The following is a 57671-nucleotide window of genomic DNA, read 5'->3' as shown; positions in this document are numbered from 1 at the left end:
GTCACGCGTGACCTCTCGCTGCGGGTCGAGCAGGGCGCCCGCCATGCCCTGATCGGGCCGAACGGCGCCGGCAAGACCACGGTCATCAACCTGCTCACCGGCGTGCTTGCCCCCAATGCCGGGCGCATCCTGCTCGAGGGCAACGACATCACCGATCTGCCTGTTCACAAGCGGGTGTTGCGCGGCCTGTCGCGCACCTTCCAGATCAACCAGCTCTATGCCGATCTGACGCCGCTGGAGACCATCGGGCTTGCGGTGTCCGAACGGCTCGGCCGCGGCGGCGACTGGTGGCGGCGGATGGGGACGCGCGACGACGTCAACCAGGAGGTCGCCGAGACGCTGTCGCGCTTTCACCTGCTCGACGTCATGAATGAACTCACCGCGACGCTGCCCTACGGCAAGCAGCGCCTGCTCGAGATCGCGGTCGCGATCGCGACCAAGCCGCGGGTGCTGCTGCTCGACGAGCCCGCCGCCGGCGTGCCCGAGAGCGAGCGCCACGATATTCTGGCGGCGGTCGCCGCCCTGCCGCGCGACGTTACGGTGCTTTTGATCGAGCACGACATGGATTTGGTGTTTTCGTTCGCCGACCGGATTTCGGTGCTGGTCAACGGCGCCATGCTGGTCGAAGGCCCGCCGGAGGAGGTGGCGCGCGATCCCCAGGTCAAGGCGGTCTATCTCGGCGAGGCGGCCGATGTCTGATCTTCTAGCCATCAACGGCCTGCGCGCCGGCTACGGCGAGGCGGTGGTGCTGCCCGGTATGTCGCTGACGCTGGGCGAAGGCCAGGTGCTGGCGCTGCTCGGCCGCAACGGCACCGGCAAGACCACGCTGATCAACTCGATCGTCGGGATCACGCGCCGTTTCGGCGGCACCGTCGCGCTTGGCGGGCTGGATATCACGCCGATGCGGCCGGACCAGCGGGCGCGCGCCGGGATCGGCTGGGTGCCGCAGGAGCGCAACATCTTCCGCTCGCTGACGGTGGAAGAGAACATGACGGCTGTCGCCCAGCCCGGGCCCTGGACCGTCGACAAGGTTTACGAAATGTTTCCGCGGCTGAAGGAACGCCGCAGTAATTTCGGCAACCAGCTTTCGGGCGGCGAGCAGCAGATGCTGGCAATCGGCCGGGCGCTGACGCTCAATCCGAAGGTGCTGCTGCTGGACGAGCCGACCGAGGGGCTGGCGCCCATCATCGTCGAGGAACTGCTGCGGGCGCTCGGCACCATTACCCGCGCCGGGGGCATCTGCTCGATTATTGTCGAGCAGAATGCCCAAAAGATTCTGGGGTTGGCCGACCGGGTTGTGATATTGGAACGCGGCGCGATCGTGCATGATGCGGCTTCCAGCGCGTTGAAGGCCGATCCCGCGGTGCTCGAACGCTATCTCGGCGTCGCCGGCGCCGCACATTAATTGAGTTTCCTCAGGAGCAAGACCATGCAGCGAACCAAAGCCCCGTTCCGTGCCGACGAGGTCGGCAGCCTGTTGCGGCCGCAGCGCATCAAGGAGGCGCGCGCCAAACTGGAGAAGGGCGAGATCACGGCCGAGGAGCTGCGCAAGGCCGAGGACATCGAAATCGAAAAGGTCGTGCACAAGCAGGCCTCGCTCGGCCTCAAGCTGGCGACCGACGGCGAGTTCCGCCGCTCCTGGTGGCATTTCGATTTCCTCAAGGACCTGACCGGCTGCGAATTGTATCATCCCGACCAGGGCATCCAGTTCGCCGGCGTCCAGACCCGGCATGACGCCATCCGCGTCATCGGCAAGCTCGACTTCCCCGACAACCATCCGATGCTCGATCACTTCAGGTTCCTGAAGAAGCATTGCGACACCGCGCATGTCACCGCGAAGATGACGATCCCGTCGCCCGCGGTGCTGCATTTCCGCGGCGGCCGCAAGGCGATCTCCAAGGACGTCTATCCCGACCTGGAAACCTTCTTCGAGGACCTCGGCAAGACCTACCGCAAGGCGGTGAAGGCGTTCTACGACGCCGGCTGCCGCTATCTGCAGTTCGACGACACCGTGTGGGCCTATCTCTGCTCCCAGGACGAGTTGCAGAAGGCGCGCGAGCGCGGCGACAATCCCGACGGCCTGCAGGAGATCTATGCCCGCGTCATCAACTACGCGCTGGCCGAGCGGCCGGCCGACATGATCGTCACCACCCATGTCTGCCGCGGCAATTTCCGCTCGACCTGGATTTCCTCCGGCGGCTACGAGCCGGTGGCGGAGACCATGCTGGCCGGCACCAATTACGACGGCTATTTCCTGGAATATGATTCCGACCGCGCCGGCGGCTTCGAACCGCTGCGTTATCTGCCGAAGGGCAACAAGGTGGTCGTGGTCGGCGTCATCACCTCGAAGTTCGGCGAGCTCGAGAACAAGGAAGACGTCAAGCGCCGGCTGTTGGAGGCCGCAAAATTCGCGCCGCTCGAACAGCTCGCGGTGTCGCCGCAATGCGGCTTCGCCTCGACCGAGGAAGGCAACATCCTGTCCGAGGAAGAGCAGTGGGCCAAGCTGAAGCTCGCGGTCGATGTCGCGAACGAAGTGTGGGGGAAGTAGCTCCATCTCACCGCGTCGTCCCGGACATCTCCACCTGTCGTCCCGGCCTTGAGCCGGGACCCATACGCCGCGGCCCATCGGTGAGAACCGTGGCGTCAGATACCTTCTTCAACAATAACTGCCGCGGCGTATGGGTCCCGGGTCAAGCCCGGGACGACGGCTGTGTTTGTCGCTGCACCATTATCCAAACGCACTTTTGCGATCTCGCGACCTGATCGGCCCGAGGTTTGCCAGAAATTCCTTACCCTCTTCGAAATCAAAGGGCGCAGGGAATGCCGGATGCACGCTGCACCCGCGGTCTCGCGTGCGGTTTGCACAAAACAAAATGCACACGAGCATACAGGGCAGCGGAGGCGATCCGACATTCCCTGCGCAGTGGCTTTACGGCTTATAACGCGATCTCCCCGGTGAACGGGCTTCCTTGCCACCGTCATCCCCCATCAGCTTTTGGCTTCTCGGGAACTTGACACCAGCAACGGGGTGTCAGGACCACGCGTCTTCGCCGTACGCCGCTGTCGCGTTACGTCTCCGCAACATCAGCGTCCACCGCAACCCGTCCAACGTCCGTGACGACGGCCGACGCCCTCTGAGTGGGACGGGATGGGCAAAGATATGCCCCTGATTTGGCCTTCTGGAAAAGCGAAATATTTTTTATTTCGGGGCTTGACATGATTTCTGTAAATCAGAACTGATTTGCCCGACGGGTTGTTTTGTCGCACCCGGCACATCCAGTTTGCTATTGCGCAAGCGGCGGCGCGAACCCCGGATGTTCGGATTCCGCACATCCTCATCTGTATCACTACTTGATACAATGTCATTGACATGTGTATCGCGTATTGATACATTTGGTCATGATCAGGGGATTCAAGAACTCCCTCACGGAAGACGTGTTTAATGGCGTAGTCCGCAAGGGATTTCCAGCCGACTTGATCAAGGTTGCCCGCCGCAAGCTCCGTTTTCTGCACGCCGCGCACATTCTTGCCGATTTGCGCGTCCCGCCCGGCAATCGGCTGGAGGCTCTCAGGGGTGATCGGGCAGGCCAACACTCGATCCGCGTCAATGACCAATTCCGGATTTGCTTTGTTTGGACTCCGGATGGACCACGAGACGTTGAATTGACGGACTATCACTAAGGAGAACCGCTAATGGCCAGGAAACTTGCTCCCATGCACCCCGGTGAAGTTCTTCGGGAAGAGTTCTTGCTGCCGCTCGGGCTATCGTCCGGAGCGTTGGCAAAGGCTTGCGGCGTTCCGCGGACGCGCATTGAACGGCTGTCGAACGAGGAAACTGGCATAACCGCCGACACCGCCTTGCGCCTGTCGAGGGCCTTCGGCACCTCGCCAGAGCTCTGGTTGAACCTTCAGACCGATTACGACATCCAGATTGCAAAGCGGCACATGGGCAAAGACCTCGCCAAGATCGAGCCGATCAAGACGAAAGCTGCCTAGAACGTAGGGCGGACTAGCGAAGCGCAATCCGCCGATCTTTTTGTCCCTTTCTGAAATGATCGGGAGCTGCGTCGATGCTCTTCTTGACCAAGGGGTGTGGCTTGGGCCGGAGGGAGCAACGGCGGTCACGCCTCGCTAGCCCCCTACGCGCGACGCACTTGCGTAATGGCGACGCCCGAAATGGCGAGTAGCGCCCCGATAGCCAGCGTCGGGGTCACGCGGTCGCCAAGGAACAACACGCTCGAAATCAAGGCGAAGACCGGAAGCAGCAGCGCGAATGGTGCCACGCGGGCCATGGTGCAACGGGCGATCAGCCAGAACCAAAGGCCAAACCCGACAATTCCTCCGATGAAAATAGTGTAGGCGAGCGCCATCCAGCCACGTTCGTCCGCCGTGACAAGGGTCGTCAGTTGTCCATGTTCAAGGAACAGCGACATCAACATGACCTGCGGTACCGTGAAAAGTGACGACCACCCCGTCAACATCAAGGGATCGAACGGGCCATGGCGCTTGGTCAGGACGTTGGCGACCGCGAACGCGAAGGCAGCCCCGACCACCAGCAGGATCGGTAAGGCATTTGCGGACAGGGCCGGCCCGGCGGCCAACACGACCACGCCGCCGAAGGCAACCAGCACACCGGCGGACGTCATCAGCGACGGCCGCTCCGCAAGCAGCGGCCAGGCCAACAGGACCGTAAAGGGCGTAGCGAGCTGATAGGCGACGGCAGACATGCTGCCTGAACCGAGCCCCAGGCCCACATAGAATAATCCGAAATTCAGTCCACCAAGGAAGACCGAGATGACAGCGACAGGGCCGAATTCTTGACGTGTCGGCCTTGCGACGAAGGGGATGAGCAGCAGCGCTATGGCGAGGAAGCGCAGTCCAAGGAAGAAGAGTGGCGGAAACTGCACCACGCCCACTTTGATGGCTACGAACTGATAGCCCCAGATTAGAGGCACCAGCACCGCGCAGGCGATCTGAATGGCAGACATGGCATCCTCATTTTAAGACCAATCGGTCCAGATATAGGCGCGATGATACGGCGTGCGTCCATGGATTGAGCTACTTGATGAAGCGGTCGAGAAGGGCGTCAGCAGTGGCTTGCGACGTGGTGCGCGTTGGTCCCGTTTTGCCGACCACCCGAAGTCCCTCGACGAAGCAGACCAGTATCCGCGCGGCACTTGCAGGCTCAACACCAGCGGCCAGATCGCCGGTTGCCTTTGCGCGCGAGAGTGCGCCGGCGACCCTGGCCTCCATGGCTTTGAAAAAACCGCCGATGCGACCTTCGACATCCGAATCGTGGCCAGCCATTTCCATCGCTGTGGCCACCAGCAGGCATCCGCGCCGACCGCTGGCGCCGCTTGTGCGGTCGACGTAACCAGCAAGGAAGGTCCGCAGGCCATCAACCGGCGCGTGGCGCGGACCGAGTTCGACGTCCATCCGCGCCAGAGCGTCGGCGATATAGCGATCGAGCGCACGCAGGAAGAGCGCGTGCTTATCCCCGAAGGCGGCATAAAGGCTGCCGCGCGAAAGCTTCGTCGCTCGAAGCAGGTCTGGAAGCGCCGTGCCGTGATAGCCGCGTGACCAGAACACACCCATGGCGCGCTCGACGGCGGCTTCCGTGTCGAAACCACGGGGCCGGCCACGCGGCAACTGCATTGGGGATTGGCGTGCCATAACCGTACATATAGACCGAACGGTCTTGAATTGCAAATGGCAGCTATGGGTCAATCGGCGTCGGCTTGCGCCCCTGCCGGCCAAGTCCGGTTTCCCTCCACAAGCGGGTAATTCTCCGACGCCCCTCCGGATCGGCGCAACGCGCAGCACGACGGCCTCACACCGCAATTTTTTGTCCTGGTGGGTACATAGCGCTGACATTCCGCTATCGCGGACGAACGTCGCTGCGCATTCCAACGGCAATCGGAAAATCACTTGCCGGCATCTTCGGTCGTGCCGTAGCTCCGGGCGATGATGCCGGCAGCAATCTGGCACGAAGAGCCTGTCATCCAATTGCCTCCGATCAACGCCAGCCATCCGTCAGACACGGTCTCATCGAGGATGATGATGCCGACAGACGCAAACGTCGCCATCGCGGCAAGAAATATTCCGACCGCACTCAGGAGCTCGATCGCAGTATCGGGGCTCCATCGTTGCCGCCGGATCGAGGCTGATCTTCGAGCAGAACGGCGAGGCAGGTCGATGCCGACATAGAAGCTGAAAGCCCCAAAGAGCATCATCAACAGGACGATCCCGACACTTAAGGGCAGTTCGTCTTGCCGGCGCAATAATGCTGCGGCGACGTACAAGCCGCATGAGCCGCCAATCGCGGCGAGTCCTACTCGTTCAATGAGATGCGCCGATTTGATGAGAGCAACAGGAGCGAACCCGGTCGTCTTCGTGCCGGATGACCTGTCGAGATTTGCGTTGGCCATTTTCATGTTGCTACCTTTCCAAAAGGTGCCTGCCGGGACGACGCGATAGTGGCTGCGCCTCCGACGCAGCAATCGTCCGGCGTGAGGTAATCTCGAACGGCCGCATCAACGCGTTTGACGACGTTATGCGCCCATCTTCCCGAAATCCGTATGACCTGCAGTTTCGTTAAGTGCGTTGGCCTGGGCTCGCGCAATCCAGGTTGTCGCCACATTGCCGGGCGCGAATCTGCGCCGCTTCCGCGTGGGCGCTATTGAGCGCCCTCGGGTCCCCGGAAAAATCTGATGTCGCTCGTGACAGCAGCCGTTGGGACCGATCGGACTTCTAGCACCTGCTAATGCACCACTGTGTGAGACACTTCACATCGTCGATATGCTCCCGCCCTGCAGGCTACGTCATCGTCGGGCGCTCAGGGTTCAATCAAAACTTTTTCCGGAGTAACGTGGTACCTGATCGTTCGTTAGCCGATGGTCGACACAACGCAGATCTCGGCGGGTCTTATGTCTGGGGTCACCGATCCGCTCAATCCGGCGCCACGTCCATATCAGTTTGAATTTTTGAACACTGCGAATGGGTTCCTCGCTATCCTGACGTGGGAATATTCGGCAATCCAGCCGATTGCATCCTGCCAATACTCTTTTGAGTAGCGGATTTTTGGACTGGGCACCTTCCAGAACGAGCGAAGGCCAGCCGCCGCCGAATTGCCGCAAACAAGACGTGCGATCCGGGAAAAATGTGCAATAATTTTTTCGTTACCGTGGTCCAATATTGGGCTGGCCGCCAACCAGACAGTGGGTGGTGCCAATGCAGACGATTGCGGACTGGCTCGAGAAGCTGGGGCTTGGGCAATACGCGCTGCGTTTTGCCGAGAACGGGATTGATCTTGGTGTCCTTCCCGAACTGACGGATCAGGACTACGACAGATTGGGAGTCCTGCTCGGTCATCGTCGTAAAATGCTGCGCGCGATTGCCGAACTCAATCAAGCCGAATTGGTCGCCGAGCCGGCGATCCGGCGCGATGCCGAGCGACGGCACCTCACCGTCATGTTCTGCGACCTGGTCGGTTCGACGGCGCTTTCGGCGCGACTCGATCCCGAGGACATGTGGGAGGTGATCCGCGCCTATCGGGCCGCCTGCGCGAGGGTCATTGCCACTTACGATGGCATTATCGCCAGGTTCGTGGGCGATGGAATACTTGCTTACTTCGGCTATCCCGTTGCACACGAGGATGACGCGGAGCGCGCCGTGCGGGCGGGGCTCGACATCACCGCCGCAATAGGGCCGCTCGAAACGCGCGCGATACAGCGGGTTGAGGTGCGGATCGCGATCGCGACCGGACTTGTCGTGGTAGGCGACCTCATCAGCGGAGGCGCGTCAGAGCAGCAGGCGATGGTCGGCGATACACCGAACGTCGCTGCGCGACTCCAGAGCCTGGCGGAGCCGGGGGCGGTTGTCGTTGCGGCTTCGACGCGCCAACTGCTTGGCGATCTGTTCACGTTTCGCAGCCTCGGCCGCCGCGAGGTCAAGGGCATCGACGAGCCGATCGCGGTCTGGGCGGTCGAAGGCGGAGCCGCATCGGAGAGCCGCTTCGAGGCGGTGCGAACCGTGCGCTCGGTTGGCTTTGTCGGCCGCAAGGCGGAGATCGAATTCGCGCTCTCGCGCCAGCAGCTGGCGTGGCAGGGCCAGGGCCAGGTGGTCCTGATTTCCGGCGAGGCCGGGATCGGCAAGTCGCGCATCGTCGCGATGCTCTCGGAGAACCCTGCGTTGGGGACCCACCGCCGGGTGCGCTATCAGTGCTCGCCCTACCATACCAACAGTGCGCTTCATCCCTTTATCGCTCAACTCGAGCGCGCTGCCGGCATCAGGTCGCAGGACACGCCAGACCAGAAGCTCGACAAGCTCGAGGCAATGCTGGCGCTCGGAACGCAGCAGGTGGCCAAGGCGACGCCGCTCATCGCCGCTCTGCTTTCGATCGCCACCGGCGAGCGCTATCCGCCGCTCGGCCTGAATCCAGTGCAGCAGCGGCGACAGACATTCGTCGCCCTGCTCGATCAGCTCGAGGGTTTGGCACGGCAGCAGCCTGTGCTGGTTGTCTGCGAGGACATGCATTGGGCCGACGCCACCACGCTTGAGCTGTTCGATCTCACGGTCGACCGGATCAGGGCACTGCCGATACTCGTGCTCATGAGCTTTCGGCCCGAGTTCGAGCCGCCCTGGGTGGGCCTTCCCAACGTCAGCCTGTTGCGGCTCGATCGGCTTGACCGGCGGGACACGCGCGCGCTGGTCGAGCAGGTGACCGTCGGTCGGCAGCTGCCAGGCGAAATGATGACGCAGATCATCGAGAGGACGGATGGTATCCCGCTGTTCGTCGAGGAATTGACCAAGATGGTGCTGGAGTCCGGGCTGCTGGTGGAAGATGCCGGGCGCTATCGGCTCGATAGTCCGCTCCCACCGCTCGCCATTCCCGCGACGCTGCAGGACTCGCTGATGGCCCGGCTCGACCGGCTGGCGCCGGTCAAGGAGGTGGCGCAGATCGGCGCTGCCATTGGCCGCGACTTCTCGTATACGCTGCTGCGATGTGTGGCGGGGCGCGATGATCTGACATTGAGCGCCGCGCTGGCGCAGCTCGAGCAGGCCGAACTGCTGATGCGGCGTGGCACGCCGCCGGAAGCTCGCTACAGCTTCAAGCATGCGCTGGTGCAGGAAGCGGCTTACGAGAGCCTGCTCAAGAGCCGGCGGCTGCAGCTCCACAAGCATATCGGCGATGTCTTGCGCGACAGCTTTCCGGTCGTCGCCGAAACCGAGCCGGAAGTGCTGGCCTACCACTTCACCGAGGCGGGGCTCGGCGAGGTGGCCCTCGGCTGGTGGCGCAAGGCCGGCCAGCAGGCGCTGAAACGCTCGGCCTATTCCGAGGCGGTCGCCCATCTCGGCAAGGCCGTCGCGATCGCCGATGGGGTGCCCGATGCGCCGGGCCGCATCATGAGCCGGCTCGATCTCCAGATTGCCTATAGCCGCGCGCTGCGCGGAAGCCTTGGGCACAGCGCGCCCGAAACGGTGGCCGCATGGACGCGCGCCCGGCAGTTCGCAGCTGACATCAATGATCCGGTCGAACTGGCGCCGATCCATTCGGGCCTGTTCAATGCCTGCCTCACTCACGGCGAGATCGCGCCGATGCGGGACTTGGTGGGTGCAATCGTGAGCGCCGCCGACCGGCGACCGGAATCGCCGGTGGCTGCAGTCCTCGCGCACTGGACGAGCGGGGTGACCTGCTGGTTCGGCGGCGATTACCTGAATGCGAAAGTGCATCTTGAGCGGGCGCTGGCGATCTACAGCGCCGAGCCGAATCCCGAGACCTTCAGGGCGTCGACGCTGGATCTGCCGTTCGTCATCATGAGGTTTCTTGCCCTAGTGCTCTGGCCGATCGGGAAGATCGATCGGGCGCGCCGGCTCGCCGCGGCAGCGGTGAGTGTCCCGGGAGAACAGCGAGCGCTGTCGCAAGCCAATGCGCTCGTTCATAAGGCCGTCTTCGACGGACTGTGCCGGGGCATGTTGCAGCAGACAGAGACCATCCTTGCCCTCGCTCTCGCCCGCGAACATACCATGCCGTTGTATGTGGCTGCCGGGACCTACCTGAACGGCCTTGCAAAGTGGCGCGCCGGCGAACGGGAGGAGGGACTGAGCGAAATGCGCCGCGGCTGGACCCTGCTGCATGAAAATGATTGCTACCTTTGTGAGCCGTTCTGGGGCATGCATGTTGCCCTGGCGAACGCAGAAGCGGGGCAACTCGAGACCGGGCTGGAAATTGTGCGCGAGTTGATTGGCTGGACCGAACAATCCGGCCAGCATTGGCTCGATGCCGAACTGCATCGTGTCCAGGGAGAGCTGCTGCTCCGTTGCGACCCGCCGAACGCTTCCATGGTCGAAGCTGCCTTCAACAGGGCCCTTGAAATCGCCCGGCGCCAGCAGACCAAGACTTTCGAATTGCGCAGCGCGCTTGGTCTGGCGCGCCTCTACATCAGGAATGGTCGAACGGCGCCCGTATCCGAACTGCTCGGGCCGCTCCTCGTCGATTTCGACACCGCGCGGGATCTCCCCGAAATCGAAGAGGCGGAGAAGCTGCTTCGGCGCAGCCGTTAACCGGTGCAAGTACATTCCTTCGAGGGCCGCGAGGGCGAACCGCGCCAAACGAAGCGTCTTCACTTCTCCGTCAGGCAGGCTTCGCGAGCGGCTCGCCACCAGCTACAATCCGCAACGCAACCTTGCCGCGTGGTGCAGCCTGATCCGGGATGTGCGCTAGCTGCTGTTCGAGCCGAGAAGCTGCATGTCCCACGCATCCGCCGAGGCGCCAACCGCGCCGGTTTCCTCGTTCGCCTCCGATCTCGATCGTCTTGCCGCCGAAGTGATGGCCGACTGGAAGGTGCCGGGTGTCGCCCTTGCCGTGGTGCAGGACGGCAACGTGGCGCTGACGCGGGCCTATGGTCAGCGCGATGTCGAGGCAAATCTGCCCGTAACGCCGGCGACGCAGTTCGTAATCTGCTCGATCACCAAATCATTCACCGCGACCGCGATGGCGCTGCTGCACCATGAGGGGCGGCTCGACTGGACCAAGCCGGTGCGCGACTACATGCCCGAGTTTCGCCTGAGCGATCCGGTCGCGACCGAGCGGGTCACGGTGCGCGACCTGCTGAGCCATCAGTCGGGGCTGCCGCGGCATGACTGGGTGCATATGGCAGGCGACCGGGCGCCCGCCGAAATGCTAGGCCTGATGCGGCATCTCGAACTGAGCCGCGATATCCGGACCTCCTGGCAATACAACAACCTCTGCTACAACGTCGCGGGTCTCTTGATCGAGCGCCTCAGCGGACAGAGTTTCGGGGCGTTCATCCGGACCCGGCTGACCGATCGGCTCGGCATGACCGTCAGCTTCAACCTCGACGACCTTGACGCCGCAGGTGAAGCGGCGCGGCCGTACATGATGCACGAGGATACACGGCTGCCGGCGATGCGCCTGCCGATCCGCACCATTGCGGCCGGTGCGATCAACACCTCGGTCACGGGCCTTGCGAACTGGATGCGGCTGCATCTGGACAAAGGTGAGTTCGACGGCGAGCGGCTGCTGCCGGCAGCGCTGATCGGTGAACTGCATGCGTCGCGTGCCTTCATCTCGGTGCCCAACCTCGCCGAGTTCGGTCAGGCGCTTTATGGCCTTGGCTTCCAGACCAACTACTATCGCGGCGACCGGATGGTGTTTCACGGCGGCGGCTGGGTCGGCTGGGGATCGCTGATGACGCTGATGCCGGACTTGGGCATCGGAATTGCGGTCCTGACCAACCGCAGCCCGAGCGAAGTGCCGTCAACGCTGACCTGGTACATCCTCGACCGGCTGCGTGGCCGCGAGCCGGTCGAATGGCGTGCGCGCTTCCTCAAGCAACGCGACGAATTCATCGCCCACATGCAGGTCGACAAGGACGCCCGGGAAAAGGCGCGTCACAAGGATACGCGCCCGGCGCACGAACTGGCGGCGTATGCCGGCGAGTACGCGCATCCGGCCTATGGCGTGATGTCGGTGAAGGTTGAGGACGGTGCGCTGCATTGGGCTTGGCGCGGGATGTTCGCGCCCCTGACGCACCGCCATTACGAGACGTTCGAATTGCCCGAGGTTCCCGACCGTCTGCAGCCGGACCGGCTTGCCGTCACCTTCCTGACTGACCGCGACGGCAACATTGTCAGCCTGTCGGCGCCGCTGGAGCCTGTCGTGAAGGATATCGTCTTTGCACGCCTTGCGGCCGGCGACTGCACCGATGCTGCGTTCCGCGCCCGATGCGTCGGCCACTTCAAGGGCGGCGCGATTACGCATCGCGTCACGCTGGATAGCGAAGGCCGGCTGGTGCTGAAGCCCGACTACCAGCCGGCCTATCGCCTCGCGCCCGAGCAGGGCAGAAGGTTTCGCATCGTCGAACTTGAAGGCTTCGTCGTCGAATTCCGCGGCGAGGCTGTTATCGACGAGGTGGTCTTTCACCAGCCGAACGGCGTCTTTGTGGCGCAGCGGGTGGAGGAATAGAGCGTCGCCTTCCCACATCGTCACCTGCGACAAACGCGAAGCGTTTGCGCAAGGGAGCGAAGCGACGAAGCAATCCATTCTTTCTTGACACAGAAAGATGGATTGCTTCGCTTCGCTCGCAATGACGGTAGCGAGAGCGGCGTCGTTATTTCTCCGTCAGGTAGACCTCGCCGAGCAGCGACGAGTTCGACCACGGCACCTGTTTGGCCTTGGTCGCGGCGACCACTTCGGCGCGGACTCGGGTCAGCATCTGCTGCACCTCGAGCCCGGGCGTGCCGATGTGGCGCGACAGGGCTGCCGAGAATGGGCTGTTGACGCCTTCGCCGTCGAGCGCGACCTGTCCGGGCGCGGTCGCGTAGGCAATCAGCGTTCCCGCGCCAAGCGTCGAGCCGGCGCCAAGGCTGGCGGGTGCGGCGAGGCCCGGTCCGGCCTGAATGCCGCGATTGGCGCCGGCGGAAGCCACTTGCGTCGTCGCCACGGGGGGAGTCATGGGATTGTTGCGGCAGGCGTCCATGATCAGGATGTTGGTGCGCACCTGATCGTCGAGGCCGGCCATGATCGTATCCATTTCCACCATCGTATCCGTCATGCGGCCGCCGGCCTGCAGCGCCACGTCGATCGGCACGAGATAATTGCGGCCCTCGACCTGCACGCCGTGACCGGCATAATAAACCACGGCCACCTGCGCCCGTGCCGCATCGCGCAGGAATTCGCGGATTGTCGCCTGCATCGCCACGCGATCGAGATCGATGCCTTCGTTCACCACGAAGCCGATGTCGCGCAGGCTCCTGGCGATCGAGCGGGCGTCGTTGACCGGGTTGGGCAGCGGCGTGACGTGCGTATAGGCGCCGTTGCCGATCACGAGCGCGACGCGCCGCGTGATGCCCTGGACCGGGGCGGGAAGCGGGGCAGGGGTGGCCGCGCCGGCCGGCGCCGGCGTCGGTGTCGTGTTGGTTGTCGTGTTTGATGTCGCATGTCTCGGCGCTGGCGCGTCCGACAACAGCGAGAGCCGAACCTTCGCGGTGGCCTGATTGGATTTGCTGCCGGCGTCCGACGCCTTGCCTTCGAGGGTTGCGGCGTAGTCCTGCCTCGCGCTGGTGAAATCGCCCTTCGCTTCATAGGCGAGGCCGCGCTGGCTGTAGGCCGAAATCAATACGCTGCCGGGCGGCGTCATGATGTTGACCGGCGCCTTCGCCTTGGCGAGGCGGATCGCCTCGGTGCCGTCGGCGATGGCGCGTTCGAAGTCGCCTTTGGTGCGCCAGATCACGGCGCGGTGGATCAGCGGCTGCGGCAGCGCCGCATCGAGCCGGATCGCTTCGTTGATGTCGGCCATCGCGCCGTCGAGATCGCCGAGCGCCTGTTTCGAGATGCCGCGGTTCTGGTAGGAGAACGGAGACTTCCGCCCGGCGTTGATCGATGCGTCATAGTCGGCGATCGCCTTGGCGTACTCGCCCTTGCCACGCCAGGCGTTGCCGCGGTTGTGAAACAGGATGCCGCTCGGCGGTCCCAGCCGCAGCGCGTCGTTGAAGTCTGATATCGCGATGTCGTATTCGCCCTTGTCGTAATAGGCCGAGCCGCGCAGATTGTAGATCGCGATATCAGGCTTGAGCCTGAGCGCCTCGCTGGCGTCGGCGATGACCTGGTTGTAGTCGCCCTTCTTGTTCCAGCCGACCGCGCGCCAGAAATAGATGGTCGAGAGTTTCTCGCCGGAAAACACCTTCAGCGCGATGATCTTGTTGCAGGCATCGATCATCTGATCGGTCGGCGTGGTGTCGGTGGTGCAGAGCGGCCCGAGTTGTTTGCGGGACTGGGCGAGGGAGGGCGCCGACCACAGGGCGGCGGCGAGCAAGGTCAGCGTCAGGATCGCGCGGCGCGTCAATTGGTCCTCACCATCAAGGGGGTGCGTCCTTGTCTTGGTGGCGAAATTCGGCATGGCGGTTCATGCCGGCCGGGCCGGGAAACGCACCTTTCCCCGTTGGGCAGATGGTGGTAGGACATCCCGGTCACCTACCGCTGCCCACCGCTGCGTCCCAAACCGCCACCCGATGAAAAACGACAAGATTCTCAGCCAGATATCGGAATTCTGCCGCCAGGCCGATATGGCGGAGACGACGTTTGGCCGCCGGGCCGTCAATGACGGCAAGCTGGTGCATCGCCTGCGCGAGGGCAAGCGCATCACCATCGACACGCTGGACCGGATCCAGGCCTATATCGCCGCTTCCACGCCGGGCGGGCTGCCGCCGCCGCGCGGGATCGAAGTGCCGCCCGAGAAGCGCGACCCCAGGGGCAATTTCCGCTTCTTCGAGAACCGGCAGAAATACCTGTTGTTCGTCCATACCTGCAGCGAAAAGCGGGTGATCGCCGACCGGGTGGCGCTCGAGCTGTCGAGCCTGCATCCGCGGCCGCCGGCGCTGCGGGTGTTCGATGCCGGCGTCGGCGACGGCACGGTGCTGGCGCGGGTGATGCGCTCGATGCACGGCCGCTTCCCCCATATGCCGTTCTATATCGCCGGCAAGGAGCTCAGCCTGGAGGACGTCCGCCTGACGCTCGACAAGGTCCCGGACCGGCTGTTCGAGCATCCCGCGACCGTTTTTGTGCTCACCAACATGTACTACGCCGAGGCGCCCTGGCTGACGCCGGCTTCGCCCGCGGCGGCCGCGGGCATGATCTGGCACGAGGTGGCCTTGCAGGGGGCCTCGTCGGGCGAGTTCGAAACCCAGATCGCCGCACTGGGCCCATTTCTTGAGCAGAACTGGCGGGCCAATGTCAGCCCCACATCGGGCATGCCGATCTATGAACGGCCGGTGGCGCTGGTGGTTTACCGGGAGGACCACCGGTTCCTGCTTGATTCGATCATCCCCCGGGCGGGCCGGACCGAGGCCAATTTCGACCTCGTCATTGCATCCCAGCCATACCGGGCCAAATCCTCTGTGAATTTCCGCGCCAAGCGGATTATCGCGCCGCTGGCGCGGGCGCTGCGGGCCGGCGGCCGGTTGATCGGAATTCACTCCCACGGGCAGGATCCGGGGCTGGAAATCATCCAGGCGGTGTGGCCCGGAGAAAATCCTTTCGCGGTGAGCCGTCATGAGCTACTGCGCACGGTGAAATACGAGCTGGGGTCGGCCGGGCGCGACCTCAATTTTAATGCCTACGCCGATAACCGTTCCATCTTCCGTTATGATATGGAAGCGCTGCCCAACGAGGTCACCGGCTCGATCGGAACCTCGACGGCCTTTGCAGCGTGGAACGCGGCGGTGTATGTGGCCCAGATCGAAGACGAACGGTTGACGGAAATGACCGAAAACGGCCGAACCCTCGATGCCACCAGAGAGGTCCTGCGCAAGCATAATGGGCTTTGGTTTTACGACGAATCCTACGTCATCTCGCGCCGTCGCGACTGACATTCCGGGATAAATGACAAAGAGAGCCCGCCGACATCAGGCGGAAACAAGGGGTTGTTGATGCGCGCGTCTTATCTTTTCACCAGCGAGTCGGTTTCCGAAGGCCATCCGGACAAAGTTTCGGATCAAATCTCCGACGCCATTCTCGATGCCTTCCTCGAGAAGGACGTCAAGCTCGGTATTGCCGACGATAGTGCGGTCAATACCCGTCTCGGCTGCGAGACGCTCTGCACGACCAACAAGATCGTGATTGCGGGCGAGGGCCGTGGCCAGTTGTTCCGCGACATTCACGGCGTCTCGGTGGTCGATCGCGAACTGATCTCGGAAATCGCCCGCGGCGTGGTCAAGGACATCGGCTACGACCAGAACGGCTTCTCCTATCACGGCGCCGATATCGAGGTGCTGCTGCATGGCCAGTCGCCCGACATTGCGATGGGCGTCGATGCCAAGAAAAAGAAGAGCGGCGAAGAAGAAGGCGCCGGCGACCAGGGCATGATGTTCGGCTATGCCTGCAACGAGAGCGAAATCTACGAAAAGGGCAGCTTCATGCCCGCGCCGATTTTCTTCGCGCACCGCATCCTGAAAGTGCTGTCCGACAAGCGCCGCAGCGGTCAGCTGTTCGACCTGCAGCCCGACGCCAAGAGCCAGGTCACGGTGAAATATGTCGAAGGCAAAGCGGTCGGCTGCACCAAGGTCGTGGTTTCGACCCAGCACAACGAGAAGAGCCGGAACGGCAAGAAGTATTCGCCCGGCCTGATCAAGGACATGATCGCGCATGAAGTCGAGTCGGCACTGCCGAAGGGCTGGATGCCGCAAAAGTCCTCCGACTTCCTGGTCAATCCGACCGGCAATTTCGTGGTCGGCGGTCCCGACGGCGATTGCGGCCTGACCGGCCGCAAGATCATTGTCGACACCTATGGCGGCTACGCGCCGCATGGCGGCGGCGCCTTCTCCGGCAAGGATCCGACCAAGGTCGATCGTTCCGCTGCCTATGCGGCGCGCTACCTCGCCAAGAACGTTGTCGCGGCCGGCTTCGCCGATCGCTGCACCATCCAGGTCGCCTATGCGATCGGCGTCGCCGATCCGATGTCGCTGCTGGTGGAAACCCACGGCACCGGCAAGGTCGATGAAAAGAAGCTCGAAAAGGTGCTGCCGCAACTGTTCCGGCTGACCCCGACCAACATCCGCCGCACGCTGAAACTGAACCGGCCGATCTATCGCCGCACCGCGTCCTATGGCCATTTCGGCCGCGCGCCGGAAAAGGATGGCGGCTTCTCCTGGGAAAAAACCGATCTGGTGTCCGCGCTAAAGGGTGCGTTCTGATTTTCTCCGTAATCGTCCTGCTTATTCCGGAAAGCCTTTCGCGCTTTTCGGAATAAGCTTTTTCAAGGGATCAACACATGACCGCCGCCGCCAAGAAGCCTGCCTTTACCGACTACATCGTCAAGGACATCTCGCTCGCCGAGTTCGGCCGCAAGGAACTCTCGCTGGCCGAGACCGAAATGCCCGGCCTGATGGCGACGCGCGAGGAATACGGCCCGAAGCAGCCGCTGAAGGGCGCGCGCATCGCGGGCTCCCTGCACATGACGATCCAGACCGGCGTGCTGATCGAGACGCTGGCCGCACTCGGCGCCGACATCCGCTGGGTCTCCTGCAACATCTATTCGACGCAAGACCACGCGGCGGCGGCGATCGCAGCCGCCGGCATTCCGGTGTTTGCCGTCAAGGGCGAGAGCCTCACCGAATACTGGGATTACACCGCCAAGCTGTTCGACTGGCACGGTGGCGGCGGTCACCCGAACATGATTCTTGACGACGGCGGCGACGCCACCATGTACGTCCATCTCGGTCTGCGCGCCGAGAACGGCGACACCAAGTTCCTGGACAAGCCGGGTTCGGAAGAAGAGGAAGTCTTCTTCGCGCTGCTGAAGAAGCAGCTCAAGGAAAAGCCGAAGGGCTATTTCGCCGAGATTGCTAAGAGCATCAAGGGCGTTTCCGAAGAGACCACCACGGGCGTGCATCGTCTCTATGACATGCAGAAGGCCGGTACGCTGTTGTGGCCGGCGATCAACGTCAACGACAGCGTGACCAAATCGAAGTTCGACAACCTCTATGGCTGCCGTGAATCGCTGGTCGACGGCATCCGCCGCGGCACCGACGTCATGATGTCGGGCAAGGTGGCGATGGTCGCCGGCTTCGGCGACGTCGGCAAGGGCTCGGCGGCCTCGCTGCGCCAGGCCGGCTGCCGCGTGATGGTTTCCGAAATCGATCCGATCTGCGCGCTGCAGGCGGCGATGGAAGGCTACGAGGTCGTGACCATGGAAAACGCGGCACCCCGCGCCGACATCTTCGTCACCGCCACCGGCAACAAGGACATCATCACCATCGAGCACATGCGCGCGATGAAGGATCGCGCCATCGTCTGCAACATCGGCCATTTTGACAACGAGATCCAGATCGCGGGTCTGAAGAACCTGAAGTGGGACAACATCAAGCCGCAGGTCGACGAGATCACCTTCCCCGACAACCACCGCATCATCCTGCTGTCGGAAGGCCGCCTGGTGAACCTCGGCAACGCCATGGGCCATCCGAGCTTCGTGATGTCGGCCTCCTTCACCAACCAGACGCTGGCGCAGATCGAACTGTTCGCCAACAACAAGGACGGCAAGTACAAGAAGGAAGTCTATGTGCTGCCGAAGTCGCTGGACGAGAAGGTGGCCCGGCTGCATCTCGCCAAGATCGGCGTCAAGCTGACCGAACTGCGCCCCGACCAGGCCGAGTACATCGGCGTCAAGCCGGAAGGCCCGTTCAAGGCGGATCACTACCGGTATTGATCCAACCGCATACGCGACAAAAAAGCCCCGGAGCGATCCGGGGCTTTTTTCATGGGACGACCCCTGCTACGATCTGAGGTAGAACCACAAAAAGCTCGCCACTGTGGAAGCGGGCGGCACACTTTCCGGACTTCATTTTCAGAACGCCAAGAAACATTGCGGAGGGAAAATCATGTCTAACGAAGCAGCCAACGTCGCGATTTTGAAGGACGCCTATCGCCAGTGGCACGAGAGCAAAGGCGGCAGTGTCGAGCAACTGTTGAGCATTTGCGATCCAAGCATCAATTGGGATTCGATTCCCCGCGGCGCGGCGCCGCTGGAGTTTGCAAAGCAATATAACGGCCGTGAGGTGTTGCAGGGTTATTTCAGCCAGCTCCTGGCCGATTGGGAGATGATCCGCTACACGATCGACGAATACGTTGCGCAGGGCGATGTCGTGTTCGCGCGCGGCTCGTGCGCCTGGACCAACAGGAAAACCGGGAAGGTTGCGGACACGCCCAAGGTCGATTTCTGGCGCTTCCGCGACGGCAAGGCGGTCGAATTCTACGAATATTTCGATACTGCCCATGTCGCCGCCGCGGCGACGTAGCGATCCCGGTTGCAATTTGGCTCCACCCTGCCCATTACATTGGGCAGGGAGAGCGCGATGACGGATACATCAGAGCATTTCGACGTCCTCATCGTCGGGGCGGGCCTCTCGGGCATCGGCGCGGGATATCATCTGCAGGAGAAGTGCCCCGGCAAGAGCTACGCGATCCTCGAGGGCCGCGACTGCATCGGCGGCACCTGGGATCTGTTTCGCTATCCCGGCGTCCGCTCCGACAGCGACATGTTCACGCTCGGCTATTCGTTCAAGCCCTGGACCGAGCCGAAGGCGATCGCCGACGGGCCGAACATTCTCAACTATGTGCGGCAGACTGCGCTCGAGAATGGCATCGACAAGAAGATCCGCTTCAACCACAGCGTCAAACGCGCGTCGTGGTCGTCGCAGGATGCGCGCTGGACCGTCGAGGCCGAGCGCAAGGCGGGCGAGGGCGGACCGGAGACCGTGCGCTTCACCTGCAATTTCCTGTTCATGTGCTCGGGCTATTACAAATACGAGGAAGGCTACACGCCGGAGTTTGCAGGATCAGCGGATTTCGCCGGCCGCATCGTGCACCCGCAGAAATGGCCCGAAGACATCGACTATGCCGGCAAGCGCGTCGTGGTGATCGGCTCCGGCGCGACAGCGGTAACGCTGGTGCCGGAGATGGCCAAGACTGCTGCTCATGTCACCATGCTGCAGCGCTCGCCGACCTATGTGGTGGCGCGGCCCGCGGAAGACGCGCTTGCCAACAAGCTGCGGCGCAATCTGTCCGCAAAACTCGCCTATCACATGATCCGCTGGCGCAACGTGCTGTTCGGCATGTATTTCTTCCAGCTCTGCCGGCGCAAACCCGACCGCGCCAAACAGCTGATCCTCGGCGGCGTCAAAATGGCGCTCGGCCCCGACTACGATATCGGTACGCATTTCACGCCGCGCTACAATCCCTGGGAGCAGCGGCTGTGCCTGGTGCCGGACGGCGACCTGTTCAGGGCGATCAGGGACAAGCGCGCTTCGGTTGTCACCAATCATATCGACACCTTCACCAAAAGCGGCATCAAGCTGAAGGACGGCAGCGAACTCGAAGCCGACATCATCGTCACCGCGACCGGGCTTAACCTGCAGGTGCTCGGCGGCCTCGACGTCAGCGTCGACGGCAGGAAAGTCGATTTCGCGCGCACGCTGAACTACAAGGGCATGATGTATTCGGACGTGCCGAACATGGCTTCCGCGTTCGGCTACACCAACGCCTCGTGGACGCTGAAATGCGATCTCACCTGCGAATATGTCTGCCGCCTGATCAACTACATGGACCGGCAGGGCTACAGGCAATGCGTGCCGCACAACCTCGATCCTTCGGTATCGGAACTGCCGTCGCTGGATTTCTCCTCCGGCTACGTGCAGCGCGCGATCGCGCAGATGCCCAAGCAGGGCTCGAAGCGGCCGTGGCGGCTCTACCAGAACTACGCCCTCGACATCGTCACGCTGCGCTACGGCAAGATCGACGACGGGGTGATGCAGTATTCGTGACGGCCTCGCCGCGGGCTGTCCGTGGCGCCAGCCGGAAAGCGCCCTGCGTAATTTCGCGTATACGCGGGCCCGTGCAAATCGTTCAGTCTGCTCCAACGGTTAACACCGGATTAACCGGTGCCGCCTACGCTGTCTGGCCTGAGGCTAACTGACAGCACGAGGAAGCCCATGGACGCCCAGCGAATTGCCGTCGATGCCGTGGTTGCATTGACCGATTGCGACCGCGACGCGGTCGTTGCCTTTATCCGCAGGCTCTATCTGGCCGGCGTCACGGACCCCAAGCGCCTGACCTTCAAGGGCCTGCAGGCGATGGGGCGGAGCTGATCGTCTATCCCTGCCGGACGAAGCCGCGCTACCGCCCTCGGAAATGGAACCTTGGCGTCACGACAAGTTGTCCGCAAGAATACGGGGTACCTCTTCAGATACCGGATGTCGCACGTTCCCGCTAGGGAACTCACCCTCTGTTAAGTAATATCGCTGCCCTCCAACAATTTTTCGCCGAAGGTTAAGGCAAGCGTATCGACTTGCGGTTTAGGAATCGAAGCAGTCCCGAATCAGGTTTTGCGAAAGTGCCTGGAGAGCTGCGTTGGCCACTGCGACATATACCTCCCAAACGAACAATGCCGAGATCGATGGTCTGCTCAGCGGCACCAGATGGACCGGCACGATCAGCTACAGCTTTCCGGATTCGCCCAGCGACTACCCGGCCAACTATTACGGCTACGGTGAGCCGACGGCGTCGGGGTTCGGCATCGCTCCCTCGGCGATGCAGCAAGCCATTGTCTACGCGTTTGGACTGATCTCGAGCTATACCAACATCACGGTCCAGTATGCCGGAAACGGCAGCGCCGACATCATGGTGGCGCAATCCCCGGAAGCCAATCCGACCTCCTACGCCTATTATCCGGCCAACGTGCCGGCCGGCGGCGACATCTGGTTCGGCACCGCTTACCCCTATGCGCAGGCCAGGCTGGGCAACTATTACTTCGCGACGGCACTGCACGAGCTGGGGCACGCGCTCGGCCTCAAGCACAGCCAGGAGACCGGCGGCGTCGCCAATGTCGCGGTGCCGGCCGCGCACGACTCTTCCGAGTTCACGGTCATGAGCTACCGCAGCTACGTCGGCGCGCCGCTGACGGGCTACACCGCCGAATCCTACGGCTACGCGCAAACCTACATGGCGAACGATATTCTCGCCCTGCAGACGATGTATGGCGCCAACTATTCGACCAATAGCGGAAACACCGTCTACTCCTGGAACGCGACGACCGGACAGCAGTACATCAATGGTGTCGCGCAGCTGGCGCCCGGCAATGGCGTCGGCGGCTCGGCCAATCGCGTGTTCGAGACGGTCTGGGACGGCAACGGCATCGATACTTACGACCTGTCGAACTACGGGACCGGGGTGACGATCAATCTCAATCCCGGCGCGTCCTCGATCACCTCATCGACGCAAATTGCCTATCTCGGAAACGGGCACTACGCGCAGGGCAACATCTTCAACGCCTATTTGTACAACAATGACGCGCGGTCCTATATCGACAACGCCATCGGCGGCGCCGGCAACGATTCCCTCACCGGCAGTTTGATCGCAAACAGCCTGACGGGTGGCGGTGGAAACGATACGCTGATTGGCGGCGGTGGAAACGACACGCTGATCGGCGGGGCCGGGACTGACACGGCGATATTTTCGGGCAACTCAAGCGATTATCTGATCAGCTACAACGCTACGACGCAGGTTTTTACGTTGGCGGATCAGCGCAGTGGCGCGCCGGATGGCACGGAGACCGCGAGTGGGATCGAATATTTCGGTTTTGCAGACGGCACGTTTGCAAGCTCGAATTTTCCAAATCAGGCGCCGGTGGCGACGATCAACGATCACAGTGTGACCGCGAATGTGTGGGTGCAGGCATCGAGCTGGGTCAATTATTCCGATGCCGATGGCAATGCCGCAACCCAGTATCAGTTCTGGGATGGCGGCAGCGGTGCCAACAGTGCCTATTTCTGGACGCCCAACAATTATCATCACGCTGCGGAAACCGAAATTACCGTCGCGGCCTCCGATCTTGCAAACGTTTGGATAAGGGGCGGGACGGCCGCTGGCTCGGAAACCATGTTCGTCCGGGCCTTCGATGGCATCCGTTGGAGCGCCTGGGACAGCTTCGTATTCACCACAACCCCGAACACGGCGCCGGTGGCGACGATCAACGATCACAGTGTGAACGCGAATACGTGGGCGCAGGTTTCGGGCTGGGTCAATTATTCCGATGCCGACGGCAATGCCGCAACCCAGTATCAGTTCTGGGATGGCGGCAGCGGTGCCAACAGCGCCTATTTCTGGACACCCAACAATTATCATCACGCTGCGGGAACCGAAATTACCGTCGCTGCCTCCGACCTTGCAAATGTCTGGATAAGGGGCGGGACGGCCGGTGGCTCGGAAACCATGTTCGTCCGGGCCTTCGATGGCACCGGTTGGAGCGCCTGGGATATGTTCGGCCTCACGACGGTCTAGTCGCGAGAGTGCTTCCGTATCCGACGCTTCGCGGCTTCATAAGACATCCCCGGAAAAAGCCCCGGATCAGATCCGGGGCTCTGCTTTTTGCAGTATGCGTTTCGCGACTGCCTACTCCGGATTGCCGATCGCAACCTCGAGCGTGCCGACGCCGTCGACGCCGCATTCGATCTTGTCGCCCGGCTTGAGCTGGGAGACGCCGGCCGGCGTACCTGTCATGATGATGTCGCCGGCGGCGAGCGCGACCTGCTGCGAGAGCTGCCAGATGATCTCAGGCACGTTCCAGATCAGCTCGGTGAGGTCGCCCTTCTGGGTTTCGGCGCCGTTGACGGTAAGCCAGATCTTGCCCTTGGCGGGATGGCCGATCTTCGAGGCCGGCTGCAGCGCCGAGCAAGGTGCGGAATAGTCGAACGACTTGCCGACTTCCCACGGGCGCTCCTTCTTGCGCGAGGCGATCTGCAGGTCGCGGCGGGTCAGGTCGATGCCGACGGCATAGCCGTAGACATGGTCGAGCGCCTTCTCAGTGGGAATATTGAGGCCGCCGCCCTTCATCGCGACGACCAGTTCGACCTCGTGATGCAGGTCCTTGGTCAGCGGCGGGTAGGGGATGGTGGCGCCATCGGCCACCAGCATGTCGGCGTGCTTGGCGAAGAAGAACGGCGGCGCGCGCTCGTCATTGCCCATTTCGCGGATGTGCTCGAGATAGTTGCGTCCGACGCACCAGATGCGGCGCACGGGATAGGATTTCGATTCACCGACGACGGGAAGCGAGGGCTGCGGGGGAGCGGGAATGACGTAGGATGCGGCGTTCATGAAATGGGTCTCTGGACGGGTTTTGGGGTGGAACGGCAGCGATAGCTTTACGCGGTTGCGCTGATCGGCGCCAGACTGGGATGGCTGCGCTGTTGCAGGCGGAAGAACGAGGCGTAGCGCCCGCCGCGCCGCAACAGGTCGTCATGCTGGCCGCGCTCGACGATCTCGCCGCCTTCGACCACCAGAATGGCGTCGGCATGCATGATGGTGTGCAGGCGGTGGGCGATCACGATCGTGGTCCGGTTCCGGCACAGATGCTCGATGGCTTCCTGTACGGCTTTCTCGGATTCCGAATCCAGCGCGGCGGTGGCCTCGTCCAGCAGGATGATCGGTGCATTCTTGACCAGCGCCCGGGCCACCGCGATGCGCTGGCGCTGGCCACCGGACAGTTGCGTGCCGTGCTCGCCGACCGGGGTGTCATAGCCGAGCGGAAAACCCATGATGAAATCGTGGGCACAGGCGGCCTTGGCGGCGGCCTCGATTTCGTCCCTGGTGGCGCCAACCTTGCCGAAGGCGATGTTGGCGCCGATGGTGTCGCGGAACAGATAGACGTCCTGGCCGACATAGCCGGTCTGCTGGCGCAGCGAATGGCGCGACACGCCCGAGATCGCCTGGCCGTCGATCAGGATGGCGCCGTCGTTCACCTCGTAGAGCCGCAGCAGCAGCGCCAGCACGGTGGATTTGCCGCCGCCGGACGGGCCGACCAGGGCGGTGGTCTTGCCGGGTTCGGCGATGAAGCTCATGCGATGCAACACCGGCTCGCTTGGCCGGTAGGCGAAGGTCACGTCGCGAAACTCGACCCGCGCGTCCGAGAGTTTCAGGGCCGGCTTGTCGTCGTCGGCGGGCTCGGTGGGTGGGCTGTCGACGATTTCCAGCAGCTTGCGCGCGCCGATCAGATTGCTGTTCAACTCGATATTGAGCCGCGCCAGGCGCTTGGCCGGCTCATAGGCCAGGAGGAACGCGGTCAGGAACGAAAAAAACTGGCCGGGCGAGGCGCCCATCGCGACCACGCGATAGCCGCCATACATCAGCCCCGCGGCGATCGCGAAACCGCCCAGCGTTTCCATCAGGGGGCTCGATCGGCTGGAGACCCGCGCCATCTTGTTGGCGTTGCGTTCCACGGCGGTGATGCTGGCGTCGATGCGCTCGCGCATCGCCTGCTCGAGCGTGAACGCTTTGACGGTGCGGATGCCCTGCAGCGATTCCTGCATGGTTTCCATGATGTCGGCGGTGCCGGAAAACTGGTTATGCGCAAGGCCCTTGATGCGCTTGACGAGCTTGCGGAGCACCAGCATCGCCGGCGGGGCCACGCCGAAACCCAGCAGCGCCATGTACGGGTCCGTCATCAGCATGACCACGACGAGCGCGATCAGTGACAGCAGATCGCGACCGATGGCGTTGATCAGGAGATTGAGGACCTGCGTCACCGACGTGGCGCCGGCGGTCAGCCGCGCCAGAAATTCGGAGGAATGCCGCTCGGAAAAGAAGGCGATGCTTTCGCTCATCAGCTTTGCGAACAGCTGGCGCTGGTTGTTGGCGAGGATCGCGTTGCCGATCTGCGACAGGATCACGGTGTGTCCGTAGGTCGCCGCACCCTTGAGCGTGAAGATGACGATGGTGACCAGCGACAGGATCGCGATGCCGCGCACATCCTTGTCGACATAGGCCTTGTTGATGACTTCGCCGAGCAAATAGGCGGAACCGGCCGTCGTCGCCGCCGCAACCCCCATCAGCGCGAACGCCAGCAGATAGCGCCGCCAAAAGGCGAGACCCTGTTCGGCCACCAGACGGCGAATCAGGATCGCCGCGCCATAGGGGTCGTCGGTGATTTTTCTCGGCGTTTCTTTGGGAAGCTCGGTCATCCGCGTTCCATCGACGGCGCAGGCGTACCCGCGTGTCAGGGCTGCTACGGTGACTGCTTGCCCGCTAAACGGACGTTTTTCAAGCCAAATAAGAGCTTGATTTTACGCCGATTCCGCTTGCCGGCCGAGGCCGCCGCGCTCGTGGAACAGCCGCTCTTCCCAGGCCAGCGCGTGGGTGGCGATGGTCTCGAGATCATCATATTGCGGCGTCCAGTCCAGCGTGGCGCGGATGCGGCTGGTGTCGGCGACCATGGTCATGATGTCGCCGGGCCGGCGCGGCGCGTACTGGACCGCGAAATTGCGCATCGCGACGCGGCGCACCGCCTCGATGGTCTCCAGCACCGAATAGCCGCGGCCATAGCCGCAGTTCAGCGTGACCGAACTGCCGCCGCTGCGCAGATACGACAGCGCGGCGAGGTGCGCCTGCGCGAGGTCGCTGACATGGATGAAATCGCGGATGCAGCTGCCGTCCGGCGTCGGATAATCGGTGCCGAACACGTCGATCTTGGCGCGTTGTCCGGTGGCGGCTTCGACCGCGATCTTCAGAAGATGCGTCGCACCGACGGTGGCAAGGCCGACGCGTCCCTTCGGATCGGCGCCGGCGACATTGAAATAACGCAGCGCGACATATTTCAGATCATGCGCCGCGGCGACGTCGTGCAGCATCAGTTCGGTCATCAGCTTGGAAGAACCGTAGGGCGACAGCGGCCGCGTCGGCGCATGCTCGGGCACCGGCACCTGGTCCGGATTGCCATAGACGGCGGCGGTCGATGAAAAGATGAAGCGGTTGACGCCGCCCTTGACGGCTGCGTTCAGCAGGCTGCGCGTCGTCATGGTGTTGTTGCGGTAGTAAGCCAGGGGATCGCGCATCGAATCCGGCACCACCACGGAGCCGGCGAAATGGATAATGCTCTCGACGCCGTGCTGGGACAGCACGCCCTCGACGAGGTTTTCGTCGCCGGCGTCGCCGATGAACAGCGGCACGCCCTCGGGCAGGAAGGCGGAGAATCCGGTGGAGAGATTGTCGATCACGACGACGCTTTCGCCGGCGTCCGCCAGCGCGTGAACCATATGACTTCCGATATAGCCGGCGCCACCGGTGACAAGCACGGTCATGGGCTTACCCTCTCTCCCAGTTGTTGCCGCCGATGCTAGCCGGGGCGCGGTGAAGAGTGGGTTTCGTCATGAGCGAACTGGCCACTATGCTTAATGTTGCGTATAGGAACCCTCGTAAACGGAGCCGGACGTGCCGATCGAGAACAATTCAGCCGATGATCTGCAGCTGATCGTGCCGAATCTGCACAGGCGCTATTCCGGCGTCACCGCAACCAACCGGATGGTGGCGCCGAAGCTCGCCCAAATGTTTCGCGCGGCATGGCTCGGTTCCCACGCCCCCGACGGCATTGCGCGGATGGGTTTCGGCGATTTGCCAAAACTCTGGCGCCGCCGCGCGCCGCTGATCTGGCACGCGCGGCGCAACGACGAAATGATTGCCGGCGTGTTGTTGCGCGCGCTCGGCTGGCCGCTGAAGCTTGTGTTCACTTCGGCGGCGCAGCGGCATCATAAATCGTTGACGCGCTGGCTGATCCGCCGCATGGACGCGATCATCGCCACCAGCGCGCTCTCGGCTTCCTTCCTGAAGCGCGAATCAACGGTCGTGATGCATGGCGTCGATACCGATCGTTATGCACCGCCGGCCAATCGCGCGGCGGCGTTTGCGCAAAGCGGGTTGCCGGGCCGTTATGCGATCGGCTGCTTCGGCCGCGTCCGTGCGCAAAAGGGCAGCGACGTTTTTGTCGAAGCGATGTGCCGGCTGCTGCCGCGCTATCCCGATTTCACCGCCGTGATCGTCGGCGCTATCGTGCCCGAGCAGCAGGGTTTTGCCAACGGGCTGAAGAAGCAGATCGAGGCGGCCGGTCTGCAATCGCGCATTGTCATGACCGGCGAGATCGAGATCGAGGAAGTGCAGCGCTGGTATCAGCGGCTGACGATCTACGCCTTCACCTCGCGCAACGAAGGCTTTGGATTGACGCTGATCGAGGCGATGTCGTCCGGCGCCGCACTGGTGGCATCGCGGGCAGGGGCGGCCGAATTCGTGGTCGAGGACGGCGTCACCGGCGTTCTGATGCCACCAGGCGATGCCGATGCGCTGGTGGCGGCACTGGAGCCGCTGATGCGCGATCCTGCCTCGGCGGCGGCGATGGGGAGGCGGGCGCGAGCGCGCGTGCTGGAGAAATTCAGTCTCGACGCGGAGGCGAATGCGATTGCCGAGGTTTATCGGACGCTGATTTAGGTCCCTCTCCACCGTCATTGCCTGCGACAAACGCGAAGCGTTTGCGCACGGGAGCGCAGCGACGAAGCAATCCATCTATCGTCTCGCACGTCGTGAGATGGAATGCTTCGCTTCGCTCGCAATGACGAGGAGATCGCGGCCTACGCAGCCGTCATCCCGGGGATGACGGCGTTTGCGCGGATAGAATCGCCGCCACAAACGCATCAAGGTCGCCGCCGGCGAACAGGAAGCCCGGCAGGCCACAGGCTCTCCCGGCCGCGATGTCGGTCGCGCGGTCGCCGATAACAAAACTGCCGGCGTGACGCACCGGCCAGTGCTGCATCAGATCATGGATCATGCCGGGGCTTGGCTTGCGCCAATGATGATTTTCGAGATAGCCGGCGACGGTGCCTTCCGGATGGTGCGGGCAGTACCTGATGTCATCGATGACGGCGCCTTGTGCCGCGAGCTCGGCACGCATCCAGTCATGCAGCGTGTTGAGTTCGGCTTCGGTGAAGTAACCGCGCGCGACACCGGCCTGGTTGGTGAAGAAGAACACGAAGTAACCGGCGTCGTTCAGCCGCCGGATCGCCTTCGCCACATTCGGCATCCAGCGAATCCGTTCCCGCGTGCCGACATAGCCGACGTCATGGTTGACGACCCCGTCGCGGTCGAGGAAGGCGGCGGGCTTCTGAATCGAGCGGGCGAGGTCGGCGCCGCTCATTTCGGAGTGGCCTCGCGCATCATGGCTTGCTCGATCTCGTCGCAGATGCCGTGGCCGATCGCGAGGTGGATCTGCTGCACCACCGGTGTGTCGTCGGTCGGAGCCACCAGCAGATGATCACAATCCGCGCCCATGGCCGCGCCCTTGCCTCCGGTGAAGCCGACCGCGACAAGACCGCGCTCGCGCGCCTTGCGCAACGCCGCCAGAATGTTCGGCGAGCGCCCCGACGTGGTGAGCGCGAGCAGCACGTCGCCGCGCACACCGAGGCCTTCGACTTGTCGCGCGAAAATCTGCTCATAGCCGTAGTCATTGCCGATTGCCGTCAGCGCCGACGTGTCTGTCGTGAGCGCAATCGCGGCGTAGCCGGGCCGGTCCTTCTTGTAGCGGCCGACGATTTCGGCGGCGATGTGCTGGGCGTCGCCGGCGCTGCCGCCATTGCCGATGATCAGAAGCTTGTTGCCGGCACGCAGCGCCGCAATGATCGTGGCTGCAATGGCGTGCGCGACGGCCAGCAGTGCCGCGTCGCTGTTGGCGCGTTCGAGCGCGACGAGCGACTCTTTCAGATGGGCGGCGATCAGGTCTTTCGAATTCTGGTTCAAGATACACCGTCAGGGTTGCAACGCGCGAGCTCTACCTTGGAAAGCCTTGGTACTGATCGCGCGGCTCACGCGCAAGCTCACGAGGGTTGATGTGCACGCGCGCGGGCTTCGCCGAGCACGCGCTGCACGATCTCGACCACGTCGGATGCCGGGATGTCCCGCATGCATCTATGGTCGTTCATTGTGCAGACCGTGCGCTGGCAGGGCTGGCAGGCAAGCTGCGATCTGGTTTGCAGGACGGTTGCCGCCAGGCCGTTCAGCGGCGCCCAGAGATAGGGGCTGGTCGGCCCGAAAATGCCCATGGTCGGTGTGCCGATCGCGGCCGCAATGTGCATCAGGCCGGAATCATTTGAGATGGCGACGCTGGCCGCCGCCATCGCCAGGATTCCGTTGCGCAGATCCGACCCGGTGAGGTCGCGGATTCGAGGTCCCCCGGCGGCCACGATCTCCTGCGCCAGCGCCTTTTCGCCGGGACCGCCGACCACCCAGACCTCAAAGCCGCGTTCTGCCAGCAGCCGGGCCGCTTCCGGGAAATAGGTCCAGCGCTTGGACGCACCGACGGAACCCGGCCCCAGCGCCACCGCAGGCCCCGTACCCAGCCCATTGGCCTGCCGCCAATGGCCGGCATCCTCCGGCGGCACGGCCAATTGCGGCACCGGCCATTCCGGCGGCAATGCCGCACCGTCAGGCAGCGCCAGCGCGGCATTCTTGTCGATAAAGCGGGGCAGGGCCTTCTCGCCCCAGCGCATCCGGTTGATCAGCCCGAACCGGGCTTCGCCGAAGAAGCCTAACCGTTCCGGGATACCGGCCAGCGTCGGCGCAATCGCCGCCTTCCAGGTCCGGGGCAGGACCAGGGCCGTCGCATAGCCCCGCGACCGCAGCTCCCTGGCCAGACCCTGCTGCCTGGCCACCGCCAGCCGGCTGCGCGGCAGGTCCCAGACAATCCCGGCGCGGACCCCTGGCATGTAATCGACCAGGGGGGCGCAAAGGGAGGTCACCAGCAAATCGACCGGCCGGTTCGGCCAGCGCTGCTTGAGGACGCGCACCACCGTATGGCCTCGGACGAAGTCGCCGATCCACATATACGGGATGATCAGGATCGGCCTGGTGTCGGCCGCATCCTCCATCGCGATCCCATCTAATGAATCTTTATTCATATTTTATGCGCTTTGCGTCCCGGCCTTTTTCCCGGCTCCGGAGGTAACCGCTCCTAACCGGCAGGTAAAGCCGCAGCCCGGGTCTTCACCACGCCTCACAAGCCAAGTTGCCTGCCGCGCGCGTCTGGGGCAAAGCTGGCGCCGCACAATCAGGCAGGGGACGACATGTTGCTGGTGACCGGTGGCGCCGGTTTTATCGGATCGAACGTCGTGGCCGCGTTGAACGACGCGGGCCGCACCGACGTGGCCGTGTGCGACATCCTCGGCCATGACGGCAAATGGCATAATCTCGCCAAGCGCCAGCTCGCCGACTTTGTCCCGCCGGCGGAACTGATGGACTGGCTGAAGGGCCGGCGGCTCGACGCCGTGATCCATCTCGGGGCCATTTCCGAGACGACCGCGACCGACGGCGATCTCGTCATCGAAACCAATTTCCGGCTGTCGATGCGGCTGCTCGACTGGTGCACCGCGAACGCGACGCCGCTGATCTATGCGTCCTCTGCGGCCACCTATGGCGATGGTGAGCGAGGCTTTCGCGATGACCAGTCCGTGGAAAACCTGAAAAAACTTCGGCCGATGAACCTCTACGGCTGGAGCAAGCATCTGTTCGACATGGCGGTGGCCGAACGCGCCGCGCGCGGTGAGCGGTTGCCGCCGCAATGGGCCGGGCTAAAATTCTTCAACGTGTTCGGGCCCAATGAATATCATAAAGGCACGATGATGAGCGTGCTGGCGCGGCGCTTCGACGACGTCAAGGCCGGTCGCCCCGTGCAATTGTTCAAGTCGCACCGCGAAGGGATTGCGGACGGCGATCAGCGCCGCGATTTCATCTATGTCGACGACGTCGTTCGCGTGATGATTTGGCTGCTGGCGACGCCCGGTGTCAGCGGTCTGTTCAACGTCGGAACCGGCACCGCCCGCAGCTTTCGCGACCTGATGCTCGCCGCCTATGCCGCGCTCGGCGCCAAGCCCAACATCCAGTATGTCGACATGCCCGAACAGATCCGCGGCAGCTATCAATATTTCACCCAGAGCGAAGTCGATCGGCTGCAGCACGCCGGCTATAACGGCGGCTTCACGGCGCTGGAAGACGCGGTCGACGCCTACGTGAAGGGTTTCCTCGACCGCGCCGATCGCTTCCGCTGACGGGCCACAGGTAAGACCATATGTTTGACTTTGACGCCCTGTCGCATGCCATTGCCAGCCGTACCGTGCTGTGCGTCGGCGATCTCATGCTGGACGAGTTCATCTATGGCGAAGTCTCGCGGATTTCGCCGGAGGCGCCCGCGCCTGTCATCGCCGTCCAGCGCAGCGAGACCAATGTCGGCGGCGCCGGCAATGTGGCGCGCAATATCGCCTCGCTCGGCGCGCGCTGCATCTTCGCAGGATTGATCGGTGAAGACGAAGCGGGCGCGAAACTGCGGGCTGAGCTTTCGCGTGAAACCCGAATCGAGGCCGTGCTGGTGTCCGATCCCAACCGGCCGACAACGCGAAAAGTGCGTTTCGTCTCCGAGCATTTTTCCAGCCATATGCTGCGCGCGGACTGGGAACTGGCGCAGCCGGCGGCGCCCGACATCGAGCAAAAGCTGATCGACGCCATCCTGCCGCAACTCGCCCGCGCCGATATCGTGCTGCTGTCCGATTACGCCAAGGGCGTGCTGACCGCGCGCGTGATCCGCAATGTCATCGACGCCGCAAAGAAGCACGGCAAGCGCGTGATCGTCGATCCCAAGAGCGCCAATCTGGCGATCTATCGGGGGGCGACGCTGCTGACGCCCAACCGCAAGGAGTTCGCCGAAGCGACCCGCAGCCGCGCCGACACCGAACAGGGCATCGCCGATGCGGCCCAGGATGCGATGTACCTGGCCGATTGCGAAGCCATGCTGGTGACGCAAAGCGAACACGGCATGACGCTGGTCGTTCGCGGCGGAGACGCGATTCATGTGCCGGCGCTTCCGGTGAAGGTGCGCGACGTCTCCGGCGCCGGCGACACGGTCGCGGCCGTATTGGCGCTGACGCTCGCCGCCAACGCCGATTGGGAGACCGCGCTGCGGATGGCGAATGCCGCGGCCGCCGTTGCGGTCGGCAAGAAGGGCACCGCCACCGTCACGCCGGCCGAACTGCGGCGAAAAATCCTGCCGCATGCGTCGCTGGCGGCCGAGGAAAAAATCGTGGCCGCCGGCGGCGACCTCGATGTTCATCTGGCGGAATGGCGCAGCCAGGGCCTGCGCGTCGGTTTCACCAATGGCTGTTTCGACATCCTGCATCCCGGCCATGTGAAAGTGCTGACCGCGGCGCGCGGCGCCTGCGACCGCCTGATCGTCGGATTGAACAGCGACGCCTCGGTCAAGCGGTTGAAGGGCGAGGGGCGCCCGGTGCAGGACGAACGCGCGCGCGCCGAAGTGCTGGCGGCGCTGGAGGCGGTGGATCTGGTCGCGATCTTCGAAGAGGACACGCCGATCGACCTGATCACGCGCGTGAAGCCGAGCGTGCTGGTCAAGGGCGGCGACTATACCCGCGAGCAGGTCGTCGGCTACGAGGTCGTCGAGGCCTGCGGCGGCGAGGTGCTGCTGATCGATATCCTGCCCGGACACTCTACGACCTCGCTGGTCGACCGCGCCCGCGGGGGCGCAGCGTGAACGCCAGGACGGCCACTTCGCCGGGAGCCGAGGCGCTGCCGGTCTGGCGCGATCCCGCCAGGTGGGCGAAAGCTGCCGATATTTTCGCGGTGCTGATCGCGTTCTCGCTGCCTTGGTCAACCTCGCTGGTTGGCATCTTTGCTGTGATCTGGCTGCTGGCGGTCGCGCCGACGCTCGATTTGAGGCTTTTTCTGCAATCGCTGAAGCGGCCGATCTGCGCGTTGCCGATCGCGCTGTTTCTGCTGGCGCTGGTCGGGACGCTTTGGTCCGACGCGCCATGGGACGTGCGGAGGTACGCCCTCAGTCCCGCAACGAAGCTCCTTGTACTGCCGCTGCTGTTCTATCATTTCGAACGCTCGGCGCGCGGGATGTGGGTATTGGTCGCCTTTTTGGTCTCGTGCGCGCTGCTGATGGTGATGTCCTGGCTGGTCCTGATATATCCCGGCCTGACGCTCAAACCGGAGGGGGCCGACCGCGGTATTTTCGTCAAGAACTACATCGACCAGAGCCAGGAATTCGCACTGTGCGCGGTCGTACTCGCTTATCCCGTCATCACACTGTTGCGGGACAAGAAGTTCTGGCAGGCATTGCTGCTGATCTCGATTGCGGCAAGCCTGCTCGCCAACATGGCGTTCGTCATCGTGTCGCGCACCGCGCTCGTCACCATGCCGGTCATGCTCGCGGTATTCGCGCTGATGCACCTGAAATGGCGGACCAACGTCATCCTGTTCCTGACCACGATCGTGCTGGGCGGGCTCGCGTGGATCGCGTCGCCCCAGTTGCAGGCGACGACGGACAGGTTCGCGCGAGATTACCGGTTGTACAAGGAACTCAACCAGCCGACGTCGCTCGGCTTGCGGCTGGTATTCTGGGAGAAGTCGCTGCGGTTTTTTGCCGAGGCGCCGGTCATTGGACACGGGACCGGATCGACGCGGAGGCTGTTCGAGGCCGCCGCCACCGGTCCCGCGGGACTTGCCCAGGGCGAGGTAATCGGAAATCCGCATAACCAGACGCTTAACGTCGCGGTCCAATGGGGTTCCGTCGGGGTCGTCCTCTTGTATGCGATGTGGCTGGTGCATCTGCTGTTGTTTCGTGGCGAAGGCCTGGTGGCCTGGATCGGCCTCATGGTCGTCCTGCAGAACTTCTTCAGCTCATTGTTCAACTCGCATCTGTTCGATTTCCACGAGGGCTGGATGTACGTGCTGGGTGTCGGAGTGGCCGGCGGCATGATACTGAGGGCCAAGGATACCAGGGGCGGAAGCGCGATGCCGGCGTCCACAGGCTGAGCGAATCCCGGATCAGCAACACCGGTCGTAAACGCTGGTTTGGGTGATCGAGATGAGCTATCAGCGGGGTTTGACGTTGCGGGACAGGTTTAGTTGATCAAGAGCATGATGCGTCTTTCCCAATTAACGCTGCGGAACCTGCTGATCGCAACGCATGATGCGCTTGCAACCGGCGCAGCGTTGTTTGCCAGCTTCTATCTCCGGTTCGAAGGCGACATGTTCTACGATCGCCTGCCGTTGCTGCTGCGCATACTGCCTTTTTTCGTCGTATTCAGCGTTGTCGTTTGCTACTTCTCCCATCTTACCACGACGAAATGGCGGTTCATTTCGCTGCCGGATGCGTTGAACATCCTGCGCGCGGCGACGATTCTGACGCTCGCGCTCGTGGTGCTCGACTACGTGTTCGTTGCGCCGAACGTCCTTGGCACGCCGGTCGCGCCGAACGTGCCGGGTGCGTTCTTTATCGGCAAGATCACCATCATCCTCTACTGGTTTCTCGAGGTGTTCTTCCTGAGCGGATTGCGGTTCGCCTATCGGTATTTTCGTTACACGCGCGCGCGACTTCATGCGAAGGCCGAGAACGCTTCGCCGGCACTTCTGGTCGGCCGCGCTGCGGACGCCGAGATTCTGCTGCGCGCTATCGAGAGTGGCGCCGTCAAACGCATCTGGCCGGTCGGCGTGTTGTCGCCGTCGCCGGCTGATCGCGGGCAGCTGATCCGCAACATTCCCGTGCTGGGTGGAATCGACGACATCGAGGATGTGATTCGCGATTTCGAGGCGCGCGGCAAACCGATCGCGCGCCTCGTGATGGCGCCATCGGCGTTCGAGCCGGAAGCGAGGCCCGAGGCGGTCCTGATGCGCGCCCGCCGGCTCGGCATGATCGTCAGCCGGCTGCCGTCGCTGGAAAGCGGAGAAACGCCGCGACTGACCACGGTTGCCGTCGAGGACCTGCTGCTGCGTCCGAGCGAGACCATCGACTACGCGCGTCTCGAAACCCTGGTGAAGGGCAAGTCCGTCATCGTGACCGGCGGCGGCGGGTCGATCGGTTCGGAAATTTGCGAGCGCGTCACGACGTTCGGCGCGTCGCGGCTGCTGGTGATCGAGCATTCGGAACCGGCGCTCTATGCGATCACCGAAGCGCTGGTCGAGAGCGGGACCGCTGCGCAGATCGACGGCCGGATCGCCGATATCCGCGATCGTGAGCGGATCATGCGCCTGATGCGCGAGTTCAAGCCGGATATCGTGTTCCATGCCGCCGCGCTCAAGCATGTGCCGATCCTCGAGCGCGACTGGAGCGAGGGGGTCAAGACCAACATCTTCGGCTCGGTCAATGTTGCCGACGCAGCGCTGGCCGCCGGCGCCAAGGCGATGGTGATGATTTCGACCGACAAGGCGATCGAGCCGGTCTCGATGCTGGGCCTGACCAAGCGCTTTGCCGAAATGTACTGCCAGGCGCTGGACCATGACCTGGCGACGCAGTCGGACGGCAAGCCGCGGATGCGGCTGATTTCCGTGCGGTTCGGCAACGTGCTGGCGTCGAACGGATCTGTCGTGCCGAAGTTCAAGGCGCAGATCGAGGCGGGCGGTCCGGTCACGGTCACCCATCCCGACATGGTCAGGTATTTCATGACCATCCGCGAGGCCTGTGATCTCGTGCTCACGGCCGCGACGCATGCGATGACGCCGGCACGTCCCGATGTTTCGGTCTATGTGCTCAACATGGGACAACCGGTGAAGATCGTCGATCTCGCCGAGCGCATGATAAGGCTGTCCGGCCTGCAGCCCGGTTACGACATCGAAATCGTCTTTAGCGGCATGCGGCCGGGAGAACGGCTGAACGAGATCCTGTTCGCCAGCGAGGAGCCGACCATCGAGATCGGTGTGGCCGGTATCATGGCCGCCAAGCCCAACGAGCCGCCGATGCAGGTGCTTCGCAAATGGCTCGCAATACTGGAAGAAGCGATCGCGAAAGATGATCGTGCCACCATCTGGGCGGTGCTCAAGGACGCGGTGCCCGAATTCGGATCGACCGCGGCTTGACCGCTAGCGCTGGCCTGTCTGTGCCAGGCGCGCCTGCGAAAACTGAAACAAGACGGCCGCAACACCGAAAGCTCCAAGCGCCAGCATCGTAAGATCGATGCTTCTTGAGGAGGCGGCGATCGTCGTCATCGCCAGGCCAGCCAAGGCGAGGTTGAGCAGGAACACGCGGGTGACGACCTGCGTGACGCTGAACCCGTTATCCGTCGCGCGCTGATAGAAGTGCGACCGATGAGCGTCCCAGAATCGTTCGCCTTTAGCCAGCCGCCAAAACAAGGTGATGGTCGCATCGGACAGATAATAGAGGGGAAGCAAAATGGCCGCGGCGAGGTGTTGACGGGATGCCAGTTCAAGCAGGCACCAGCCGGTGAGCAGGCCGATCGGCAGGCTGCCAACGTCGCCGAGGAACAGTTTGGCCACGGGCCGGTTGAACGGCGCGAATCCCAACAGGGCGCCTGCGAGCGCCAGCGCGATCGGCAGGATGTCCGGGGGAGACTCACCCAGGAGCGCGATCGCACCGAGCGCGACAGTCATCGGAACCATCTCGGCAACCGTCATCCAGTCAAGACCGTCCATGAAATTGACGAGATTGATGAACCAGAGCATCCCCAGCACGATGAATGCCCGCTCGATCGCAACGGGGATGATCTCGAAGAACCGGATTTGTGGCGGAAGGGCCGTGAACAGCACCACGACCACGGCCAGTTGAAGCGTCAGGCGGGGAATCACCGGGATCGGGCGAAGATCGTCGACCATGCCTACGGCAGCGAGGCAGAAAGCTGCAGCAAGCACGATCAGAATGGCCGTTCCTGAAGCGGTCGAGCCAGACAAAACTGTCAATGCTGCACCGATGGCGGTCGCGGCAATGACGGCCAACCCCCCGCCCTGGGGCGTCGGCGTCACATGCGACGATCGCGCATTCGGCCTTGCGAGCGCATAGCGCTGCAGCAGGGGACGCAGCGCCACAATCAGCATCGCACATATCACCGCGGCCGTGGCCGCGATTGCCAGCGATGTGGTCAGTGCGAGGGCGGTCATAGGAGCATAACTGGCGATTGTCCGATTTTTGGCATCGATGACCTAGCAGGTGAACCGGGCCAGGAGAATATGAATTTCAAGGGGGTATCGGATAGAAGGCGACGCGACAAATTCAGGCGATTTTCGATGACGCAAGCGTCGCTGGTCGAACAACCGAGACCACGCACGCGTTCAGATTGCCGAGGTATGGACCTGCTGCCGGGGAGGCGGCCGATCCGAAACCGAGGCCTTGTCCATGCGTTTCAGGGCGATAATTCCCACCACAAGTGCGAAGAAAAATTGAAAAGCGTAGGAGAACGCGAAGGCGCCGGAAAGTTCGGAGCTTACCAGGCTGAATATATAGAGGGACACAGCGCATTTTTCCGAGACGGACAACGCGCGCCAGAAATTCAGGGAAATGCCGATTGGGAACAGGGTGAGAACGGTGATGAGCAGCAGGCCGGCAATCCCCGTTTCATAGAGCATTTCGAGGTACACATTGTGGGGGTAATGTTTGGACCCTTCAGCCTTGCGCAGCAGCCAATCGGGTGGGCCAACTCCTTCATTCACCGGGAACATGCCGATCCCGCGACCGAACAGCAGCCGATCAGGTTCCGCCACTATGCTGTTCGCCGTCCGTGCCCAAATCTGTGTGCGGAAGCCCGGATTCGGATCCTGGATTTCCCGAATGGTGCGGGAAATCGCGTCGCCGGCCTTGGGGTCGACGTTCTGGCCCTGAAATGCCCGCTGATAGAACCAGCCCGATGCCACCGCAACGGTGATCATCGCCAGCGTCAAGCCGACCAGAGCCTGCTTCCTTGAACGAACCCACAACTCCGCAGCGACGAAAAAAACGAGACTGCAAACGAGCGCAACGAGCGCGCCTCTGGCGGCGATGTGAAACAGGAAAGCCAAGGCAAACGGCAACGCCACCACGGCGACAATTCGTATTCGGTGACGGCTCAGTCCGAGCGCGGCAATCGCGGCCGCCCCAAGTACTTGCCCAATGTTCTGGTGCAAGGCGAGATAAATATCCGCGCTGCCAACACCAAATACGTCATGAATGACGCCGCCCTGCATGAGGTCGCCGGATCGGACGGCGTATTGGGCGATCACCATCAAATATACTGCTGCGGCGCCAAGCAGCATCAAAAGAACTGCGTTCAGGGCGCGCGCGGCTGCGAAGCCAAAAATCAAGAATAGTCCATGGAAACTCAGGATCCCGATCAGGTGGGTTATCGGAACGGCCGACCGGGATTGAACCAGGAAATTGATGGTCACCAGACCATAGAAGGCTATCAGAATCAGAAGAAGGTCACGGACCGAACCTGCCATATCGCCTAGTGCACGCCAGCGGACCGCGACGAGCGTCGCCCCGATCGCGCATGTTGCGGCAAAAATGGGTGTCGAGCCGACCAGATAAAACGGCATAAACGTTTTTGCGAATGCCGCCGTCGTAACAATTGCCGCCGTCACTTCCGCAAACCGGCGTGTATTGTAGTTAACCAACATGGGGAGCGGTCTCAGTAATTATTTGAGATACGGAAACTCAGGTGTTGTGCAGCCCTTCTTGCGCTTTCGGCAAGTTCGATGATGACGTCATGTCGTGGCGCGAGCGAGGTCATCCTGGCGGCCGCATCGGGATGCGCCGTTCCCCGGCTACGGTTTTACCCCGCAATGCCGGGCAAGGCTGGCAACCACGCGCGACGCGGCATGGCCATCCCAAAGCGGAATATTGGAGGGACGCCGTGGCCCCGCGCCCATCGCAGCCGTTGCTGCGCCCAGCAGGGTCTCGGGAGTCACAAGCTGATTGGTGCCGTGGGTGATCGTGACAGGGCGTTCGGTGTTGCTCCTCAGCGTCAGGCAGGGAATGCCGATGAATGACGTCTCTTCCTGGATGCCGCCGGAATCCGTGATCACCAGTGCCGAACTGAAGACAAGACTCATAAAGTCGACATAACCCATGGGTTCGATCAGGCGAATGTTGGGGTGCTGCAGTCGCCCGATCAGATCTGCCGCTTCCAGTTTCGAACGGGTGCGCGGGTGCACCGGAAACACAATATTGGTCGAGGCCGCGAGGTGCTGAAGCGCATCAGCTATCCGCGTCAGCATGACGGTGTCGTCGACGTTGGCCGGGCGATGCAGCGTGACGACGACGTATTTCTCTTCGGTAACGCCGATACGCTGGGCGGTAGACGCCCGTGATATCGTCTCTTTCAGCATGAGATAGCTGTCGATCATGATATTGCCGACGAGGTCGATCTTGGAGGGGGCGATGCCCTCCCGCTTGAGATTGTCGCTGGCATCCTCGGACGGGGCCCACAACAGGTCGCTGATGCTGTCGGTGACGATCCGATTGATCTCCTCCGGAAGCGTCCGGTCGAAATTGCGCAGCCCCGCTTCCAGATGCGCGACCGGAAGATTCAGCTTCTTTGCGGCAAGCGCGGCCGCCAAGGTCGAATTGACGTCGCCTACGACGATCACCCAGTCCGGTTTGCCGGCGAGGAGCAGGTCTTCATAGGCAACCATGATCGCGGCAGTCGACCGTGCATGGGTTTCGCCGCGTGCACCGAGATTGAAGGCGGGCGCCGGCAGGCCAAGGTCGGAAAAAAAGGCGTCCGACATGTTCTCGGAGTAGTGTTGACCGGTGTGGATGAGCGCCGGCTTGATCCAGTTCTCGAGCGACATCGCGCGAAAAAGCGGCGCGACTTTCATGAAGTTGGGCCTCGCCCCGACGACGATATGGGCATTTATCATCGTTGTTTGCTCACAGCCATTGCGTCGCGAAGGGCTTTGTCAAACAGCCGCGTCGTCTGTTTGATATCGAAAGCATCGACGTCATCCTTGAGTGTTGCCAACGGCTGGCCCTGGCCATGCCTGGCAATGATACCTGTAAGCGTGTCAATCATTGCAGATTTGTCGGTCGGTGCAACGACAAAGTGTCCAAGCGGCGAAAGCACATCTCTTGAGGCGCCCTCGGACGGCGTGAGCGCGAGAATGGGCTTTTTCAGCATGAGATAGTCGACGATCTTGCTGGGCAGGAAGACGCTCAAATCGGATGGTGCGTCGATCAACAGCAGGAGGTCGGCTTCGGCGGCGTAGCGCAAACTGTCGAGATATCCAACCGTTCCATGAAAAGTGACGATGGATCCGATTCCCAATTCCGTCACCTTGGCGGCGACCTCAGGCGGACAGTGCCCATAGAAATCCAGTCGCAGGCGCCCGACCAGCGGTGACCTGGCGTTCATTTCCGCCACGGCCTCGAACAGGTAGACCGGGTGGCGGGTACCCGCATAGATGTTGCCTGTGTACATGACGCGCAGTTCGGCCGAGCGGTCGACAACAGCAGGAGAAGTCAACGTGTCGCGGTCGAATCCATGGGGAACGACGCGTACCTTGCGGCTCAGGAGCGGTGGATATTTCCGCATCACGAGATCAGCAGTTTGTTGCGTGACGAACACCACGATATCAGCGGTCTCGATGATCTTGCGTTCCTGTTCCCGCCATACCTCCAGTTTGCCGGCAATTTCAGGCACGCTGGAATCGTAGTACAGGCTGTCGACCCAGGGGTCGCTGAAATGCGCAAGCCAGGGCACATGGCGTCGTCGCCGCACCTCCAGCCCGATCGAGTGATCAATCCAGGGCTGGGCAAAGGTGACGAGGACATCGCATTTGCGCTGCTTGAGCTGCCGGATGATGTATCTCGTCGATCGCTCGATCCAGTTCGCTTCGTCCAAATTGGCGGGTGGATGATAGCGTCTTTGCAGCCGGCGCCATGCCGAACTGGCGGCTACACTCTCGCGGTGCTCGATATGGTGTTGGCGATAGGCGCCGAGGTAGAGCTTGGCAAACTCCTCGTCGATGTTCGCGCCGACGTTGGAGGCCACGGTCGTGCTGATCACTTCCGATTGCCAACCGAGAGGGCCGAGCGCCTTTAGCGTGCGTGCGATCTGTATGGATCGGGGCAGCACGATCGGTGGCATCGTCCAGGAGACTGCAAGGAGCGAGTTCATGCCTTCCACCGCCTGAACCATAGCTCGAGAATCATGGCGTTCCACAATCTGTGACGATCATCGTTTGCTGCATCGATGGCGGTGCCACGCGCTACCAGCTCGACAAGGGCATCGGCCTTGAACCATGTCCGTAATTTCGCGCTCCCCGAGCAGAGGCAGTCATGCGCGAGAGGCTTGAGCTCGTTACTCAGCCAATCGTAGACCGGGACCGGAAAGCCCATCTTGGGACGAGTGATGATCTCGGAAGGCACAAGTTTCGCCGCCGCGTGCCGCAAGATGCGCTTTGTCGAATAGTGTCCATCGGATTCGCGACCGACGCGCCAATGGTCGGGCAGGCGGGAGGCCATTTCCACCACGCGATAATCCAGGAAGGGCGTCCGCAATTCGAGCGAATTCGCCATCGACATCTTGTCGGCCTTCATCAGGAGATCTTCCACGAGCCAGTCCTGGCAATAGGTGAACAAGGCCTGCGAAAGCGGCGAGGCCTGGCCGAAATCGCGCAGCAGCGCCCGCGTTCCGTCCAGGCTGTCCTGCATGTCGCCCTGATCAAGCAGAAGCTGACGCTTTGCTTCGCTGGTCATGTATGACGTCATGGTCAGTGGCTGCAGTGCTTGTCGCAGATCGAGCAGGCCCTGATCGAACCCGGGATTGGGCCGGGCGCCGACGGCTCTCAGTGCGCGCTGATAAAGATTGTTGGCGTTGGCGGCTTCGTCCCAACGCTGCGCCCAGACATCGAAGCTGTAGCCACCCAGAACCTCGTCACTTCCTTCACCCGACAGCACGACCTTGACATTTCCGCGCGCCAGCTTGCAGACATAGTACAGCGGTATCGAAGCGAGATCGGCGAGAGGCTCGTCGGTGTAATACACGAAGTCGGGCAGGAAGTCGGTGAACTCCTTTCTGCCGATGACGATATCCTGATGATCGGTTTGAAGCTGGGTGGCGACGAGATGGGCCCACTTGCGTTCGTCGATGTGGTCCGCGCCTTCAAAGGCGACGGAGAACGTCGACAGCTTTGGATGCGACGGCGCAGCCATTGCGGCGATGACGCTTGAATCGAGGCCGCCGCTCAGGAGAATGCCGACCGGCACATCGGCTCGCATGCGGATATCCACGGCGTTCTGCAGCAGCGAGGCGAAGCGTTCCACGGTCGTTGCGTCGTCCGCCGCAGTTCTAACCGGACGCGGCACCGACCACCACCGTTCGATCGATGGTCTCGGCGCGCCCCGGCTTATCTTCAGGCGGTGGGCTGGCAGTAATTTGCTGATGCCGCTCCAGATGGTGTGCGGGGCCGGCACATAGCGGAAAGTGAGGTAGTCCCAGACTGCCTGAGGGTTGACGGCCGGCGGCTTTTCAAGCGCGGCGATGATCGCCTTGATTTCGGAAGCAAAGATCAATTGCCGTCCGTCCCAGGAATAGTACAGCGGCTTGACGCCGAGGCGATCCCGCACGAGCAGCAGCGAATGATCGCGCGCGTCGAAAATGGCCACGGCGAACATTCCGTTCAGCTCGTCGAAGGCTTTCATTCCGCGCTCTTCATAGAGCCTGAGAATGACTTCGGTATCGCTGCTGGTCTGGAATCGAACGCCGCGCGCCTGCAGGGAAAGGCGAAGCTGCGTGTGGTTGAAAATCTCGCCGTTGAAGACGAGCTGAATCGCGCCATCGGCGCTCGTCATCGGCTGGTGTCCGCCCTGCAGATCGACGATCGAGAGCCGCCGCATACCGAGCGCGACGTGGTCCTCGACGAAATAGCCGTCGTCATCGGGGCCGCGATGCGCGATGGCGTCGCACATCGCCTTCAGACGTGTCTGACTTTCAGGCTCGGGCAATGCAGTGGTGCTGAACCAGCCGGCGATTCCACACATCAGCGGGTCATTCTCGTTTGCTGGTCATCAGCCGACGCGGCCGAGTGCAGCTGCCTCGCTGCCAGAAAGACTTCGAATGCCACGCGAGGCGAGGTGCTTCATCGCCCGTTCGAACGGCTCCTGTCCGGCTACGTGCGCCGGGTCCGCATACCAGGTCAGCAACGCAGGCATTTTTTCGGTGAGCAATTTGTCGACCGTTTCAACCATGAACTCGGCGTAGGTTGGCGCCAGAGCATAATCCTTGCGGTCGGAAAGATGCGTCCATGAGTCCAGGATGGAGGTCGGCGCCCTGACGGATCCGAATGCCGGCAGCTCGACAACCTGATCGACGAGCGGTGCGGGGCCGTGGATCAACGCATATTCGGGCAGTGTCGTCGAGCAATAGCGATACTCCAGCTCATGCGCCAGTCGATGAACCAGCGCAAGTTGATCTGGCAGCTTGAAATGGCCGAAATGCGGAGCCCTGAATCCTTGCGGCGGCCGGCCGGTCAAGCGCGTCACTGTTTCGTGGCCCTTGCGAATGTCGGCTTCGACCGCGCTGATCGGCATGTTCTCGTAAAACGTGATGCCGACATAGCGGTCATCCCGCCACTCCGCGTGCGGAAGGTGTCCATGGTTCATGAATTCGCAACCGCGTTGCGCGACTTCGCGATAGATGTCGATGCCACGTTCGAGCTGCACGCCGGGAACCGCGAACGTTGCCTTGATCCCAAGGCTGTCCAGAAGCTTCATGACTTCGATGGTTGCCGGAGGATCGAGATCGGTGTCGCAATCGAAGGACAGAAACAGCAGCGGCCTGCTTAGTCCGAGGGACGCGGCATGGCTCGCATATCGTTCAAAGACCGCAAGGTCGTTTGGCGTTGAGGCAAGATCATTTGGCGTTGGAGTACGACCGTTGCCAACGATCTGTTTCAATCGCGCGACCGCAGATGAAGGCTGCGTAGCCGCGAGCCGTACCCGCCGCATGAGACGCCCGATGGCAGATGCGCCAGTGCTGCTCACGACGGTTTGTCTCCCGTGATCCAAAGGCTCCATCCCTTGCGCGATGCAAGCGCGTCCAGCTTCTCTTGATCCATCCGCGAAGCGAAGTTCGGCCGCCACGTGTTCAAGATCGGGGGAACGTCGGCACCGAGAACGGCGATGTTGACGTTCTGGTACGGCGCAAACAGGTCGCCGCGGACCTCAGCTTCGGTGACGGGCCATGTATGTGGATTGCCTTCCTCGCGGCCGCCGTCGCCGTACCGGCTGGCGAGCTCCGTCTCGTCGAGAAACACGTTCTCCATGTTGACGAAGCCTTCGACCCAGCGCACCGTGTAGTCGAACAGGATCGAATTGCGGTGGTACAGCATGACGCCGGCCTGTCCGCCGGGCTTCAGAACGCGAAGCAGTTCGGCAATCGATTTCCTGGTGTTGGGCGAGTGATGCAACACACCCCATGAGTAAACGTAGTCGAATGTCGCGTCTTCAAATGGAAGTAGTTCTCCATCGGCCTCGTTGATGGCTCCCTTGAGGCCAAAAAGCTCGAACCGCTGCCGCGTCTGCTGGATTGCCACCGGATTGAGATCGACGGCGGTCATGTCCGCGCCGTTCCTGGCCCAGTTCATTGCCATGCATCCCATGCCGCATCCAACTTCCAGCACGCGTTTGCCGCGATAGCGGTCGTAGGGAAACATCCGGCCAAAGGGCTGATCCGGCAAATGAAGCTGCGTATTCCAGGAGTAGAAGCGCTCATCGGCCACTTCGTAAAATCGCCGGCTGCCGAGTGCGACTTTTTCCTTGGTGCCGTCCGGTCGGGTGTACTCAACGTCGCCATGCCGCTCGGCATAGGTCATCGGCGCGTTTGCCCACCAGTCGCGAATTCTGCCCTTGATGCCGGTTTGTTCCATGATACCGCGGATATGGATGGGTTCTAGGTCACTGGGTTTCTGCGCGAGATTGGGCTCTCGCGCAATGGCGGTGACCGTCCCTACGACTTTCGGGGCTGATTGCTCCATTTCAGAAAAAATGTCAATAAATCAATGCGATAGCTCATCAGAAGTTCGGCTGAACGAGTCTGCGCCAGGAAGCGGCGGAGCTTATGGGCCTGCTGTGCCGGCTGGTCGAGCCGATAGACCCGTCGTCGCCCGTTGATAACGAATACGTCCTTGAATTGGGCCAGCAGCGCCCGTTCAAGCGGGTAGAGTCCAAGTCCCAGCGCATCATGATGGGCGAGGATTGCGGCATCGAACGTCACCCCGGTTCCAAGCGATTTGACCAGGTCGCTGTAATCCGCTGGTGCAGGCGCGAGGGGGAGCCGCCGGGCCGCCCAGGACGAGGGGCAGTCGTCTTGCGCAGGGCATGCCAGAACCACCTGCGCATCCGGTAGCGCCTTGCCGATCAGCTCACCGACGGCCTCGGCCATATAGGCGCTTGAGCGCGGGTTCGCATAGTAATCGCGGTACTGCTGTACGAACGACTTGTAGTTCCCTGTGGTCAAGATGCGCCAGAGCGAACCGACCGCCGAGAGCAACGCGCTTCCCTCGCCAATGCGGCTGGTCGCTGCGGCATAACCGGGAATGATCACCAGGACGTTCTTGACCGGTTGATCGAGGCCGAGATTAGCCGGCGTTTCTTGCGCATTCTTGTAGGCTTGCACGTGTGTGGTCCCGGCGTTTCGAAAGTCCGATAGATTTAAACTCTAGCTACCCGCGCAGTTTGGCGCAATCACGCGACTGACGCAGGGCGGGCTGCGACGTAGAGTGACGATGCCTGCCTTGGCAGCAGCGCGCGCCCAAACCATTCGAAGGCGTCGTCGACAATCTTGTATTTACGAATCCGGCCGTCGAGCCGCCAATCCGGGGGACCCCATCCCATGTGGTGGACTTCCTCGATCACAAGTCCGGTCGCGCGCATCCGCTCCGTCAACGTCTCAGCCGTGTAAAAGTGCACGTGGTCGGTTGTTTCCATCGACTGGGGATCCCGCCTGTAGGCGAGTTGCCACCACCATGCGCCTTCGTTTGGTGTTCCGAGAACGAGGAGGCCGCCGGGCGCAAGCAGCCGCTTTACCGTTTGCAGGGCCCGCATGTCGTCCCTGATGTGCTCGATGACATGGTTGAAGAAGATGACATCGAACGAGCCGTCGAACGCGGGGAAGTCCAGAATATCGGCGAGGAAGATCGTTGCCTGCGGATTTTGTGCACGGGCGCGGGCAAGTCGCACCAGATTGTAGTCGCAGCCGTAGCTCGCTTCGGCGTAAGCCGAAAGCCATTTGAGATGATTGCCGTCGCCACAACCCAGATCGAGCAGGGCGGGTACTTTGTCGGTCCCGCGCCGCTTCAGCTCGTTGCCGAGCAGTTTCTGGACGTAGAGGCGCCGCTTCTTCAAATGGTGGCGCCACGGGCTGGTGGCTTCGGGCAGCTGCTCTTCGACATACCAGAGCGGGTTTATGGTTCGCGCGCGCTCGAGTTCGGCCGCGTGTGTACCGAAATCGGCAACCAGTGCGGCAACGCCGTTCTCGAGGGCGGAAATTTTCGTGCACGCGACGCACCGCAGCGCGCCCTCGGCGGGAACGAGCTTGCCTTCGCGGCAGTGAGGACAGCGCAACCGCTGGAGCGGATCATTCATGTGCGTTCAAGGATCGATTTGTAGATGCCAACGACCTTCCGCTCGGTTACCGCGGGCGCATATTCTTCCTGTGCCTTGCGAAACGCCCCGCGCCCAAGCGCGGCTCTGCGTTCTTCGCTTGCCAGAAGCTCCCGGATAGCCTTGCCATAATCCTCTACCGTGTTGGCAACGAGTTTTACAATGCCGTTCTGGAGTTCCGGCACCGGCAAGCCCTGCCTTGCGTTCATCACGACCGGGAGACCCGCGAGCAGGCCCTCGAGCAGGGATTTGCCTATCTCGAAATACTCCGTATGGATCACAAACAGATCGTATTCGGCAAGCATGCGGCAAAGCTCGGCGTTGAAGACGACCGGCCGGAATGTGACGCGATCGCCGACGCCCAGTTGACGGACCAACTCTTCCAGCTGTGGTCGCAGCGGACCGTCGCCGACAATCGTGTAATGCACGTCAGGCATCCCGGCAACGGCACGAATGATGTTGGAGGGATCCTTCTCGGCAAACAAGCGCCCGACATAGAGCAGCCGCGCCGGGCCATTGATCCGGTAGTCGATTTTCTCCTTCAGGTTCGTACCATCGAGAATGTTGTAGCAAACCTCGACCCGTGAGATTCCCTTGCGGGCGAGATAGGGCAGGATCGGCTTGTAGACCGGCATGACCAGATGGGCCCGCTTCAGCGCCTCGCTCTCCAGATATTCATAGAACGCGTTCTGTTGCGCCTGCGCCGGCGTGAGGTTGCCGCCCTTGAAGCGACGATTGGGGTTTTCGTCCAGATTGATGTGAATGGAGGTGACGTAGGGGATTCCGAGCGCCTTGTTGATGCGGCTGGCAAGATAGGTGTTCCAGTCGACGCCATGGCACCGGATCATGCTAGGTGCGATGCGGCGCGCGATCTCTACGCCACCCTTGGCCCATTTTTTTAGCCGGAAGGGCGTCAGCAGGCGATGGTGTTTCGCGACCAGATTGAGATCGTCCGGGTAGTTGTGGATGTACAGTTTGGCGCGGCCGACAGTGTGCTGAATACTGGCGATATCAGGCTGATCGTCATTGGTCAGAAGCAGGTGAACTTCGTCGAAGAGATCGCCGGGGTTGTAGTAATTGGGTTGATACTCACCCTTCTCGACGACGCCGGTGATGCGATCGGGAATGATGACAAGCAATTTGCTCATGCGCAGGCCTTTACCGCGGCAACCTCAACGGAATGCTTGAAGTCGCTGCGGGCGTTCTGCACCGCTTTCCATTGACGAAGAATCGATACCAAATGCCGCGGACGATAGGAAATCGGCCGCCGCGGCGACAGTTCGAAGAGGGTGTATCCAAGTTTCTCGAGGATACCAATAACCTCGCGGTTGGTCCGGCAATAGATCGAAGTCTCGAAAAAGGCCGGATCGCGACCGAGCGAGCGCAGATAGTTGACAGCCTTGCCACGATCCCGCGAGAGATCGGCATTCCAGGGCACATGATAGTGCGCCTCGTCACGGGTCGCCTCGTAGTTGGGACAAACGATGAAAACCTGTCCGCCGGGCTTTAAGAGCCGATCGACGGAACGCAGGATGGCGGCGGCGTCCTCGATATGTTCCAGCACGTTCCAGAGCGTCACGGCATCGAATGCACCCCCGGCCGGCTCAATTCGGGTGGCGTCTGCGACCTTGAAAATCTCGTCGGCGTTGTCCGCCGGGCGCAGACGTTGTAGCCGCCGTTTGGCGAACTCTATCTCGAATGCGGAAAGTTCGACGCCGACCGCGTCGAGCCCCGATTCGCGCGCCCGGATCACATAGCTGCCGAATCCGCAGCCGAGATCGAGAACCTTGGCCTGTTGCGGGAGGTGAGGCGCCGTCACCGCCAGGGCATAGTCGGCGAAGTCGTAGCCCACGTGACTGGCAAGATGGGTGCGGATCGCTTCAGGTGTGAACACACCGCGATAGAGCGTCGTCAGATAGTCGACGATAGCGTTTTCTTCTTCGGGAAGGAAAGAAGTCTGGGGCTGAATCACGGTGCTCTCGTACGAACGTGGTGCCTAGGAACGTTTTTCGGCGACGACTAAGTGACGGAACGCGAAATTCTTCAGTCCCGGAAGACTGCTGATCCATTCATCGATCATGCGATCACGTACGCGATGGCCCATCAGTGTTTTCCATTTCGGATGGAGGAGGGGCCAAAGCCAGTTGGGCCGGTCCGCCCAAAGCGGCAAGAGTTGAAAGGCGCGATGTTCGACGACAGACAGGCCATTGTCGGAAAGCATTTTCAGGATGGTCGGCAACGGCAAATGAAAAGACGGCGGCAGCTCGGTGTACTTGCTGACGCAGTAGGTGTTCAGCGAGCGCGAGTTGCCTAAATCCAGAACACAGCGACCCGAGGGCTCGAGCACACGGGCGATTTCCGAGATCACCTTGTTCAGGTCGGGGATAACGTAGAGAGCGGAGAACGAATACAGTGTGCTCACGCTTCCGCCATCGAGCGGAATTGCCTTGGCGTCGCCTTCCATGAACCGGAGGTTATCGAGACCTGCGGCGGTGGCATCGGCTTTCGCCTTCTCAATGAAGGCCGCGGTGAAATCGATGCCAACGGCATCTTCCGACAAGTCGGCAAGTTCGATCAGGTGAACGCCGGTGGCGCAGCACAGGTCGACCAGACGGCCCGGCCGGGCATGCTTTCGCACCAGTTCGATCTTTTCCCATAATTGCCGGCGCGCATATTCGGGCGAGTTGCGGTCCGCATGTGCGCAAATCGTGCTGGTTTTATAGATCTTGCCAGCTTCGTAAGCTTCCTTGATCGCTTTGTCGGTTGACGCAGTATTCATGATCCGGCTCTCCGCCGTAGCCGCGTAACCCAGGAGCCGAGCCGCCGGATAGGACTTGGCGGTACGGAATCGTGCTGGACGGCGCTGCTCTGCTGGGCGAACGACAATTCGGCCCGGAACGATTGGCGCGGTTCACCGCCAAAGCGGGTTTTGAACAAGGTCAAACCTTTTTGTTTTCCCTCGCCGGCCTCGGGAAAAATCCAGCCGCAGTCGTAGCGTGTTACACCCGATGACCGCGCGGCATTGATGGCCCCAAACATCAGCAAATAACCGGCGCCGTCGCTTCCCGCGATCTCGCGCGAGCATCCGGTATGATAAAACGCGCCGGGGCCGAGCACCGCCATGTTGTGAAATGCAACGGGCTCACCGGCGGGCGTCACTATCGCAAACAGCCGAGCCGAGCCGGACGCCGCGATATGCTTTGCGATGCCCGCGAAATATGACTTCGGGTGCGGTGTCACACCAGTCCGCAGGTAGGTTTCGGTGTGCATGTCGTAGTAGGCATCGAGATTGACCTCCCAGTCGACCTGTTCGACGCGATACCCTGCCTTTTCCGCCCGACGGACGAGGTTGCGGGCGGTTTTCGACAGGCCCATCCATATATCCTGCTCGCTGCGGTCGAGCGCAATGACCTGTGACCTCAGTGATCGGTCGACAAATCCGGAAGCTGCGTATGGCCCATCGTCCCCATCTCCCGAGATGGCCCGGCGCGTGACAGGAGACGATGCGATGTCGAGGCGGACCGCGCCGCTGGCCGTCGAGCGCTTGATCGCCTCGCCAAGTGCTTCAGCGATGATCGATGCGCGCCTTGCTGGCGCGATGCCGTCGGCAACGATCGGACCCGCACCACCCCAGCCGCTCGATGCTGCAACCCTGCTTGACGGCTGGAAGTGCAGCGGCATCACGGCGACCAATTCGTTCCCGTCCACCAGACCAAATCCGAGTTCCTGAAATCCCCAGGGCTCTATTTCGATGACAAGCTGTTGCCAGCCGCGCAGGCCAAAAACCCAACCGTCCGGCGAACTTCGCACAAGACTGTCCCAGTCACCGGGCTCGATTTCCGCGATTGAAACGACAGTAAGGGCCACGCGAGTCCTTTGCGACCTCTAGGAGGTCTGGTTTAGCCAACGTCGAGCCATCGGCTGCGCAGTGCAAATAAACCCTGGTTCTTCAGGTTAGGCCTGATGCTTAAGTAATTTCCCTGTTCGACGGCGAACGTGGTCGCGCGGTCGATATAGTCGAGATAGCGCAGGCCGCCCAGACCTTCAACTGCACCAAAATCGAGATCAATATGAAAGGTTCCATCGAGCAGGGGCAATGCATCGATGCGGCACTCGATCACGCCGCTCTGCGGAAATTCAGTTCTTTCCTGATCATGGTAGCTGTAACTGACGAACATGCGCTCGCCGACGTCGTTTACGACGAAAACAGTGAAGTAGCACGGCTTGATCAGTCTCGGCATCTCGTAGGCGATGCGGATCAACATTGTCTCGCCGGTTTGGAAAACGCGCGTCGGTCCGGATGGCGTAGCGGTCTCAACTGATTTGATGGTTTTGAAGGGACGCGGCCAATCTTCGGTCTCCACCGCGGCAAGATCGACCAGCGGCGGCAAATTCCGCAAGTCTGCCCCCTCGTCGGGATGGATCGAGCGCAGGTAGTGGCTTACCGCCTCATCGGCGGGTCGATCTGCGACGAGCCGTCCCTTGTCCAGGACGATGGCGCGCTCGCACATGTGACGAACTGCCTGCATGTTATGGCTGACGAGCAGCACCGTTCGCCCGTCGTTGGCGATCTTGTTGATGTTCTTTTCACTTTTTTCCCTGAAGGCGCTGTCACCGACAGCCAGTACCTCATCGAGAATCAGGATGTCTGAGCGCAGCAGCGAGGCCACCGAAAATGCGAGGCGCACGTACATCCCGCTCGAATATCTCTTCACCGGAGCGTCGATGAACCGATCGATGCCGGCGAAATCGATGATCTCGTCAAGCTGTTTGACGATTTCGGCCCGGTTCAGGCCAAGCAAGGCTCCCGCCATGAAGATATTTTCGCGCCCCGTCAGGTCGGGATGAAAGCCGGTGCCAACCTCGAGCAGCGAACCCACGCGACCACGTAATTCTGCGGAGCCTTCAGTCGGGTCAGTCACACCCGACAGGATTTTTAGCAGCGTGCTTTTGCCGGACCCGTTGCGGCCGACGACGCCGAGAATCTCGCCGGCTTTGACCTCGAAACCAACTTCGTGAAGCGCCCAGAAATAGTCCGCCTCATCGCGCCCGACCAGCGAAGTATATTCCTTAAAGTGCCCTACGAGATTTTCCATCGTGCTTCCACGTCGACGCGCGGGAACAAGATAACGCTTGCCGAGCCCCTGACACCGAATCGCGATTTCAGAGGACATCGACGGTCGTTCTCTCGTTGATGGAGAATATGACGATGCCGAGTGCGGTCATTATTGCGGTCAACATCAGCGAAACGGGAAGGGTCCAGTCCCAGACGAGGGGTTGATCGATCAACAGCCAGCGGAATGTCTCGACACCCCAGTACATCGGATTCAGCTGGTACAGAAAGCGCAGGTTCTGCGGCACCACGCTCGCAGCATAAAGAATTGGCGTGAGATACAGCCCACCTTGCAGCGCGATAGACAAAGCAGGGCGAACGTCTCGGAAGCGGACGACGATCGCGGTAGCCCATAACCCGAGGCCAGCGCCGGCAAGCGAGATCGCGATCAGCACCACGGGCGCCAGGAGCATCAGCTTGAGGGATGGATAGTAACCGTATAAGGCCGCCAGGATCAGCAGGATCGCCAGCTGAATCGCGGTGTCGAACATTTCACGGGCCATCGCCGCGATCGGAAGAATAATCCGCGGAAAATAGACCTTCGAAATCAGGGTGAGGTTATCCTGCAGCGACCCAGTCACCGACATTGCCGTTCGCGTGAAGTGCTGCCAGGGAATCAACGCGGCGAACACATAAACAGGGTAGGGATAACCGTTCGTGTTTACGCGTAGCAGAAAGCCGAACACAATCGACATCAATAGAAGCTGAAACAGCGGCTCTAGTAATGCCCAGGCTATGCCGAGTGCCATCTGGCGATAGCGGCTCTTGATATGGCGATCGACGAAAAGTACGATCAGTTCTCGGTGGTCCAACACCTCGGAGAACGATGGCAGATAGGACCGTCGCCCAGCATTGATGACTTTAACTCTCATGCTCGTGGTCGCGTCCCCGGTCAAACAACGAGCTAACCGTGCAGAAGCACCAAGGATGTCCCTGCGGGGCTAGTTCGCCTTTGCTGCAAAAAGGGTCGCTATCATACGTGGTGACAGGTGTCGAGGGCGGATCAAGCCCCGCTCCGGCATGCCGATGACGATGGTGTCGAATGACGCTTTCCGTAGCGCAAAACCAGTATCTGCGCTCCGCTGAGTGGGGTGTTCCAATTGACCGACATTGAAGACTTCGCTATCTGTCCGTAACACCTGCTCAATTCCGAGGGGCATGATTGCGATCTCGTTCCAAGCGGCAGGAACGCCAATCTTATGTACATCGGATCGCCCAAAATAGGTGGCTAAAGCACCGCTTCGTTTTGATGCGATGTTTCGCTGATGTCGCGTGGTCGTTGGGGGGGAGACATGTGTGGCATCACTGGATTCGTCGATGTCTCGCGGTCGCGGGGCGCTGACGAACTGGGACGGATCGCAGGCTTGATGGCCGATCAGATGGTCCACCGTGGGCCAGACGATGACGGTTGTTTTGCCGATCCGGAGAGCGGCATTGCCCTCGGTTTTCGACGGCTCGCAATCATCGATCTGACGCCGGCCGGTCATCAGCCGATGCAATCGGCTTGCGGGCGTTGGATGATCGTCTTCAACGGTGAAATCTACAATGCCGAGGACATGCGGCGGGACGTAGCTCGGCCCGGGCTGAATTTCCGCGGCCATTCCGATACCGAAGTGCTGATCGAGAGTATCGCCAGAATTGGCGTCGAGCCCACGCTTTCGCGGGCAATCGGCATGTTTGCGCTTGCCGTCCATGATCGACAAACCCGCATGACATGGTTCGCGCGCGACCGGCTCGGAAAAAAGCCGCTCTATATCGGACAGTTCGGACGAACTTGCATGTTCGGTTCCGAGTTGCGATCCCTGCGCGTCCATCCCGACTTCGAAGCTGAGCTCAATCCACAGGCGATCGCCGCATTCACCCGCTTCGGCTACATTCCACATCCGCTGTCGATATACCGCAAGGTCCGTCAACTCGAGCCGGGCGGCTGGGCGCGACTTGATGCCGAAGGCGAGTTGACGATCGGCTTCTACTGGCGCGTCGAGGATGTTGCTGCCGACGCCATGCGGACCGGAAGCTCCGTCACGGAAGAGGAATCGATCGACGCGCTCGAGCGGTTGCTGGCCGACGCGGTCAAGCGGCGCATGGTTTCGGACGTTCCGCTTGGAGCGTTCCTCTCGGGTGGGATCGATTCCTCGCTCGTCGTCGCGCTGATGCAGGCGCAGTCATCCAAGCCGGTCAACACATTCTCGATTGGTTTTAATGTCGACGGCTACGACGAGGCGCCGCACGCCCGGGCCGTGGCCGCACATCTTGGTACGCGGCATCGCGAATTCTACGTCTCTCCCGAAGAGGCGCTCGAGGTCGTGCCAAAACTGCCCGAGATCTACGACGAGCCTTTCGCCGACAGCTCGCAGATCCCGACATACATCGTATCGAAACTTGCGCGCCAGCACGTTACCGTGGCGCTATCCGGCGATGGTGGTGACGAGAGTTTCGCCGGCTACGGCCGGTACGCACAGGCGCAAGCCATGACGACGGTGTGTCCGACGCCGCCGCTCCTGGGGACTGCCGCCTCCGATGGTTTGAGGACGCTGCAATCAGGCGCATTCGCGCTGCTGCGAAGGGCGGGGATCGGAAATTGGGCCGCACGAGGCGAGGCGCGGCTGGCGCGCCAGGGCGCCATGACGTTTGAACATCGCTACCTGCCGCTGGCGTCGCAAGGCAGGCCGCCATCGGAGTTCTTGGTCAACCCGGAGGAGCAGCTCGCGCCGATCTGGGGTGGGGCGCTGGCGCCGCAGTACGCGGATCCCGTTCAACGCGCCCAGATGATCGACTTCATGACTTATCTGCCCGACGACATCTTGACCAAGGTAGACCGTGCCAGCATGGCCGTCAGTCTCGAAATCCGTGCGCCTCTGCTTGACCATCGTGTCGTCGAAATGGCCTGGAGGCTGCCGCAGCACATGAAGGTCCGAGGCGCCGACGCAAAATGGGCGCTGCGCCAGGTGCTTTACAAACATGTCCCGCGCGGGATCATCGACCGGCCGAAGATGGGATTTGGCATTCCCATCGACCACTGGCTGCGCGGGCCATTGCGCGACTGGGCGGAGGCGCTCATCGATGAAAGGCGGCTCGAGCAAGAGGGTATCTTCGCGGCCAAGGCCGTGCGCGCCATGTGGAACCGCCATCTGTCGGGGGAAACCTGGGCATATCCGATCTGGTGCATTCTGATGTTCCAGGCTTGGCGCGAGCGATGGCTCTGACCGGATGCTGGGGACCGTACGTTTCATTCTGGCCGCTCTGGTCGTTCTCAATCACTTGTGGCTGCCCACAGCCAACAAGGTTGGCGCGCACGCCGTCACGGCCTTTTACATGATCAGCGGCTATCTCATGACGAAAGTCCTGCACGACGTGTATGGGTTCTCGCTGCGAGGCGCTGCTCGCTATCTTGCAAATCGCGCGCTGCGAATATACCCGATCTACTGGTTCTGTCTTTTCACCACGTTGATATTGATCGTGGCGTACGGAGATGCATTTCGACCCTATTCGCTGGTTGCCGTACCTGACATCAAGCAGCTGTTTCAGAACGTGACGCTCGTCGATCTCGGTAGCTCCGAGGTAATTCTCGTGCCGCCCGCATGGTCGCTGACGGTTGAGTTCGCGTTTTACATCGCCATGGTCGCCGGCCTGTCGCGCCATCGCTATGTCTCGATCGCCTGGTTCGGCGCAAGCGTGATCTATACCGCCTGGCTGATAGCATCCGGCGTTCCGTTCGGGCAGCGCTACTATCCGATCGTGGCGGCTTCACTGTTCTTCAGCATTGGAGCATTGGTGTACTGGTATCAAGAATCATTGCATTGGCTTCGGTTGCCGCCGCTCGCGTTCTGGCCCCTGTTGCTGCTGTTTTGCTTTAGTCCGATGCTGCTGGAGTCGGTCGGACTAGACCGGCTCATGGTCGGGTTCTATCTGCCGATACTTCTGTTCGTCGGTCTCGTGGTCACCGCAACCCAGTCGTCGGAGACGCAGCATGATCGGTGGCTCGGCGACATGGCATATCCAATATTCCTGCTGCATTTTCTGTGTGCCGGCATCATAAAACTGCTGCTACCAGGTCTGCAGCCGCTCGGAGGGGCGTTCCTGGCGATCAGCTTTCTGCTCACGCTCGCGCTGTCGGTCGCCCTAGTGCGCCTTCAATCAATGACGATAGAACCAGTCAGATCCCGAATGAGGCGTTGGGTTGGCTGAGCAAGTTACTTTCGTTATCCTCGCATGATAGTCTCGGTCGCGTGAGTGACGAGCGGATCGCCTGCGGCGATCGTAACAACTAAGGTGAGCTGGTACGGTTATGGGTATAGGCCGACGGGTATTAACTCTTCTCCAGGGCGTCAAGGACAACGCAGCTCCTGCTGGTCCTGCACAAGTTCCGGATACTGTCCGATCTGAAATAGATTATTTGCAGTTCGAGGTAAGCCGGTTGCGCTCGATCGTGCGTCACCTGGCGGCTGATCGCATCAACACATTTCCGATCGAACGCGACACAAGGGACAGCTTCGATTATCAATGGTCCGATACGCCTGACGGCGACTGGACCAAGAGCCGGCCCGAACTGAAGGAGCGCGAGCGGAATTCGGTTCGCTCGTTCACCCGGTTGCCGGACGAATGGTTCCAAGGAAAACAAGCCCTCGATGCGGGTTGCGGGTCCGGCCGGTGGTCCTGGGCTCTGGCATCACTCGGATGCGCGGTTACTGCCGTCGATCAATCAATGGCGGGCGTGCAACACACAAAGGCCGCGTGTTCCGAGTTCGCGAACAAGGTAACGGTGTTCCAGCACGATCTGACCAAACCTCTCCCCCTCGCGGATCGAAGCTTCGACCTGGTTTGGTCGTTCGGCGTTCTTCACCATACCGGTGACACCTATGGATCATTCCGCAACATTGCCCGGCTGGTCAAACCGGGCGGATACATCTTCCTGATGCTGTACGCGGAACCGAACTCGAACGATCCAGGTGGATTCGACTATTATGTCGAAGTCGAACGGCTGCGTCGCGCCACCGCCGGCATGGATCTGAAAGAGCGGTACGACTACATTGAAAGGGTCAAGGGCCCCGACGCCGGAGGCTGGTTCGATGCCGCTTCTCCGGGGATCAACGACACCTATCCGCTGCACGAAATCGAGACCTGGCTCTGGCAAGAGGGCTTTCGCGAGTTCGGGCGCGCCGATCATCCCAACCACCACATCGTTGCAAGACTGTTGCACCCAAAGTGAGGCCGTCACGCAGAGGTTGAACCCGCCATAGGGCTCCGACACGGAATAGCGGCCGGACATCGGGGCCATCAGGCGTTTTTCGACGCGGTGCGAC

47 protein-coding genes (1 of these 47 only partly in view) are annotated in these 57671 nt (G+C 61.7%); 22 read left to right on the top strand and 25 right to left on the bottom strand.

From position 1 onward, the window contains the following. From JQ567_RS03870 to JQ567_RS03850, 5 genes are all read left to right on the top strand, one after another. Positions 1–699, top strand: partial view of an ABC transporter ATP-binding protein gene (locus JQ567_RS03870; RefSeq protein WP_212437566.1) — the 3' portion only. The gene continues 54 nt to the left of window position 1, outside the view; only the last 699 of its 753 coding nucleotides appear in the window; its start codon lies off the left edge, out of view; its stop codon occupies positions 697–699. Next, positions 692–1405, top strand: coding sequence for an ABC transporter ATP-binding protein (locus tag JQ567_RS03865; protein WP_212437565.1), 714 nt, complete (start codon positions 692–694; stop codon positions 1403–1405). Before JQ567_RS03870 ends, JQ567_RS03865 begins: the two co-directional genes overlap by 8 nt. Before the next feature lie 24 nt (positions 1406–1429). Beyond that, a complete protein-coding gene (locus JQ567_RS03860) occupies positions 1430–2548 on the top strand; it encodes a cobalamin-independent methionine synthase II family protein (protein WP_212437564.1) in 1119 nt (372 codons plus the stop codon). Positions 2549–3399: 851 nt separating this feature from the next. Beyond that, complete coding sequence (locus JQ567_RS03855) at positions 3400–3681, top strand: type II toxin-antitoxin system RelE/ParE family toxin (protein ID WP_212437563.1); 282 nt, start codon at positions 3400–3402, stop codon at positions 3679–3681. Between the two features lie 12 nt (positions 3682–3693). After that, on the top strand, positions 3694–3996 hold the full coding sequence (locus tag JQ567_RS03850; RefSeq protein WP_212437562.1) for a HigA family addiction module antitoxin: 303 nt from the start codon (positions 3694–3696) through the stop codon (positions 3994–3996). 143 nt (positions 3997–4139) lie between these two features. Here JQ567_RS03850 and JQ567_RS03845 read toward each other — a convergent pair whose 3' ends face one another. The 3 genes from JQ567_RS03845 to JQ567_RS03835 form a co-directional block, all read right to left on the bottom strand. Continuing rightward, on the bottom strand, positions 4140–4988 hold the full coding sequence (locus JQ567_RS03845; RefSeq protein WP_212437561.1) for a DMT family transporter: 849 nt from the start codon (positions 4986–4988) through the stop codon (positions 4140–4142). 70 nt (positions 4989–5058) lie between these two features. Continuing rightward, a complete protein-coding gene (locus JQ567_RS03840) occupies positions 5059–5655 on the bottom strand; it encodes a TetR/AcrR family transcriptional regulator (protein ID WP_212437560.1) in 597 nt (198 codons plus the stop codon). A 269-nt stretch (positions 5656–5924) separates the two neighbouring features. After that, positions 5925–6434 (bottom strand): hypothetical protein, encoded by a 510-nt coding sequence (locus tag JQ567_RS03835; RefSeq protein WP_249165209.1) that lies wholly within the window; start codon positions 6432–6434, stop codon positions 5925–5927. Positions 6435–7230: 796 nt separating this feature from the next. Here JQ567_RS03835 and JQ567_RS03830 point away from each other — a divergent pair. Both JQ567_RS03830 and JQ567_RS03825 read left to right on the top strand, forming a co-directional pair. Then, complete coding sequence (locus tag JQ567_RS03830; protein ID WP_212437559.1) at positions 7231–10563, top strand: adenylate/guanylate cyclase domain-containing protein; 3333 nt, start codon at positions 7231–7233, stop codon at positions 10561–10563. A 184-nt stretch (positions 10564–10747) separates the two neighbouring features. Beyond that, on the top strand, positions 10748–12487 hold the full coding sequence (locus JQ567_RS03825) for a serine hydrolase (RefSeq protein WP_212437558.1): 1740 nt from the start codon (positions 10748–10750) through the stop codon (positions 12485–12487). Positions 12488–12632: 145 nt separating this feature from the next. Here the strand turns inward: JQ567_RS03825 and JQ567_RS03820 are convergent, their stop codons facing one another. Next, positions 12633–14420: a caspase family protein gene (locus JQ567_RS03820; protein ID WP_212437557.1), complete on the bottom strand. Its 1788-nt coding sequence runs from the start codon at positions 14418–14420 to the stop codon at positions 12633–12635. A gap of 112 nt (positions 14421–14532) precedes the next feature. Between JQ567_RS03820 and JQ567_RS03815 the strand changes: the two genes are divergently transcribed. From JQ567_RS03815 to JQ567_RS03785, 7 genes are all read left to right on the top strand, one after another. Continuing rightward, positions 14533–15888: a hypothetical protein gene (locus tag JQ567_RS03815; RefSeq protein ID WP_212210132.1), complete on the top strand. Its 1356-nt coding sequence runs from the start codon at positions 14533–14535 to the stop codon at positions 15886–15888. A 60-nt stretch (positions 15889–15948) separates the two neighbouring features. Continuing rightward, the gene (metK, locus tag JQ567_RS03810) at positions 15949–17211 is read left to right on the top strand and encodes a methionine adenosyltransferase (protein WP_212210133.1); all 1263 of its coding nucleotides are present in this window, start codon (positions 15949–15951) and stop codon (positions 17209–17211) included. A 77-nt stretch (positions 17212–17288) separates the two neighbouring features. After that, complete coding sequence (ahcY, locus tag JQ567_RS03805; RefSeq protein ID WP_212437556.1) at positions 17289–18722, top strand: adenosylhomocysteinase; 1434 nt, start codon at positions 17289–17291, stop codon at positions 18720–18722. Positions 18723–18894: 172 nt separating this feature from the next. Then, positions 18895–19311, top strand: coding sequence for a nuclear transport factor 2 family protein (locus tag JQ567_RS03800; RefSeq protein ID WP_212437555.1), 417 nt, complete (start codon positions 18895–18897; stop codon positions 19309–19311). Positions 19312–19368: 57 nt separating this feature from the next. Continuing rightward, a complete protein-coding gene (locus JQ567_RS03795; RefSeq protein WP_212437554.1) occupies positions 19369–20835 on the top strand; it encodes an NAD(P)/FAD-dependent oxidoreductase in 1467 nt (488 codons plus the stop codon). 168 nt (positions 20836–21003) lie between these two features. After that, on the top strand, positions 21004–21159 hold the full coding sequence (locus tag JQ567_RS03790; protein WP_211999004.1) for a hypothetical protein: 156 nt from the start codon (positions 21004–21006) through the stop codon (positions 21157–21159). A gap of 262 nt (positions 21160–21421) precedes the next feature. After that, complete coding sequence (locus JQ567_RS03785) at positions 21422–23350, top strand: M10 family metallopeptidase (protein WP_212437553.1); 1929 nt, start codon at positions 21422–21424, stop codon at positions 23348–23350. A gap of 111 nt (positions 23351–23461) precedes the next feature. Here the strand turns inward: JQ567_RS03785 and JQ567_RS03780 are convergent, their stop codons facing one another. From JQ567_RS03780 to galE, 3 genes are all read right to left on the bottom strand, one after another. After that, the gene (locus JQ567_RS03780; protein WP_212437552.1) at positions 23462–24163 is read right to left on the bottom strand and encodes a fumarylacetoacetate hydrolase family protein; all 702 of its coding nucleotides are present in this window, start codon (positions 24161–24163) and stop codon (positions 23462–23464) included. A gap of 47 nt (positions 24164–24210) precedes the next feature. Continuing rightward, positions 24211–26025 carry an ABC transporter ATP-binding protein gene (locus tag JQ567_RS03775; RefSeq protein WP_212437551.1) on the bottom strand — a complete coding sequence of 605 codons (1815 nt, stop codon included), beginning with the start codon at positions 26023–26025 and terminating at the stop codon, positions 24211–24213. A gap of 102 nt (positions 26026–26127) precedes the next feature. Beyond that, a complete protein-coding gene (gene galE, locus JQ567_RS03770; protein WP_212437550.1) occupies positions 26128–27141 on the bottom strand; it encodes a UDP-glucose 4-epimerase GalE in 1014 nt (337 codons plus the stop codon). A 130-nt stretch (positions 27142–27271) separates the two neighbouring features. Here galE and JQ567_RS03765 point away from each other — a divergent pair, with 130 nt between their 5' ends. Then, complete coding sequence (locus tag JQ567_RS03765; protein WP_212437549.1) at positions 27272–28318, top strand: glycosyltransferase family 4 protein; 1047 nt, start codon at positions 27272–27274, stop codon at positions 28316–28318. A 151-nt stretch (positions 28319–28469) separates the two neighbouring features. On the opposite strand, the gene JQ567_RS03760 is transcribed toward JQ567_RS03765, so the two are convergent. The 3 genes from JQ567_RS03760 to waaF form a co-directional block, all read right to left on the bottom strand. Continuing rightward, positions 28470–29021 carry an HAD-IIIA family hydrolase gene (locus JQ567_RS03760; protein WP_212437548.1) on the bottom strand — a complete coding sequence of 184 codons (552 nt, stop codon included), beginning with the start codon at positions 29019–29021 and terminating at the stop codon, positions 28470–28472. Next, positions 29018–29620: a D-sedoheptulose 7-phosphate isomerase gene (locus JQ567_RS03755; RefSeq protein ID WP_212437547.1), complete on the bottom strand. Its 603-nt coding sequence runs from the start codon at positions 29618–29620 to the stop codon at positions 29018–29020. Before JQ567_RS03755 ends, JQ567_RS03760 begins: the two co-directional genes overlap by 4 nt. Before the next feature lie 77 nt (positions 29621–29697). After that, the gene (gene waaF, locus JQ567_RS03750; RefSeq protein ID WP_212437546.1) at positions 29698–30777 is read right to left on the bottom strand and encodes a lipopolysaccharide heptosyltransferase II; all 1080 of its coding nucleotides are present in this window, start codon (positions 30775–30777) and stop codon (positions 29698–29700) included. 165 nt (positions 30778–30942) lie between these two features. On the opposite strand from waaF, the gene rfaD reads away from it, so the two are divergent. The 4 genes from rfaD to JQ567_RS03730 all read left to right on the top strand — a co-directional run bounded on the left by rfaD (position 30943) and on the right by JQ567_RS03730 (position 36742). Next, complete coding sequence (gene rfaD / locus JQ567_RS03745; protein WP_212437545.1) at positions 30943–31923, top strand: ADP-glyceromanno-heptose 6-epimerase; 981 nt, start codon at positions 30943–30945, stop codon at positions 31921–31923. Positions 31924–31943: 20 nt separating this feature from the next. Further along, a complete protein-coding gene (gene rfaE1, locus JQ567_RS03740) occupies positions 31944–33416 on the top strand; it encodes a D-glycero-beta-D-manno-heptose-7-phosphate kinase (RefSeq protein ID WP_212437544.1) in 1473 nt (490 codons plus the stop codon). Further along, positions 33413–34702 (top strand): O-antigen ligase, encoded by a 1290-nt coding sequence (locus tag JQ567_RS03735; RefSeq protein ID WP_212437543.1) that lies wholly within the window; start codon positions 33413–33415, stop codon positions 34700–34702. Before rfaE1 ends, JQ567_RS03735 begins: the two co-directional genes overlap by 4 nt. Before the next feature lie 105 nt (positions 34703–34807). After that, a complete protein-coding gene (locus JQ567_RS03730) occupies positions 34808–36742 on the top strand; it encodes an SDR family NAD(P)-dependent oxidoreductase (RefSeq protein ID WP_212437542.1) in 1935 nt (644 codons plus the stop codon). Positions 36743–36745: 3 nt separating this feature from the next. Here JQ567_RS03730 and JQ567_RS03725 read toward each other — a convergent pair whose 3' ends face one another. From JQ567_RS03725 to JQ567_RS03655, 15 genes are all read right to left on the bottom strand, one after another. Next, entirely contained in the window at positions 36746–37777 is a 1032-nt protein-coding gene (locus JQ567_RS03725; RefSeq protein ID WP_212437541.1) for a glycosyltransferase family 4 protein, read from the bottom strand. 171 nt (positions 37778–37948) lie between these two features. Continuing rightward, complete coding sequence (locus JQ567_RS03720; protein ID WP_212437540.1) at positions 37949–39268, bottom strand: O-antigen ligase; 1320 nt, start codon at positions 39266–39268, stop codon at positions 37949–37951. A 147-nt stretch (positions 39269–39415) separates the two neighbouring features. Beyond that, positions 39416–40513 carry a non-hydrolyzing UDP-N-acetylglucosamine 2-epimerase gene (wecB, locus tag JQ567_RS03715; protein WP_212437539.1) on the bottom strand — a complete coding sequence of 366 codons (1098 nt, stop codon included), beginning with the start codon at positions 40511–40513 and terminating at the stop codon, positions 39416–39418. Further along, positions 40510–41769, bottom strand: coding sequence for a glycosyltransferase (locus tag JQ567_RS03710; protein ID WP_212437538.1), 1260 nt, complete (start codon positions 41767–41769; stop codon positions 40510–40512). Before JQ567_RS03710 ends, wecB begins: the two co-directional genes overlap by 4 nt. Then, positions 41766–43634, bottom strand: coding sequence for an asparagine synthase (glutamine-hydrolyzing) (asnB, locus tag JQ567_RS03705; RefSeq protein WP_212437537.1), 1869 nt, complete (start codon positions 43632–43634; stop codon positions 41766–41768). Before asnB (JQ567_RS03705) ends, JQ567_RS03710 begins: the two co-directional genes overlap by 4 nt. 27 nt (positions 43635–43661) lie before the next feature. Further along, complete coding sequence (locus JQ567_RS03700; protein WP_212437536.1) at positions 43662–44735, bottom strand: polysaccharide deacetylase family protein; 1074 nt, start codon at positions 44733–44735, stop codon at positions 43662–43664. Then, entirely contained in the window at positions 44633–45520 is an 888-nt protein-coding gene (locus JQ567_RS03695) for a class I SAM-dependent methyltransferase (RefSeq protein WP_212437535.1), read from the bottom strand. Before JQ567_RS03695 ends, JQ567_RS03700 begins: the two co-directional genes overlap by 103 nt. Before the next feature lie 80 nt (positions 45521–45600). Beyond that, positions 45601–46269: a hypothetical protein gene (locus JQ567_RS03690; protein WP_212437534.1), complete on the bottom strand. Its 669-nt coding sequence runs from the start codon at positions 46267–46269 to the stop codon at positions 45601–45603. A 68-nt stretch (positions 46270–46337) separates the two neighbouring features. After that, positions 46338–47237, bottom strand: coding sequence for a bifunctional 2-polyprenyl-6-hydroxyphenol methylase/3-demethylubiquinol 3-O-methyltransferase UbiG (locus tag JQ567_RS03685; RefSeq protein ID WP_212437533.1), 900 nt, complete (start codon positions 47235–47237; stop codon positions 46338–46340). Then, the gene (locus tag JQ567_RS03680; protein ID WP_212437532.1) at positions 47234–48403 is read right to left on the bottom strand and encodes a glycosyltransferase; all 1170 of its coding nucleotides are present in this window, start codon (positions 48401–48403) and stop codon (positions 47234–47236) included. The genes JQ567_RS03685 and JQ567_RS03680 overlap by 4 nt, the downstream gene beginning before the upstream one ends. Continuing rightward, positions 48400–49227: a bifunctional 2-polyprenyl-6-hydroxyphenol methylase/3-demethylubiquinol 3-O-methyltransferase UbiG gene (locus JQ567_RS03675; RefSeq protein ID WP_212437531.1), complete on the bottom strand. Its 828-nt coding sequence runs from the start codon at positions 49225–49227 to the stop codon at positions 48400–48402. Before JQ567_RS03675 ends, JQ567_RS03680 begins: the two co-directional genes overlap by 4 nt. 24 nt (positions 49228–49251) lie before the next feature. Continuing rightward, positions 49252–50034 (bottom strand): class I SAM-dependent methyltransferase, encoded by a 783-nt coding sequence (locus JQ567_RS03670; protein ID WP_249165208.1) that lies wholly within the window; start codon positions 50032–50034, stop codon positions 49252–49254. Further along, entirely contained in the window at positions 50031–51122 is a 1092-nt protein-coding gene (locus JQ567_RS38015; protein WP_212437529.1) for a lipid II:glycine glycyltransferase FemX, read from the bottom strand. The genes JQ567_RS03670 and JQ567_RS38015 overlap by 4 nt, the downstream gene beginning before the upstream one ends. A 32-nt stretch (positions 51123–51154) precedes the next feature. Continuing rightward, a complete protein-coding gene (locus JQ567_RS03660; RefSeq protein ID WP_212437528.1) occupies positions 51155–52351 on the bottom strand; it encodes an ABC transporter ATP-binding protein in 1197 nt (398 codons plus the stop codon). Positions 52352–52418: 67 nt separating this feature from the next. Continuing rightward, positions 52419–53240: an ABC transporter permease gene (locus tag JQ567_RS03655; RefSeq protein WP_212437527.1), complete on the bottom strand. Its 822-nt coding sequence runs from the start codon at positions 53238–53240 to the stop codon at positions 52419–52421. 393 nt (positions 53241–53633) lie between these two features. On the opposite strand from JQ567_RS03655, the gene asnB (JQ567_RS03650) reads away from it, so the two are divergent. The 3 genes from asnB (JQ567_RS03650) (at position 53634) to JQ567_RS03640 (ending at position 57577) form a co-directional block, all read left to right on the top strand. Further along, entirely contained in the window at positions 53634–55574 is a 1941-nt protein-coding gene (asnB, locus tag JQ567_RS03650) for an asparagine synthase (glutamine-hydrolyzing) (protein ID WP_312017339.1), read from the top strand. Between the two features lie 4 nt (positions 55575–55578). Further along, the gene (locus tag JQ567_RS03645; protein WP_212437525.1) at positions 55579–56556 is read left to right on the top strand and encodes an acyltransferase; all 978 of its coding nucleotides are present in this window, start codon (positions 55579–55581) and stop codon (positions 56554–56556) included. A gap of 100 nt (positions 56557–56656) precedes the next feature. Then, positions 56657–57577 (top strand): bifunctional 2-polyprenyl-6-hydroxyphenol methylase/3-demethylubiquinol 3-O-methyltransferase UbiG, encoded by a 921-nt coding sequence (locus JQ567_RS03640; protein ID WP_212437524.1) that lies wholly within the window; start codon positions 56657–56659, stop codon positions 57575–57577. Positions 57578–57671: the final 94 nt, after the last annotated feature.

Source organism: Bradyrhizobium sp. AUGA SZCCT0431, from assembly GCF_018131065.1.
Lineage (GTDB): Bacteria > Pseudomonadota > Alphaproteobacteria > Rhizobiales > Xanthobacteraceae > Bradyrhizobium.
Note: the sequence above shows the minus strand (reverse complement) of the source record. Positions and strands in the feature narration are given on the sequence as shown.

Excerpts from the sequence above, each read along its gene's own strand:
- JQ567_RS03865 (WP_212437565.1), top strand. The coding sequence starts at position 692 with ATGTCTGATCTTCTAGCCATCAACGGCCTGCGCGCCGGCTACGGCGAG.
- JQ567_RS03860 (WP_212437564.1), top strand. The coding sequence starts at position 1,430 with ATGCAGCGAACCAAAGCCCCGTTCCGTGCCGACGAGGTCGGCAGCCTG.
- JQ567_RS03855 (WP_212437563.1), top strand. The coding sequence starts at position 3,400 with ATGATCAGGGGATTCAAGAACTCCCTCACGGAAGACGTGTTTAATGGC.
- JQ567_RS03850 (WP_212437562.1), top strand. The coding sequence starts at position 3,694 with ATGGCCAGGAAACTTGCTCCCATGCACCCCGGTGAAGTTCTTCGGGAA.
- JQ567_RS03845 (WP_212437561.1), bottom strand. The coding sequence starts at position 4,988 with ATGTCTGCCATTCAGATCGCCTGCGCGGTGCTGGTGCCTCTAATCTGG.
- JQ567_RS03840 (WP_212437560.1), bottom strand. The coding sequence starts at position 5,655 with ATGCAGTTGCCGCGTGGCCGGCCCCGTGGTTTCGACACGGAAGCCGCC.
- JQ567_RS03835 (WP_249165209.1), bottom strand. The coding sequence starts at position 6,434 with ATGAAAATGGCCAACGCAAATCTCGACAGGTCATCCGGCACGAAGACG.
- JQ567_RS03830 (WP_212437559.1), top strand. The coding sequence starts at position 7,231 with ATGCAGACGATTGCGGACTGGCTCGAGAAGCTGGGGCTTGGGCAATAC.
- JQ567_RS03825 (WP_212437558.1), top strand. The coding sequence starts at position 10,748 with ATGTCCCACGCATCCGCCGAGGCGCCAACCGCGCCGGTTTCCTCGTTC.
- JQ567_RS03820 (WP_212437557.1), bottom strand. The coding sequence starts at position 14,420 with ATGCCGAATTTCGCCACCAAGACAAGGACGCACCCCCTTGATGGTGAG.
- JQ567_RS03815 (WP_212210132.1), top strand. The coding sequence starts at position 14,533 with ATGAAAAACGACAAGATTCTCAGCCAGATATCGGAATTCTGCCGCCAG.
- metK (WP_212210133.1), top strand. The coding sequence starts at position 15,949 with ATGCGCGCGTCTTATCTTTTCACCAGCGAGTCGGTTTCCGAAGGCCAT.
- ahcY (WP_212437556.1), top strand. The coding sequence starts at position 17,289 with ATGACCGCCGCCGCCAAGAAGCCTGCCTTTACCGACTACATCGTCAAG.
- JQ567_RS03800 (WP_212437555.1), top strand. The coding sequence starts at position 18,895 with ATGTCTAACGAAGCAGCCAACGTCGCGATTTTGAAGGACGCCTATCGC.
- JQ567_RS03795 (WP_212437554.1), top strand. The coding sequence starts at position 19,369 with ATGACGGATACATCAGAGCATTTCGACGTCCTCATCGTCGGGGCGGGC.
- JQ567_RS03790 (WP_211999004.1), top strand. The coding sequence starts at position 21,004 with ATGGACGCCCAGCGAATTGCCGTCGATGCCGTGGTTGCATTGACCGAT.
- JQ567_RS03780 (WP_212437552.1), bottom strand. The coding sequence starts at position 24,163 with ATGAACGCCGCATCCTACGTCATTCCCGCTCCCCCGCAGCCCTCGCTT.
- JQ567_RS03775 (WP_212437551.1), bottom strand. The coding sequence starts at position 26,025 with ATGACCGAGCTTCCCAAAGAAACGCCGAGAAAAATCACCGACGACCCC.
- galE (WP_212437550.1), bottom strand. The coding sequence starts at position 27,141 with ATGACCGTGCTTGTCACCGGTGGCGCCGGCTATATCGGAAGTCATATG.
- JQ567_RS03760 (WP_212437548.1), bottom strand. The coding sequence starts at position 29,021 with ATGAGCGGCGCCGACCTCGCCCGCTCGATTCAGAAGCCCGCCGCCTTC.
- waaF (WP_212437546.1), bottom strand. The coding sequence starts at position 30,777 with ATGAATAAAGATTCATTAGATGGGATCGCGATGGAGGATGCGGCCGAC.
- rfaD (WP_212437545.1), top strand. The coding sequence starts at position 30,943 with ATGTTGCTGGTGACCGGTGGCGCCGGTTTTATCGGATCGAACGTCGTG.
- rfaE1 (WP_212437544.1), top strand. The coding sequence starts at position 31,944 with ATGTTTGACTTTGACGCCCTGTCGCATGCCATTGCCAGCCGTACCGTG.
- JQ567_RS03730 (WP_212437542.1), top strand. The coding sequence starts at position 34,808 with ATGATGCGTCTTTCCCAATTAACGCTGCGGAACCTGCTGATCGCAACG.
- JQ567_RS03725 (WP_212437541.1), bottom strand. The coding sequence starts at position 37,777 with ATGACCGCCCTCGCACTGACCACATCGCTGGCAATCGCGGCCACGGCC.
- JQ567_RS03720 (WP_212437540.1), bottom strand. The coding sequence starts at position 39,268 with ATGTTGGTTAACTACAATACACGCCGGTTTGCGGAAGTGACGGCGGCA.
- wecB (WP_212437539.1), bottom strand. The coding sequence starts at position 40,513 with ATGATAAATGCCCATATCGTCGTCGGGGCGAGGCCCAACTTCATGAAA.
- JQ567_RS03710 (WP_212437538.1), bottom strand. The coding sequence starts at position 41,769 with ATGAACTCGCTCCTTGCAGTCTCCTGGACGATGCCACCGATCGTGCTG.
- asnB (WP_212437537.1), bottom strand. The coding sequence starts at position 43,634 with ATGTGTGGAATCGCCGGCTGGTTCAGCACCACTGCATTGCCCGAGCCT.
- JQ567_RS03695 (WP_212437535.1), bottom strand. The coding sequence starts at position 45,520 with ATGGAACAAACCGGCATCAAGGGCAGAATTCGCGACTGGTGGGCAAAC.
- JQ567_RS03685 (WP_212437533.1), bottom strand. The coding sequence starts at position 47,237 with ATGAATGATCCGCTCCAGCGGTTGCGCTGTCCTCACTGCCGCGAAGGC.
- JQ567_RS03680 (WP_212437532.1), bottom strand. The coding sequence starts at position 48,403 with ATGAGCAAATTGCTTGTCATCATTCCCGATCGCATCACCGGCGTCGTC.
- JQ567_RS03670 (WP_249165208.1), bottom strand. The coding sequence starts at position 50,034 with ATGAATACTGCGTCAACCGACAAAGCGATCAAGGAAGCTTACGAAGCT.
- JQ567_RS03660 (WP_212437528.1), bottom strand. The coding sequence starts at position 52,351 with ATGGAAAATCTCGTAGGGCACTTTAAGGAATATACTTCGCTGGTCGGG.
- JQ567_RS03655 (WP_212437527.1), bottom strand. The coding sequence starts at position 53,240 with ATGAGAGTTAAAGTCATCAATGCTGGGCGACGGTCCTATCTGCCATCG.
- asnB (WP_312017339.1), top strand. The coding sequence starts at position 53,634 with ATGTCGCGTGGTCGTTGGGGGGGAGACATGTGTGGCATCACTGGATTC.
- JQ567_RS03645 (WP_212437525.1), top strand. The coding sequence starts at position 55,579 with ATGCTGGGGACCGTACGTTTCATTCTGGCCGCTCTGGTCGTTCTCAAT.
- JQ567_RS03640 (WP_212437524.1), top strand. The coding sequence starts at position 56,657 with ATGGGTATAGGCCGACGGGTATTAACTCTTCTCCAGGGCGTCAAGGAC.